Annotated in this window: 50 protein-coding genes and 1 tRNA gene; 27 read left to right on the top strand and 24 right to left on the bottom strand. The window is 66.9% G+C overall.

Translation table 11 applies throughout. From position 1 onward, the window contains the following. Window positions 1-16: 16 nt before the first annotated feature. Entirely contained in the window at window positions 17-1,213 is a 1,197-nt protein-coding gene (gene tyrS, locus HPA02_RS12095) for a tyrosine--tRNA ligase (protein WP_146803457.1), read from the bottom strand. A 112-nt stretch (window positions 1,214-1,325) separates the two neighbouring features. Here tyrS and HPA02_RS12090 point away from each other — a divergent pair, with 112 nt between their 5' ends. Further along, on the top strand, window positions 1,326-2,453 hold the full coding sequence (locus HPA02_RS12090; protein WP_146803456.1) for an anhydro-N-acetylmuramic acid kinase: 1,128 nt from the start codon (window positions 1,326-1,328) through the stop codon (window positions 2,451-2,453). 12 nt (window positions 2,454-2,465) lie between these two features. Here HPA02_RS12090 and HPA02_RS12085 read toward each other — a convergent pair whose 3' ends face one another. Together HPA02_RS12085 and HPA02_RS12080 are read right to left on the bottom strand one after the other, a co-directional pair. Continuing rightward, window positions 2,466-3,608, bottom strand: coding sequence for a PilT/PilU family type 4a pilus ATPase (locus HPA02_RS12085; protein WP_146803455.1), 1,143 nt, complete (start codon window positions 3,606-3,608; stop codon window positions 2,466-2,468). A 42-nt stretch (window positions 3,609-3,650) separates the two neighbouring features. Beyond that, a complete protein-coding gene (locus HPA02_RS12080; RefSeq protein WP_146803454.1) occupies window positions 3,651-4,685 on the bottom strand; it encodes a type IV pilus twitching motility protein PilT in 1,035 nt (344 codons plus the stop codon). Between the two features lie 48 nt (window positions 4,686-4,733). Here HPA02_RS12080 and HPA02_RS12075 point away from each other — a divergent pair, with 48 nt between their 5' ends. From HPA02_RS12075 to HPA02_RS12045, 7 genes are all read left to right on the top strand, one after another. Then, entirely contained in the window at window positions 4,734-5,447 is a 714-nt protein-coding gene (locus HPA02_RS12075; protein WP_146803453.1) for a YggS family pyridoxal phosphate-dependent enzyme, read from the top strand. Window positions 5,448-5,486: 39 nt separating this feature from the next. Next, the gene (proC, locus tag HPA02_RS12070; RefSeq protein WP_146803452.1) at window positions 5,487-6,308 is read left to right on the top strand and encodes a pyrroline-5-carboxylate reductase; all 822 of its coding nucleotides are present in this window, start codon (window positions 5,487-5,489) and stop codon (window positions 6,306-6,308) included. 39 nt (window positions 6,309-6,347) lie between these two features. Then, a complete protein-coding gene (locus tag HPA02_RS12065; protein ID WP_146803451.1) occupies window positions 6,348-6,938 on the top strand; it encodes a YggT family protein in 591 nt (196 codons plus the stop codon). 66 nt (window positions 6,939-7,004) lie between these two features. Further along, complete coding sequence (gene metX, locus HPA02_RS12060; protein ID WP_146803450.1) at window positions 7,005-8,159, top strand: homoserine O-succinyltransferase MetX; 1,155 nt, start codon at window positions 7,005-7,007, stop codon at window positions 8,157-8,159. After that, window positions 8,159-8,761 carry a methionine biosynthesis protein MetW gene (gene metW, locus HPA02_RS12055; protein WP_146803449.1) on the top strand — a complete coding sequence of 201 codons (603 nt, stop codon included), beginning with the start codon at window positions 8,159-8,161 and terminating at the stop codon, window positions 8,759-8,761. Before metX ends, metW begins: the two co-directional genes overlap by 1 nt. Before the next feature lie 29 nt (window positions 8,762-8,790). After that, entirely contained in the window at window positions 8,791-9,246 is a 456-nt protein-coding gene (locus HPA02_RS12050) for a DUF4426 domain-containing protein (RefSeq protein WP_146803448.1), read from the top strand. Beyond that, a complete protein-coding gene (locus HPA02_RS12045; protein ID WP_146803447.1) occupies window positions 9,246-9,569 on the top strand; it encodes a Rieske (2Fe-2S) protein in 324 nt (107 codons plus the stop codon). Before HPA02_RS12050 ends, HPA02_RS12045 begins: the two co-directional genes overlap by 1 nt. Before the next feature lie 15 nt (window positions 9,570-9,584). Here HPA02_RS12045 and sfsA read toward each other — a convergent pair whose 3' ends face one another. Then, on the bottom strand, window positions 9,585-10,313 hold the full coding sequence (sfsA, locus tag HPA02_RS12040) for a DNA/RNA nuclease SfsA (RefSeq protein ID WP_146803446.1): 729 nt from the start codon (window positions 10,311-10,313) through the stop codon (window positions 9,585-9,587). Window positions 10,314-10,375: 62 nt separating this feature from the next. Beyond that, the gene (locus HPA02_RS12035; RefSeq protein ID WP_146803445.1) at window positions 10,376-11,536 is read right to left on the bottom strand and encodes a pyridoxal phosphate-dependent aminotransferase; all 1,161 of its coding nucleotides are present in this window, start codon (window positions 11,534-11,536) and stop codon (window positions 10,376-10,378) included. Window positions 11,537-11,774: 238 nt separating this feature from the next. On the opposite strand from HPA02_RS12035, the gene dksA reads away from it, so the two are divergent. From dksA to HPA02_RS11980, 11 genes are all read left to right on the top strand, one after another. Then, window positions 11,775-12,212, top strand: a complete 438-nt coding sequence (gene dksA, locus HPA02_RS12030) for an RNA polymerase-binding protein DksA (protein WP_146803444.1) — start codon at window positions 11,775-11,777, stop codon at window positions 12,210-12,212. A 69-nt stretch (window positions 12,213-12,281) separates the two neighbouring features. Next, entirely contained in the window at window positions 12,282-13,163 is an 882-nt protein-coding gene (gluQRS, locus tag HPA02_RS12025; protein WP_146803443.1) for a tRNA glutamyl-Q(34) synthetase GluQRS, read from the top strand. Between the two features lie 26 nt (window positions 13,164-13,189). Further along, window positions 13,190-13,369, top strand: coding sequence for a hypothetical protein (locus HPA02_RS12020; RefSeq protein ID WP_146803442.1), 180 nt, complete (start codon window positions 13,190-13,192; stop codon window positions 13,367-13,369). 18 nt (window positions 13,370-13,387) lie between these two features. Beyond that, window positions 13,388-16,342 carry an ATP-binding protein gene (locus HPA02_RS12015; protein WP_146803441.1) on the top strand — a complete coding sequence of 985 codons (2,955 nt, stop codon included), beginning with the start codon at window positions 13,388-13,390 and terminating at the stop codon, window positions 16,340-16,342. Further along, on the top strand, window positions 16,320-17,714 hold the full coding sequence (locus HPA02_RS12010; RefSeq protein WP_146803440.1) for a sigma-54-dependent transcriptional regulator: 1,395 nt from the start codon (window positions 16,320-16,322) through the stop codon (window positions 17,712-17,714). Before HPA02_RS12015 ends, HPA02_RS12010 begins: the two co-directional genes overlap by 23 nt. A gap of 859 nt (window positions 17,715-18,573) precedes the next feature. Continuing rightward, a complete protein-coding gene (gene pcnB, locus HPA02_RS12005) occupies window positions 18,574-19,980 on the top strand; it encodes a polynucleotide adenylyltransferase PcnB (protein ID WP_146803439.1) in 1,407 nt (468 codons plus the stop codon). After that, window positions 19,973-20,470, top strand: a complete 498-nt coding sequence (gene folK, locus HPA02_RS12000) for a 2-amino-4-hydroxy-6-hydroxymethyldihydropteridine diphosphokinase (RefSeq protein WP_146803438.1) — start codon at window positions 19,973-19,975, stop codon at window positions 20,468-20,470. Before pcnB ends, folK begins: the two co-directional genes overlap by 8 nt. A gap of 149 nt (window positions 20,471-20,619) precedes the next feature. Beyond that, a complete protein-coding gene (panB, locus tag HPA02_RS11995; RefSeq protein WP_146803437.1) occupies window positions 20,620-21,411 on the top strand; it encodes a 3-methyl-2-oxobutanoate hydroxymethyltransferase in 792 nt (263 codons plus the stop codon). Continuing rightward, complete coding sequence (panC, locus tag HPA02_RS11990; RefSeq protein WP_146803436.1) at window positions 21,411-22,259, top strand: pantoate--beta-alanine ligase; 849 nt, start codon at window positions 21,411-21,413, stop codon at window positions 22,257-22,259. Before panB ends, panC begins: the two co-directional genes overlap by 1 nt. 23 nt (window positions 22,260-22,282) lie before the next feature. Beyond that, complete coding sequence (panD, locus tag HPA02_RS11985) at window positions 22,283-22,663, top strand: aspartate 1-decarboxylase (protein ID WP_146803435.1); 381 nt, start codon at window positions 22,283-22,285, stop codon at window positions 22,661-22,663. Between the two features lie 141 nt (window positions 22,664-22,804). Further along, complete coding sequence (locus HPA02_RS11980; protein WP_146803434.1) at window positions 22,805-23,980, top strand: acetyl-CoA C-acetyltransferase; 1,176 nt, start codon at window positions 22,805-22,807, stop codon at window positions 23,978-23,980. 64 nt (window positions 23,981-24,044) lie between these two features. On the opposite strand, the gene HPA02_RS11975 is transcribed toward HPA02_RS11980, so the two are convergent. The 16 genes from HPA02_RS11975 to rplU form a co-directional block, all read right to left on the bottom strand. Beyond that, window positions 24,045-25,253 carry a PilX N-terminal domain-containing pilus assembly protein gene (locus HPA02_RS11975; protein ID WP_146803433.1) on the bottom strand — a complete coding sequence of 403 codons (1,209 nt, stop codon included), beginning with the start codon at window positions 25,251-25,253 and terminating at the stop codon, window positions 24,045-24,047. An 8-nt stretch (window positions 25,254-25,261) separates the two neighbouring features. Continuing rightward, entirely contained in the window at window positions 25,262-25,801 is a 540-nt protein-coding gene (locus tag HPA02_RS11970) for a PilW family protein (RefSeq protein WP_146803432.1), read from the bottom strand. Further along, window positions 25,798-26,220 (bottom strand): type IV pilus modification protein PilV, encoded by a 423-nt coding sequence (gene pilV, locus HPA02_RS11965; RefSeq protein ID WP_146803431.1) that lies wholly within the window; start codon window positions 26,218-26,220, stop codon window positions 25,798-25,800. The genes HPA02_RS11970 and pilV overlap by 4 nt, the downstream gene beginning before the upstream one ends. Window position 26,221: 1 nt before the next feature. Further along, window positions 26,222-26,680, bottom strand: coding sequence for a GspH/FimT family pseudopilin (locus HPA02_RS11960; RefSeq protein ID WP_146803430.1), 459 nt, complete (start codon window positions 26,678-26,680; stop codon window positions 26,222-26,224). Then, window positions 26,667-27,092, bottom strand: coding sequence for a type IV pilin protein (locus HPA02_RS18560; protein WP_276508214.1), 426 nt, complete (start codon window positions 27,090-27,092; stop codon window positions 26,667-26,669). The genes HPA02_RS11960 and HPA02_RS18560 overlap by 14 nt, the downstream gene beginning before the upstream one ends. A gap of 145 nt (window positions 27,093-27,237) precedes the next feature. Beyond that, window positions 27,238-28,191, bottom strand: a complete 954-nt coding sequence (gene ispH, locus HPA02_RS11950; RefSeq protein ID WP_146803429.1) for a 4-hydroxy-3-methylbut-2-enyl diphosphate reductase — start codon at window positions 28,189-28,191, stop codon at window positions 27,238-27,240. Between the two features lie 246 nt (window positions 28,192-28,437). Continuing rightward, entirely contained in the window at window positions 28,438-28,884 is a 447-nt protein-coding gene (gene fkpB, locus HPA02_RS11945; RefSeq protein ID WP_146803428.1) for an FKBP-type peptidyl-prolyl cis-trans isomerase, read from the bottom strand. Window positions 28,885-28,901: 17 nt separating this feature from the next. Next, window positions 28,902-29,432, bottom strand: coding sequence for a signal peptidase II (lspA, locus tag HPA02_RS11940; RefSeq protein WP_244945919.1), 531 nt, complete (start codon window positions 29,430-29,432; stop codon window positions 28,902-28,904). Beyond that, the gene (ileS, locus tag HPA02_RS11935; RefSeq protein WP_146803427.1) at window positions 29,425-32,259 is read right to left on the bottom strand and encodes an isoleucine--tRNA ligase; all 2,835 of its coding nucleotides are present in this window, start codon (window positions 32,257-32,259) and stop codon (window positions 29,425-29,427) included. Before ileS ends, lspA begins: the two co-directional genes overlap by 8 nt. Then, entirely contained in the window at window positions 32,256-33,308 is a 1,053-nt protein-coding gene (gene ribF / locus HPA02_RS11930; RefSeq protein WP_146803426.1) for a bifunctional riboflavin kinase/FAD synthetase, read from the bottom strand. The genes ileS and ribF overlap by 4 nt, the downstream gene beginning before the upstream one ends. Before the next feature lie 47 nt (window positions 33,309-33,355). Beyond that, window positions 33,356-34,918 (bottom strand): murein biosynthesis integral membrane protein MurJ, encoded by a 1,563-nt coding sequence (murJ, locus tag HPA02_RS11925; protein ID WP_276508215.1) that lies wholly within the window; start codon window positions 34,916-34,918, stop codon window positions 33,356-33,358. A 164-nt stretch (window positions 34,919-35,082) separates the two neighbouring features. After that, window positions 35,083-35,349: a 30S ribosomal protein S20 gene (gene rpsT / locus HPA02_RS11920; RefSeq protein ID WP_146803424.1), complete on the bottom strand. Its 267-nt coding sequence runs from the start codon at window positions 35,347-35,349 to the stop codon at window positions 35,083-35,085. 197 nt (window positions 35,350-35,546) lie between these two features. Beyond that, complete coding sequence (gene proB / locus HPA02_RS11915) at window positions 35,547-36,686, bottom strand: glutamate 5-kinase (RefSeq protein ID WP_146803423.1); 1,140 nt, start codon at window positions 36,684-36,686, stop codon at window positions 35,547-35,549. 11 nt (window positions 36,687-36,697) lie between these two features. Then, entirely contained in the window at window positions 36,698-37,885 is a 1,188-nt protein-coding gene (gene cgtA / locus HPA02_RS11910; protein WP_146803422.1) for an Obg family GTPase CgtA, read from the bottom strand. 99 nt (window positions 37,886-37,984) lie between these two features. Next, window positions 37,985-38,242 (bottom strand): 50S ribosomal protein L27, encoded by a 258-nt coding sequence (rpmA, locus tag HPA02_RS11905; protein ID WP_146803421.1) that lies wholly within the window; start codon window positions 38,240-38,242, stop codon window positions 37,985-37,987. 33 nt (window positions 38,243-38,275) lie between these two features. Then, on the bottom strand, window positions 38,276-38,587 hold the full coding sequence (gene rplU, locus HPA02_RS11900) for a 50S ribosomal protein L21 (protein WP_146803420.1): 312 nt from the start codon (window positions 38,585-38,587) through the stop codon (window positions 38,276-38,278). Window positions 38,588-38,856: 269 nt separating this feature from the next. Between rplU and ispB the strand changes: the two genes are divergently transcribed. From ispB to HPA02_RS11885, 3 genes are all read left to right on the top strand, one after another. After that, entirely contained in the window at window positions 38,857-39,831 is a 975-nt protein-coding gene (gene ispB / locus HPA02_RS11895) for an octaprenyl diphosphate synthase (protein ID WP_146803419.1), read from the top strand. A 90-nt stretch (window positions 39,832-39,921) separates the two neighbouring features. Next, window positions 39,922-39,998, top strand: a tRNA-Pro gene (locus HPA02_RS11890). A 166-nt stretch (window positions 39,999-40,164) separates the two neighbouring features. Then, entirely contained in the window at window positions 40,165-40,584 is a 420-nt protein-coding gene (locus tag HPA02_RS11885; protein WP_146803418.1) for a hypothetical protein, read from the top strand. Window positions 40,585-40,588: 4 nt separating this feature from the next. Here HPA02_RS11885 and HPA02_RS11880 read toward each other — a convergent pair whose 3' ends face one another. After that, entirely contained in the window at window positions 40,589-42,121 is a 1,533-nt protein-coding gene (locus HPA02_RS11880) for a phospholipase D family protein (protein WP_146803417.1), read from the bottom strand. A gap of 3 nt (window positions 42,122-42,124) precedes the next feature. Beyond that, the gene (locus HPA02_RS11875) at window positions 42,125-42,352 is read right to left on the bottom strand and encodes a hypothetical protein (protein ID WP_146803416.1); all 228 of its coding nucleotides are present in this window, start codon (window positions 42,350-42,352) and stop codon (window positions 42,125-42,127) included. 115 nt (window positions 42,353-42,467) lie between these two features. Here HPA02_RS11875 and HPA02_RS11870 point away from each other — a divergent pair, with 115 nt between their 5' ends. Together HPA02_RS11870 and rapA are read left to right on the top strand one after the other, a co-directional pair. After that, window positions 42,468-43,262: a TlpA family protein disulfide reductase gene (locus HPA02_RS11870; protein ID WP_146803415.1), complete on the top strand. Its 795-nt coding sequence runs from the start codon at window positions 42,468-42,470 to the stop codon at window positions 43,260-43,262. Window positions 43,263-43,585: 323 nt separating this feature from the next. Then, a complete protein-coding gene (gene rapA / locus HPA02_RS11865) occupies window positions 43,586-46,519 on the top strand; it encodes an RNA polymerase-associated protein RapA (protein ID WP_146803414.1) in 2,934 nt (977 codons plus the stop codon). A gap of 74 nt (window positions 46,520-46,593) precedes the next feature. Here the strand turns inward: rapA and HPA02_RS11860 are convergent, their stop codons facing one another. Continuing rightward, complete coding sequence (locus HPA02_RS11860; RefSeq protein WP_146803413.1) at window positions 46,594-47,496, bottom strand: TIGR01777 family oxidoreductase; 903 nt, start codon at window positions 47,494-47,496, stop codon at window positions 46,594-46,596. A gap of 107 nt (window positions 47,497-47,603) precedes the next feature. Here HPA02_RS11860 and HPA02_RS11855 point away from each other — a divergent pair, with 107 nt between their 5' ends. Genes HPA02_RS11855 through HPA02_RS11845 form a run of 3 tightly spaced genes read left to right on the top strand, consistent with a single transcriptional unit; the run spans window position 47,604 to window position 49,890 of the window. Next, window positions 47,604-48,632: an NAD(P)/FAD-dependent oxidoreductase gene (locus HPA02_RS11855; protein ID WP_146803412.1), complete on the top strand. Its 1,029-nt coding sequence runs from the start codon at window positions 47,604-47,606 to the stop codon at window positions 48,630-48,632. Then, window positions 48,617-48,988: a sirohydrochlorin chelatase gene (locus HPA02_RS11850; protein WP_146803411.1), complete on the top strand. Its 372-nt coding sequence runs from the start codon at window positions 48,617-48,619 to the stop codon at window positions 48,986-48,988. Before HPA02_RS11855 ends, HPA02_RS11850 begins: the two co-directional genes overlap by 16 nt. Further along, the gene (locus tag HPA02_RS11845; protein WP_146803410.1) at window positions 48,985-49,890 is read left to right on the top strand and encodes a MerR family transcriptional regulator; all 906 of its coding nucleotides are present in this window, start codon (window positions 48,985-48,987) and stop codon (window positions 49,888-49,890) included. The genes HPA02_RS11850 and HPA02_RS11845 overlap by 4 nt, the downstream gene beginning before the upstream one ends. The last annotated feature ends 28 nt before the right edge of the window (window positions 49,891-49,918 follow it).

Genomic DNA, 49,918 nt, shown 5'->3' with positions numbered 1-49,918 from the left:
TACCGAGTCCGGTGTCTCAGGCGACAGTGACTCGGGCATAGCGCTTCTTGCCGGCCTGGATCACGTAGCTCTTACCGCTCTTGAGCATATGGTCACGAGCCACCACTTCGCCATCCACCTTGACCCGACCGTTACCCAGCATGTCCTTGGCCTGGGCACTATTATTGGCCAGCCCGGAGCGATTGAGCACCGCAGCAATCGGCGCCTGAGCACCGTCGAAATCGACGCTCACTTCGGGCAGGTCTTCCGGCAGCTCGCCCTCGGCCAGCTGGTTGCCGGCGGACTTATGGGCATTGGCCGCTGCCTCTTCGCCGTGATAGCGGGCGATCAGTTCCCGAGCCAGTACCATCTTGATGTCACGGGGGTTGGCCCCGGTATCCATGTCGCGCTTGAGCGCCTCCAGTTCCTCGTTGCTCTTCAGGGAGAGCAGCTCGAAGTAACGCCAGATCAGGCTGTCGGGCATGGAGACCAGCTTGTTGAACATCACCCCGGGGGCATCGTCGACGCCCACGTAGTTGCCCAGCGACTTGGACATTTTCTGCACGCCGTCCAGGCCCTCGAGCAGCGGCATGGTAATCACCACCTGGGGCTCCATGCCGTAATGCTTCTGTACCTCGCGGCCCATCAGCAGGTTGAACTTCTGATCGGTGCCACCCATCTCGATATCCGCCTCCAGGGCCACGGAGTCGTAGCCCTGCACCAGCGGATAGAGGAACTCGTGGATGGAGATCGACTGGCCGGCCTTGTAACGCTTCTCGAAGTCGTCACGCTCGAGCATCCGCGCCACGGTGCTCTGGGCCGCCAGCTCGATCATCCGGGCGGCGTTGAGCTCGCTGAACCACTCGGAGTTGAAGCGCACCTCGGTCTTCTCGGGATCGAGGATCTTGAACACCTGCTCCTTATAGGTCTGGGCGTTGGCGATGACCTCTTCTTCGGTGAGCGGCTTGCGGGTGACGTTCTTGCCGGTGGGATCGCCGATGCGTCCGGTGAAGTCGCCGATCAGGAAGATGATCTGATGTCCCAGGTCCTGGAACTGGCGCATCTTGGTGAGCAGCACGCTATGTCCCAGGTGCAGGTCCGGGGCCGTGGGATCGAAGCCTGCCTTGATACGCAGCTTGCGCCCCGAGGCGAGCTTCTTCTTCAGCTCGTCCTCCAGAAGAATCTCATTGGTACCGCGCTTCAACAGCGCCAGCGCGCTCTCGACATCGGTCATCGTACCCTTACTCCACAGAAAGCGGTGTTGACGGCAAAACAGCTTGACGAATGGGACGGGATGTTAGCATGTCTTGCCCAGTACCGTTGAGAGCCTGCGAGGAGTCGTCACGATGTCGCTATATATCGGCCTGATGTCCGGCACCAGCCTGGACGCCATCGATGCCGCCCTGGTGGACTGCGGCACCCCGACACCACGCCTGCTGGCGACCCGGGCGGTGGCGATGCCCGAGGCCCTGCGCGACCTGCTGCTGCGACTCTGCCATGCCGAGGGCGCGAGCTTTCGCGAGCTGGCCGAGGCGGAGGAGGCCTTCTGCCGGTTACAGGCCCGGGCGGTCCACGAGTTGCTCGAGGCCAGCGGCACCGCCGCCGCCGACGTCGTCGCCATCGGCAGCCACGGCCAGACCCTCGAACATGCCCCCGAGGGCCACGCCGGCGGCGCCCCCTATACCCTGCAACTGGACAACCCCAGCCGGCTGGCGGAGTTGACCGGCCTCGAGGTGGTGGCCGACTTTCGCCGCCGCGACCTGGCGGCCGGCGGCCAGGCCGCCCCCCTGGCGCCGGCCTTCCACCAGGCGCTGTTTCGTCACCCCGAAGAGTGGCGCCTGGTGCTCAACCTGGGCGGCTATGCCAACCTGACCCTGCTGCCGCCGTTCGATCACCCCGCCGACGTGCTGGGCTTCGATAGCGGCCCCGCCAATGCCCTGCTGGATGGCTGGTATCAGCGCCACCAGGGCGGACGCTTCGACGCCGATGGCGCCTGGGCCGCCGGTGGTCGGGTCGACGCGACCCTGCTGGCTCGCCTGCTGGCCGATGATTACTTCCGACGCCCGCCGCCCAAGAGCACCGGGCGCGAATACTTCCACCTGACCTGGCTGGAACGCCACCTGGATGACGGCGAGTCGCCTCGCGACGTGCAAACCACCCTGGCGGAGCTGACCGCCGCCAGCGTGGCCCTGGCCGTCGAGCAACTCGGCGAGCGATTGCCCGAGGCCGCCCCCGCCCGGTTGCTGCCCTGCGGGGGCGGCGCCCATAACCCTTACCTGCTCGACCGCCTCCAGGCCCGGCTCCCGACACTGACGCTGACGCCCTGCGCCGAACTGGGCTGGCCCGCCGACTGGCTGGAGGCGGGCGCCTTCGCCTGGCTGGCCCATCGCCGCCTGAGCGGGCTGCCCGGCAACTTGCCCTCGGTGACCGGCGCCCGAGGCCCCCGGGTCCTGGGGGGGGTCTATGCCCCCTGAGCCCGGCCCCAGCTAGAAATCATCCCCCGAGCGCAGGCTAAAGCGCTCGCTGCCGCTCCTGGCCTGATCCACCACCTCGCTGTTGGGATCGCCGAACTTGATCATCATGCGCAGGTCGTTGGCCGAATCGGCATGCACCAGGGCCACGTCCTCGCTGACCACCCCCGCCCGGTAGAGGTCATAGAGGGCCTGATCGAAGGTCTGCATGCCCAGGTCCCGGGAGCGCGCCATGACGTTCTTGATCTCGCTCACCTCGCCCTTGCGGATCAGATCGCTGATCAAGGGCGAACGCAGCATGATCTCGATGGCCGCGCGGCGCTCTCCCTGGGGTGTGGGCAACAGCTGCTGGGCGACGATGGCGCGCAGGTTGAGGGAGAGGTCCAGCCATACCTGATCATGACGCTCGGAGGGGAAGAAGTTGATGATGCGGTCCAGGGCCTGGTTGGCATTATTGGCGTGCAGGGTGGCCAGGCAGAGGTGGCCGGTCTCGGCGAAGGTCAGGGCGTGCTCCATGGTCTCCCGGGTACGCACCTCGCCGATCAGGATCACATCCGGGGCCTGACGCAGGGTGTTCTTCAGCGCCACCTCGAAGGACTCGGTGTCGATGCCCACCTCACGCTGGTTGATGATCGCCTTCTTGTGGGGGTGCACATACTCGATGGGGTCCTCGATGCTGATGATATGCCCCCCCAGGGTCTCGTTGCGCTGCTGAATCATCGCCGCCAGGGTGGTCGACTTGCCGGTGCCGGTACCGCCCACCACGAACACCAGGCCGCGCTTGATCTCGGCCAGTTCGCCCAGGGCCGGCGGCAGGTAGAGTTCCTCCAGGTGGGGAATATCGAAGGCGATACGCCGCAGCACCATGGCCGGCTGGTTGCGCTGCTGGAAGGCGCTGACCCGGAAGCGCCCCTTGCCCGGCAGGCTCAGGGCGAAGTTGGCCTCGTGCTCGGCGGCGAAGCGCGCCCGCTGATTCTCCGGCACCGCCGCCTGCACCAGCTCGGTCACCTGGGCCTGGCTCAGCCCCTGGTCTCCCATGGGGGTCAGCTTGCCGGCGATCTTCAGGGTGGGGGGCGCCTTCACCGAGATCAGCAGGTCCGAGGCTTCCTTATCCACCATGATCTGCAACAACTGCTCCAGCCACTCGTTCACGGTCATGGGTTATCCCTCGCTCGTCTTGTGGTGGTGGGGGCCGCCGACTCAGGTCGGCAGGATCGCCTTGGCCTTGGCCTGGGCCTCGTCCCGGGAGACCACGCCATCGCTGACCAGGCGCGCCAGGGCCGCGTCCAGGGTCTGCATGCCCAGGTTGCCGCCGGTCTGGATCGCCGAATAGAGCTGCGCCACCTTGTCCTCGCGAATCAGGTTGCGCACCGCCGCCGTGGCCACCAGGATCTCGTGGGCGGCCACCCGGCCTCCGCCGATGCGCTTGAGCAGCGTCTGGGAGATGACCCCCTGCAGGGACTCGGAGAGCATGGAGCGCACCATGGTCTTCTCGTCTCCCGGGAAGACATCGATGATCCGGTCGATGGTCTTGGCCGCCGAGGTGGTGTGCAGGGTGGCGAACACCAGATGACCGGTTTCCGCCGCGGTCAGCGCCAGGCGAATGGTCTCCAGGTCGCGCATCTCCCCCACCAGGATGACATCGGGATCCTCGCGCAGGGCGCTGCGCAGCGCCGGGGCGAAGCCATGGGTATCACGATGCAGTTCGCGCTGGTTGATCAGGCAGCGTTTGCTGCGGTGGACGAATTCCACCGGATCCTCGATGGTCAGGATATGGTCGTAGCGGATCTCGTTGATGTAGTCGATCAGCGCCGCCAGGGTGGTGCTCTTGCCCGAACCGGTGGGCCCGGTCACCAGTACCAGGCCACGCGGCATCAGCGCCATCCGGCGAAAGACCTCGCCCAGCCCCAGGTCCTCCATGGTCATGATCTCGGCGGGGATGGTGCGGAAGGCACCGCCGATGCCACGGCCGTGATTGAAGACATTGACACGGAAGCGCGCCACCCCCGGCACCTCGAAGGAGAAGTCGGTCTCCAGGTGCTCCTCGAAGTCGCGACGCTGTCGGTCATTGAGGATATCGTAGACCAGCTTGCGCACCTCGCGATCATCCATGGCCGGCACATTGAGTCGCCGAATGTCGCCATCCACCCGGATCATCGGCGGCAGCCCCGCCGATAGATGCAGATCCGAGGCGTTCTGCTTTGCCGAGAATGCCAGCAGTTCGGTAATATCCATGCGGTTCCCCCTGTATCCCTGCGCCTAATTGTAAGGACGTGTATCAGTATGACAGAGGTTGCGCTTTTCGAGACGTTGGCAGCCGCCAATCGCCGCCTGGCCGAGGCCCTGGCCCAGGCCGGCCGCGAGCCCGCAGCGGCGCGGCTGCTGGCGGTTAGCAAGACCAAGCCTGCGTTGATGGTGCGTGAGGCCTATCGACTCGGCCAGCGCGACTTCGGCGAGAACTACCTTCAGGAGGCCCTGGAAAAGCAGGAGACCCTGGCCGACCTGCCCGAGATCGTCTGGCATTTCATCGGCCCCCTGCAATCCAACAAGAGCCGCGCCGTGGCCGAGCACTTCGCCTGGCTGCACAGCCTCGATCGGGAGAAACTGGCACGGCGCCTCGACGAACAGCGCCCGGCGCACCTGCCGCCGCTGAATGTCTGCCTGCAGGTCAATATCAGCGACGAGACCACCAAGGCCGGGGTCTCCCTCGACGACCTGCCGGCCCTGGCCGAAGTGGTCGTGGCCCTGCCCAGGCTGCGCCTGCGCGGCCTGATGGCGATTCCCGCCCCCACCGAGGGACGCGAGGCCCAGCGCGAACCCTATGCGCGACTGCGCCAAGCCCTGGAGGAACTGCGCCAGCGCTTTCCCCAGGCGCCCCTGGACACCCTCTCCATGGGCATGAGCGACGACCTGGAAGCCGCCGTCGCCGAGGGGGCCACCTGGGTCCGCCTGGGCACGGCGATCTTCGGCGCCCGCCCCAAGACACCCCGCGCCTAGGCAGATGCCCTGGGCCCCACGCAGAGGAATCGATTCCCTATGGCTAGCCAAGTGACCTTTATCGGTGCCGGCAACATGGCCAGCGCCATCTTCGGCGGCATGATCGAGGGCGGCTACCCCGCCACCGCCATCACCGCCACCTCGCCCAGCGACGAGCACCTGGCGCCGCTGCGTCAGCGCTACGGCATTCGTACCGAGACCGACAACACCAAGGCGGTCGCCAACGCCGACGTGGTGGTGCTGGCGGTCAAGCCGCAGATCATGCGCGACGTCTGCGCGGCGATGCGTGACGCCATCCAGGCCCGCAAGCCGCTGATCGTCTCGGTGGCCGCCGGCCTCGGCGCCGACACCCTGGAGACCTGGCTGGGCGGTGAGCTGGCGGTGATTCGCTGCATGCCCAACACCCCGTCCCTGGTGGGCGCCGGCGCCTCCGGCCTCTACGCCAACTCGCGGGTCAGCGACGCGCAGCGCCAGCTGGCGACCGGCCTGCTGGAGGCGGTGGGCCTGGTGGAGTGGGTCGACGAGGAGTCCCTGCTGGAGGCGGTCACCGCCATCTCGGGCAGCGGCCCGGCCTACTTCTTCCTGTTCTTCGAGGCCCTGGAAGCCGCCGGCGTGCGTCTCGGCCTGCCCGCCGCCAGCGCCCGTCGCCTGGCCCTGCAGACCGCCTATGGCGCGGCGCGCATGGCCCAGCAGAGCGACAAGGACCCAGCCACCCTCAAGCAGAACGTGATGTCACCGGGGGGCACCACCGAGCGCGCCATCCACAGCTTCGAGGCCGCCGAGTTGCGGCGCATCGTCGAGGAGGCCACCGAGGCCTGTGCCGCCCGCGCCCGGGAGATGGCCCGGGAGCTCGGCCAGTAACGCCGTCACCGCATCCAGCCACGATAAGGAGCCCCGCACATGGGCAGTCAAATGGGCAACGCCGGCCTACTGCTGGTCAACACCCTGGTCAATATCTACCTCTTCCTGATGATGCTGCGCTTCCTGCTGCAGGCGTCCCGGGCCGACTACTACAACCCCATCAGCCAGTCGGTGGTGAAGATCACCCAGCCGGTGATCGGCCTCTTCCAGGGCTTCCTACGCCCGGTGGGACGCTTCGACCTGGCCACCCTCGGTGCCGCCTTCGTGCTCAAGGTCATCGCCATCATCGCCATCCTGCAGATCGCCGGTATCGGCATGCCGCCGCTGGTCGGCGTGGCCATCGGTGCCGTGGCGGCCATCGCCAACGCCATCCTCAAGATCTACTTCTTCGCGCTGATCGCCATGATCATCCTCAGCTGGGTGGCCCCCAGCGCCAGCCACCCCGGCGCCCTGCTGGTGATGCAGCTGGTGGAACCGATCATGGCCCCGCTGCGCCGCGTCATCCCGCCGCTGGGCATGCTCGACCTCTCCCCCATCGTGGCCTTCATCGCCATCAGCCTGATCGATGGTATCGTGGTGGGCTCGCTGACCCGTGCTGCCGGCATCTCCGGCGCCCTGGTCGGCCTGTGAGGCGCGTGCCGCCCCGGCGGCACGCCCTTCGATAACATAACGACACGACTGGACACCAAGGACCCCATGCCCGAGCTACCCCGTGATTCGGTCGGCCTGGTCACCCCGCAGACCGCGCATTTCGATGCGCCTCTGGAGCTGGCCTGCGGCCGCACCCTGCCCAGCTACGAGCTGGTCTACGAGACCTACGGCGAGCTCAATGCCGAGCGTAGCAATGCGGTACTGATCTGCCACGCCCTCTCCGGCCACCACCATGCCGCCGGCTACCACAGCCCCGACGACCGCAAACCCGGCTGGTGGGATGCGCATATCGGTCCCGGCAAGAGCATCGACACCGAGCGCTTCTTCGTCGTCTCCCTGAACAACCTGGGTGGCTGCCACGGCAGCACCGGGCCGCTGAGCCATAATCCGGCCACCGGCCGCCAGTGGGGCCCCGACTTCCCGATGATGACGGTCACCGACTGGGTACATAGCCAGGCGCGGCTGGCCGACCGCCTGGGCATCCAGCGCTTCGCCGCGGTGATCGGCGGCAGCCTGGGCGGCATGCAGGTGCTGCAGTGGAGCCTCAACTACCCGGAACGGGTGGCCAATGCGGCGGTGATCGCCGCCACCCCCAAGCTCTCGGCGCAGAACATCGCCTTCAACGAGGTGGCCCGCCAGGCGATCCGCTCTGACCCGGACTTCCATGACGGCCGCTACGCCGAGCACGACACCCTGCCGCGGCGCGGCCTCAAGCTGGCCAGGATGGTGGGACACATCACTTACCTCTCCGAAGATGCCATGGGCAGCAAGTTCGGCCGCGACCTGCGCAGCGACGACTTCAACTTCGGCTACGACGTGGAGTTCCAGGTGGAGTCCTACCTGCGTTACCAGGGCGACACCTTCTCCAACCGCTTCGATGCCAACACCTACCTGTTGATGACCAAGGCCCTGGACTACTTCGATCCGGCGGCGCCCCACGGCGGCGACCTGGCCGCGGCCCTGGCCCCGGCCAGCTGCCCCTTCCTGGTGGTGAGCTTCTCCACCGACTGGCGCTTCCCGCCGTCGCGCTCCCGGGAACTGGTGGATGCACTGATCCGCGCCGGCAAGGCGGTCAGCTTCGCCAATATCGACTCGCCCCATGGCCACGACGCCTTCCTGCTGCCGGAGCCCCGCTATCAGGCGGTATTCGCCGGTTTCATGAAGCGCGTGGCCCGCGACCTGAACCTGGAGGCCCACTGATGCGCGCCGACCTCAAGCTGATTCATGGCTGGGTGCCCGAGAGGGCCCGGGTCCTCGACCTGGGCTGCGGCGACGGCACCCTGCTGGCCGCCCTGGCCCGGGACAAGGGAGTCACCGGTTACGGCCTGGAGATCGATCCCGACGGCATCACCGCCTGTATCGAGAAGGGCGTCAATGTCATCGAGCAGAACCTCGACGAAGGCCTGGCCAACTTCGACGACGACGCCTGCGACCTGGTGATCATGACCCAGGCCCTGCAGGCCCTGCGTCGCCCCGACCTGATGCTCGACGAGATGCTGCGGGTGGCCGGGGAGTGCATCATCACCTTCCCCAACTTCGCCTACTGGCGGCATCGCCTCTACCTGGGCTTCAAGGGCTATATGCCGGTCTCCAAGTCGCTGCCCCACGCCTGGTACGACACCCCCAACATCCATCTCTCGACCTTCAACGACTTTGAACGCCTGTGCCGTGACAAGGGTCTGATCATCAGCGACCGGGCGGTGGGCAACGGCGAGCACGAGGGGCACTGGACCTCGCGGCTGTGGCCCAACCTGTGTGGCGAGACCGCCGTGTTCCGGGTCAGCCGGGGCCCGGGCGGCTGAATCGAAGGCAATAAGTAAGGGGAAAGACCATGAAGGCCAAGACTCTCGGCGCCTGGCTGCTTAGCGGCCTGCTGGCCTGGCTGCTGGCGGCCGGCGCCCAGGCCCAGCAGTACGAGCGGGTCGGCAACTACCAGATCCACTACAGCGCCATCAACACCAGCTTCCTGACGCCGGAGGTGGCCGCCGCCTACGATATTCAGCGCAGCCAGGTGATGGCGTTGCTCAATATCAGCGTGCTCGAGGAGCAGGAGGACGGCACCACCCGGCCGGCGAATGCCTGGGTCAGCGGTCGCGTCGGCAACCTGGCCGGCCAGACCCAGAACCTGGCATTCCGCACCGTGCGCGATGGCGAGGCCATCTACCACCTGGCCACCTTCCGCATCCAGGAGGACGAGCCGATGCGCTTCGAGCTGGAGGTGGGCTATGACCGCAACGCCGACCCCGCCCAAGTCGGCTTCATGCAACGCTTTTATATCGATCGCTGATGAGTGCTATCGCCCACCGCTCCCAACTGGATGCCACCGCGGCCCTGGGCCTGCGCCTGCCGGACGGCCGCGAGGCCTTCCTGGTGCGGGTACACGGCCGGATCAGCGCCTTCGAGAACCGCTGCCCCCATCAGGGCATCGGCCTCGACTTCCAGCCGGATGTCTTCCTCGAGCCCGGCGGCGAGCTGATTCAGTGCAGCATGCACGGCGCCCTCTTCCTGCCGGAGAGCGGCGAATGCGTCTTCGGGCCCTGCCAGGGGCGCCACCTGGTCCCGGTGGCAATTCGCATCGACGACGACGGCCAGATTCATCTGGCCGAGTGATACGCCCTGGCGTCTCTATCCCAGGTGAACGGGCAGCCGCCTGACCAACCGGATGCCCCGGGGCACTCCGGCCTCAACGACCACCTCACAGCCATAGGCCAGCACCTCCACCCCCGCCTCGGCGACCCGTCTCAGGGTCTCGGCATAGCGGGGGTCGAGATGCATCGCCGGGGCCACCGAGGGGATGGCGGTATGGGCCACGCAGAACAGCAGCACCGCCCGATGCCCCTCCGCGGCCAGGTCGGCCAGTACCTCCAGGTGCTTGCGGCCCCGCTCGCTGACCGCGTCGGGGAAGTAGCCGCCGCCATCGGCCTCGCGCAGGGTCACCTGCTTGACCTCCACATAGGTCGGCTCGCCCCGATCGTCGCTCAGCCGGAAGTCGAGGCGCGCCCCCTCCACCCGCACCTCGCGCCTGAGCTCGGCGAAGCCGGCCAGCTCGCTTACCACGCCCTCGCGCAACGCCGCCTCGACGATGCCATTGGCGCGCCCGGTATGCACCGAGGCGAAGGCGACACCGCCCTCCGGCTGGGGCAGTTCGATTAGCTCCCAGGTCCAGGCCAGCTTGCGCTTGGGGTTGTCGCTGGCGGCCAGCCAGACCCGGCAGCCCGGCACATTGACCGCGCGCATGGAGCCGGTATTGGGGCAGTGGGCCACCACCAGGGAGCCATCGGCCAGCTCCACGTCGGCCAGGAAGCGCTTGTAGCGCCGGCGCAGGATGCCCGGCGTCAGGGCGGGATAGGTCATGGAAAGCGCGGCTTGCGATGCCGGCTCGGGCTGCCCGGGGGCATCAGCGATGACATCCTGCTTCATAGCCGCCCCAGGAAGCGTTCGAGGCGACTCAGGGCCTCCTCCAGGCGCGCCACCGAGGTGGTGAAGGCGATCCGCACATGGTGCTCGCCGCCACGCACCGCGAAGTCGATGCCCGGGGTGATGGCGACGCTCTCCTCCTCCAGCAGTTGCTGGCAGAAGGCCTGACTGTCACGGCTGTAGCGGGAGATATCCAGCCACACATAGAAGGCCCCCTGGGGCGGCAGCGAGGGCGCCAAGTCGAGGCGTGCCAGCCCCGCCAGCAGGGCATCCCGACGCCGTTCCAGCTCCCGGCGACGACTCTCCAGCTCGTCTAGGCAGGTCGGGGTGAAGGCCGCCAGGGCGGCATGCTGGGCCGGGGTGGAGGCGGCCAGGAAGACGTTCTGGGCCAGCCGCGTCAGGGGCTCCACCGCCGCCTCCGGGGCCAGCAGCCAGCCCAGGCGCCAGCCGGTCATGCCGAAATACTTGGAGAAGCTGTTGACCACGAAGGCCTCGGGAGCCGCCGCCGCCGCCGAGACCGGCTCGACCCCATAGGTCAGCCCCTGATAGATCTCATCCACCAACAGGGCGCCGCCGCGCGCCTCGACCGCCGCCGCCACCGCCGCCAGTTGGTCGGCATCCAGCATATGGCCGGTGGGGTTGGAGGGAGTGGCCAGCATCGCCAGGCGCGTGGTATCGCGCCAATGCCGGGCCACCAACTCGGCATCCAGTTGCCAGCCGCTCGCCGGCCCCACCGCCACGGTATCCAGTTCGGCCTCGGCCAGGGCCATGAAGTGGCGATTGCAGGGGTAGGTGGGGTCGGCCATCAGCACCCGGTCGCCGCGCTGCACCAGCAGCTGGCTAGCCAGCAGCAGGGCTCCGGAGGCGCCGGGGGTGACCAGGATGCGCGCCGGATCGACCTCGGCGCCGAAGCGCTCGGCGTAGTGGCCGGCGATGGCCTCGCGCAGCGCCGGCAGGCCCGCCGCCGGCGTGTAACGGGTCTGCCCCGCGGCCAGGGCCCGCTGTCCCGCCGCCACCACCGCCTCCGGGGTGGCGAAATCCGGCTCGCCCACCTCCAGGTGAATCACGTCATGGCCGGCGGCCTCCCGCCCCTGGGCCACCTCCAGCAGGCTCATCACCCGGAAGGGCTCGACGCGATCCAGTCGCGCGCTCCAACTCATGCCTCACTCTCCTTCAACGGCCACGATCCGGCCTCTCGATGGCTCGATATGGCACCTCTGGCGGGGGCCACGGTCAAACGGAATTGTAACCGGCTGCGGCATCAGCCGGCACCTCCGGATCATGTGACAGTTGCAATGCGGGCGTTTTTTCGCTAAATAAGCAAGGCTTTGGGCCGGCAGCAGTGCGCCTGCCCGACCGGGCATCGGCCCCAGTCACTCGAGCAATGAGGCAGCCCCCATGCCAGTAGCAGCACAAAAGACGGAAGCGCCAAAGAAATTCACCCCGTACGAAGCGGCACCGGGTGAAGAGTACATGAACGAGAAGCAGCTGGAGCACTTCCGACAGATCCTGCTCGACTGGAAACAGGAGCTCATGGAAGAAGTGGACCGCACCGTGCGTCACCTGCAGGAAGACGCCAACAACTATGCGGACCCAGCGGATCGTGCCACCCAGGAAGAGGGCTTCAGCCTCGAGCTGCGGACCCGCGACCGGGAGCGCAAGCTGCTCAAGAAGATCAACGAGACCATCGAGAAGATCGACGAAGACGACTACGGTTTCTGCGAGGCCTGTGGCGTCGAGATCGGCATTCGACGCCTCGAGGCACGCCCCACCGCCACCCTCTGCGTGGACTGCAAGACCCTGGCCGAGCTCAAGGAGAAGCAGCTCGGCGGCTAACCCCCCGGCGATACCAGCGTGACGGGCACCCTCGGGTGCCCGTTTGCCTTTCCGCCGACGGAGTCCGCCATGCCACGCTATCGAGGCCGCTTCGCCCCGACGCCCTCGGGCCCCCTGCACTTCGGTTCCCTGGTCGCCGCCCTGGGCAGCTACCTGGACGCCCGCCAGGCCGGCGGCGACTGGCTGCTGCGAATCGAGGACATCGACCCGCCACGCTGCCCCGCCGGTGCCGGCGACACCATCCTGCGCCAGCTGGAGGCCTTCGGCCTGCACTGGGATGGCCCGGTGCACTACCAGAGCGACCGCCACGACGCCTACCAGGCGGCCCTGGAGTGCCTGATCGATCAGGGGCTGGCGTACCCCTGCAGCTGCTCCCGCAAGCAGTGGCGCGACCACCCCATCTACCCCGGCTGGTGTCGCGACGGGGTGCACGAGCCCGGCAAACCGCTGGCCTGGCGCCTGCGCAGCGACCTGGGCCTGCGCCCGGTCGAGTGGCAGGATCGCCTCTTCGGCGCCCAGCGCTTCGATCCGGCGACCCTCGGCGACGTGGTGCTCAAGCGCAAGGATGACCTCTGGGCCTACCAGTTGGCGGTGGTGGTGGATGATGCCGCCCAGGGCATCAGCGATGTCGTGCGTGGTCACGACCTGCTCGACAACACTCCCTGGCAGCGCCAGCTGCAGGCGGCCCTGGGGCTGCCCGAGCCCCGCTATCTGCACCTGCCGTTGATTCTCGGCGCCGATGGCCAGAAGCTCTCCAAGCAGAACCTGGCGCCGGCCCTGCCCTGGGAAGGCCCCGAGGTACGGCGCCTGCTGCACCGCGCCCTGAAGGCCCTGGATCAGGCGCCGGCGCCGGGGCTGATCCGCGAGCCGGTGGCGGTGCAACTGGCCGAGGCGATCCCCCGCTGGTCGGTGGCACGGCTACGCGCCGATGCCCAGCGCCCCCAGCCCTGATTCGCCCCGCAGCAGAGGAGCGTCCCATGTATCTCTACCGGCTGATGCTGTTCCTGGTATTCGGCGGCTACCTGCTCTCGCCGCTGCTGATGAGCGGCTGGGCCTCGCCGGACAGCGCCTGGTACCGGCCCTTCCTGATCTGGGGCGGCCTGATCGCCCTGTCGCTATGGCTGGAGCAGAAGAGGAAACTGGATGAACATGGCTGATTTCCGGGAGGTCCGCCCATGAGCGCCGCCCAGCTATTCCTCCTCGGTATCGGCTATCTGTCGTTGCTGTTCCTGGCCGCCCTGGCCGTGGAGCGGGGCTGGGTGCCGATCCGCCTGGTGCGCCACCCCGCCGTCTATACCCTGGCGCTGGGGGTCTATGCCAGCGCCTGGGCCATCTATGGCAGCCTGGAGCTGGCCAGCCAGGCGGGCTACGGCTACCTGGCCTATTACCTGGGACCCGCCGGGGCCTTCCTGCTCGCCTCGGTGCTGCTGGTACCGATCCAGCGCCTGACCCGCACCTATCAGCTGTCGTCCCTGGCCGACCTCTTCGCCTTCCGCTTCCGCTCACGCTGGGTGGGCACCCTGATCACCCTGGTCAGCCTGCTGGCGGTGCTGCCGCTGCTGGCCCTGCAGATCCAGACCCTCGGCGATGTCACCCGTGTGCTCACCGGCACCGCCTCCCCGGCGCTGATGGCGCTGGCCTTCAGCGCGGTGATCGCGCTCTTCGCGATCCTCTTCGGCGCCCGCCACACCCGGCTGCATGCCCGCCACGACACCCTGCTGGCGGTGATCGCCCTCGAGTCCCTGATCAAGCTGCTGGCCCTGCTGGCCCTGGGCGCCTTCGCGCTGTTCGCGATCTTCGAGGGGCCGGCCAGCGTCCAGGCCTGGCTAGCGGGGCCCGGCGCCGCGATCCAAGCCGAGGTGACCCGCCTCGACCCGGGGCAGTGGCGCACCCTGCTGCTGCTGTTCTTCGCCGCCGCCTTCCTGATGCCCCACCTCTTCCATATGGCCTTCGCCGAGACTCTCTCCCGGCGCACTCTGCAGCAGGCCAGTTGGAGCCTACCGCTCTACCTGCTGCTGCTGGCCCTGCCGGTACCCTTGATCCTGTGGGGCGCCCAGCGCGTCGGAGCCGATAGCGCGGCGCTGGGCGCCGCCTACCTGGCCTACGGGCTGTCGGAATCGCCCTGGATCCAGGGCCTGGTGTTTATCGCCGGCCTGGCCGCCGCCAGCGGCACCCTGATCCTGATCGCCCTGGCCCTCTCCGGGATGATGCTCAACCACTGGGTACTGGTGGCCCACTCGCCGATTCACCAGCCCGACCTCTACCACTGGCTGCGCTGGCTACGTCGCGCGCTGATCGCCGCGGTGATCTTCGGCGGCTGGCTCTTCTACCGCATCGTCGGCATCCACCATGACCTGATGACCCTGGGCATCGTCGCCTTCGTCGGCATGGCCCAGTGCCTGCCCGGCATCCTGGCGGTGCTCTACTGGCCCGGCGCCAACCGCAAGGGCATGCTCAGCGGCCTCGTCGTCGGCGTGGCGATCTGGCTGCTGGGCATGTGGCTGCCGCTGCTCACCGGCATGACGCCACGCATCCTGCTGCCGCCGGGGCTGGAGCTGCTGGCCAACGAACCGGACTGGTACGTGGTGACCCTGGTCTCCCTGGCCACCAATATCCTCACCTTTATCCTGGTCTCGCTGCTGACCCGCACCTCCGAGGGTGAACGCGCCGCCGCCGAGGCCTGCTCGGTGGATGCGGTGATCCGTCCCAAGCGCCTGCCCCTGGATGCCCGCAATGGCGCGGAATTCATCCAGCGCCTGGCGCCGGTACTCGGCGAGGAGGTGGCCCGCCGCGAGGTCGAACGGGCCCTGGAGGCGCTGCGCATTTCGCCCCAGGAGGGACGCCCCTATGCCCTGCGCCGCCTGCGCGACCGCCTGCAGGCCAACCTCTCCGGGCTGATGGGTCCCTCGGTGGCCCAGGATATCGTCGACAGCTACCTGCCCTACCGCCGTGGCGCCCAGGAACCCACCGACGATATCCACTTCGTGGAGAGTCGCCTGGAGGCCTATCGCTCGCGGCTCACCGGCCTGGCCCGGGAGCTCGACGGCCTGCGCCGCTACCATCGGCGCATCCTCACCCGACTGCCGGTGGGGCTGTGCGCTTTCGGCGTCGACGACGAGCTGCTGATGTGGAACGACGCCCTGGCCGAACTCTCCGGCATCGACGGCGCCAGCGTGGTCGGCTCGCGGCGCACCGACCTGCCGGCCCCCTGGGGCGAACTGCTGGGGCGCATGTTCGATGAACGCCAGGATCATCTCTACAAGCAGGAGGTACGCCTGGACGGCGGCGTGCGCTACCTCTCCCTACGCCGCGCCGAACTGCAGGCCGACGACGCGGTGCGCGGCGGCACCGTGGTCCTGGTGGAGGATCACAGCGAGATGAAGTGGCTGGAAGAAGAGCTGGTCCATGCCGCCCGCCTGGCCTCCATCGGCCAGCTGGCCGCCGGGGTCGCCCACGAGATCGGCAACCCCATCACCGGCATCTCCTCGCTGGCCCAGAACCTGCGCTATGACACCGACGACCCCCAGCTGCTGGAGACCGCGGAACAGATCCAGCAGCTCACCGATCGGGTCTCGCGCATCGTCTCCTCCCTGGTGGGTTTCGCCCATGGCGGCCGCCATGTCCAGGGCCAGGCCTTCGCGACGCTCGCCCTGCGCGAGGTGGTGGAGGATGCCCTGCACTTGATCCACCTGGCCCGCTCGGGTCAGGATGTTACCTATCGAAACCTCTGCCCCGGGGGGTGTCATATCGAAGGCGATGCCCAGCGCCTGGTGCAGGTCTTCGTCAACCTGCTCAACAACGCTCGGGACGCCAGTCCCGACGGCGGTGAGGTGCTGATCGAGGCGAGCCGCGAGGGTAACGGTGTCTGTGTTACCGTTACCGATGAGGGTCAGGGCATCGACGCGAGCATTCGTGACCACCTCTTCGAACCCTTTACCACCACCAAGGCGCCCGGCGAGGGCACGGGGCTCGGCCTGCCGCTGGTCTACAGCATCATCGCCGAGCACCACGGGCAGATCCATATCGAGTCTCCCCCCCCGGAGCGAGAACGCGGCACCCGCATCCTGATGTGGCTGCCCACCAACCGAGAGGACGGCAAGCATCCCCATGAGCCGGATTCTGATCGTTGAAGACGAAGCCATTATCCGCAGCGCCCTGCGCCGCCTGCTGGAACGCCATGACTACCAGGTGAGCGAAGCAGGCTCGGTGGACGAGGCCGAGGCCCTCGATCCCCAGCGCTTCGATCTGGTGATCAGCGACCTGCGCCTGCCCGGCACCCAGGGCACCGCCCTGATCGACCGCGCCGCCCCCACCCCGGTGGTGATCATGACCAGCTACGCCAGCATGCGCTCGGCGGTGGAGGCCCTGAAGCAGGGCGCCGTGGACTACGTGGCCAAGCCCTTCGACCACGACGACCTGCTCAAGACCGTGGCCCGGGCCCTGGAGCAGCACGCCGCCGAGGCGGCGCCCCCCGCGGCGACCAGCAGCGCCGCCCCGCCCCAGGAGCTGATCGGTGACTGCGAGGCGATGCAGGTGGTCTATACGCGGATCCGCAAGACCGCCCCGGCGGACGTCACCGTGCTGATCCAGGGCGAGTCCGGTACCGGCAAGGAGCTGGTGGCGCGGGCCATCCACTCCCAGAGCCAGCGCGCCCGGGCCCCGCTGATCTGCGTCAACTGCGCGGCCATCCCCGAGACGCTGATCGAATCGGAGCTGTTCGGTCACGAGAAGGGCGCCTTCACCGGTGCCAATGCGGCCCGCACCGGCCTGGTGGAGGCCGCCGACGGCGGCACCCTCTTCCTCGACGAGATCGGCGAGCTGCCCCTGGACGCCCAGGCGCGCCTGCTGCGGGTGCTGCAGGAGGGCGAGATCCGCAAGATCGGCTCGGTGGAGACCCGTCACGTCGACGTGCGCCTGATCGCGGCGACCCACCGCGACCTGCGCGCCATGTCCAAGAGCGGCGAGTTCCGCCTCGACCTCTACTACCGCCTCAATGTGATGCAGATCGACCTGCCGCCGCTCCGCGACCGGGAGCAGGATATCCTCAAGATCGCCGACGTCCTGCTGGAGAAGGCCTGCCGCCGTCACGCCCGCGAGGGGCTCAAGCTCTCCCGGGCGGCACGCCGCGAGATCCACGACTACCCCTGGCCCGGCAACGTGCGGGAGCTGGAGAACGCTCTGGAGCGGGGCGTGATCCTCGCCGAGGGCCACCTGATCCACCCCGATGACCTGGGGTTGCAGCCCGGGCCGCCCCTCGCCCGCAGCCAACCCAAGCCCGCCTCCCCCGTGGCGCCGGACCCGCGAGAAGCCGGCGACGCCGAGCTGGACGAGGAGGACCTCTCCCTCGAGGACTACTTCCAGCACTTCGTCCTCGAGCACCAGGACCAGATGAGCGAGACCGAGCTGGCCCAGAAGCTCGGCATCAGCCGCAAGTGCCTATGGGAGCGCCGCCAACGCCTGGGGATACCGCGCAAGAAGAGCGCCAGGAGCCGCACCGGATAAGCCCGGCGCAAGCAACCCGACCATGGTCTAAGCGCCCATCGAGCCCGCCTCGATGGGCGTTTTTCGTGTCGTGGAGGGAACTTTTGCACCAGTTGTTACCATCCCACACACCCCCTGCCCCAGAAGGGCCCAATTTGGGTAACACATCATCCCGGCCCGGTAGGCATGCCAGAAAGCGACAAACACAACACCATGTTTTTTATGGTTTTTTCAGATAGTGGCACGCACGGTGCAATATCCTAGGGCAAGAAGAACAAGATCCGGACGCCGCCAGGTCACTGCCCCAAGGGGCGTAACAAGAACAACAGGTGACACTTCGGCAGGCGCCAGTCGACGAGCCAACAACAACAAGATCGTCGAGCATGGCAAACAAGGGGTGACGACCCGCCAAGAACAACAACAAGGCGCAGTCACCCGGATGAGGTCACAACAAGAACAACAGGGCCCGATATCCGGAGGTTCATCAGGACGCGACGCACCAGGCGGGAGCAACAAGAACAACAAGCTCCCCAGGCGTGCACCCTCGGCAACCAACAACAACAGGCCGAGGGAAGGTAGACTGCCTACCGTCGTGGTTGGATTATTGTTTTGAATACGAGACGGTCGCCACCAGGAAGACCGACAAAGACAACAACACTGCTTGCCTGAAACTTGTCTTGGTGACTGTGGTGCGTATTCAAGGCGATGCGCCATCACGAAGAAAAACCAGCAGCATGGATGCTGATCTGACCGCTTAAGGGGAGGCCGCATGGCCTCCCCTTTCTGCTTTTATGCGCCGATCACCCTCAAGCCACGGTTCCCATGCTGTCGGCGGTCGGCTACACTGACGTTTTAGGACTCCGCGAGTCGATATCGCTGCATGTTCAAAGGATTTACCCGCTTTCTCCAACGCCCCGGTGAACGCTTGAAGCATCTCTTCGGCAGCCAGGATGGCCCCGGCGAGTCTCCCGGCCTTCGCGTCATCCCCCGCGACCAGCACTCGGTGTCACGCCGACTGTTCAGCGAACCCGCCCTCAAGGTGCTCTACCGGCTGCACAACGCCGGTTACGAGGCCTATCTGGTGGGTGGCTGCATCCGTGACTCCCTGCTCGGCAAGCAGCCCAAGGACTTCGACGTGGCCACCGACGCCACCCCCGAGGAGGTCCGCGAGCTGTTTCGCAATTCGCGGATCATCGGCCGGCGCTTCCGCATCGTCCATGTGCGCTTCGGCCGCGAGGTGATCGAGGTCACCACCTTCCGCGGCAAGCCCAACGAGGATCACGGCGAGCATCTCTCCCAGCAGAGCGACGATGGCCTCTTGCTGCGCGACAACGTCTGGGGCGACGTGGAAGAGGACGCCCTGCGTCGCGACTTCACCGTCAACGCCCTCTACTACAATATCGCCGACTTCTCGATCCATGACTGGGCCGATGGGGTCAGCGATATCGAGTCGCGCACCCTGCGCATGATCGGCGACCCGGCCACCCGCTATCGGGAAGACCCGGTGCGCATGCTGCGCGCCATTCGCTTCGCCGCCAAGCTCGATTTCGATTTCGCCGCCGCCACCGAGGCGCCGATTCGCGAGATGGCCCCACTGCTGCTGCAGATTCCCCCGGCCCGGCTGTTCGACGAGGTGCTCAAGCTGTTCCTCGCCGGCCATGCCCTGACCACCTTCCGGCTGCTGCGCGACTATGACCTCTTCGCCATGCTCTTCCCGGAGGCCGACGAGGCCCTGAGCGAGCTGCCCTGGGCGGAAGCGCTGTTCGAGCGCGCCCTGGCCAATACCGATGCGCGCATCCAGCAGGATCGCCCGGTGACCCCGGCCTTCCTGTTCGCCGCCCTGCTGTGGCCCGGCGTGGTGCAGCGCCAGGCACGCCTGCAGGAGGATGGCATGCCGCCGGTCCCGGCCCTGCAGGCCGCCGCCCAGCAGGCGGTGTCTCGGCAGTTGCAACATATCTCGATTCCCAAGCGCTTCAGCATTCCCATGCGCGAGATCTGGGACCTGCAGCAGCGCCTGCCCCAGCGTCGCGGTCGTCGCGCCATCCAGACCCGCGAGCATCCGCGCTTCCGCGCCGCCTACGACTTCCTGCTGCTGCGCGAAGAAGCCGGCGAGATCAAGCCCGGCCTGGGCGACTGGTGGACCGCCTTCCAGGAGGGCGACGAGCATGACCAGCAACGCCTGCTGGGCAAGGCCGCCAGCCAGGGTGACGAGCCTCGCCCACGCAAGCGTCGCCCGCGCAAGCGCCGCCGGCGTCCCGGTGGCGCCGGCGGCGACCAGCATGGCTGAGGCGAGGTGGCACCGGGCCTATATCGGCCTGGGTAGCAACCAGGAGCATCCCCGCGAGCAGGTCACCCAGGCCATCGATGCTCTGGGCCATCTGCCGCTGACCCGCCTAACGGGCGCCTCGCGGCGCTATGTCAGCGCCCCGGTGGGGCCCCAGGATCAGCCCGATTTCGTCAACGCCGTGGCCGAGCTCGTCACGCGGCTCTCGCCGCTGGCCCTGCTCGACCAGCTCCAGGCCCTGGAACAACGCCACGGCCGCCGCCGATTGCGTCACTGGGGACCGCGTACCCTGGACCTGGACCTGCTGCTCTATGATGACGTCGTGATCGATTCACCACGGCTGCGGGTTCCCCACCCGGAAATGGCGAATCGCGGCTTCGTGCTGGTCCCCCTGGCCGAGCTGGCCCCGACGCTTTGCCTCCCCGATGGACGGCGCATCGTCCCCTTGGCCGAGGCCAGGAGCGGCGACGACTTGCGACCCTTGTTACCCTAGGGGTAAAGTCGTCCGGCTGAGTGTTACTGTTTCACACGAGTTAGCCCTTGGTCGGTAACATCTTGCCGCACCATGGCGGGTCGGGTAACGTCACCCGCTCGAGACCGGTATAAAACGACCGTTTTAACGCCAATCATGAGAATGTCCTTATGAAAACCGTCACCCTGAGCACGCTGCAGGCCTTCAAGCGCTCCGGCGAGGCGTTCAGCTGCCTGACCGCCTATGACGCCTCCTTTGCCCGGGCGGCCAGCGAGGCCGGCATCGAGGTGCTGCTGGTGGGCGACTCCCTGGGCATGGTCCTGCAGGGGCATAGCAGCACCCTGCCGGTCACCCTCGAGGAGATCTGCTACCACACCCGCTGTGCGGCCCAAGGCAAGGGCAGCAGCCTGCTGATGGTGGACCTGCCGTTTATGAGCAACTCCAGCCTGGAGCGGCTGCTGCAGGATGCCGGCGAGCTGATGCGCGCCGGCGCCGAGCTGGTCAAGGTGGAGGGCGAGGCCTGGATGGCCGAGGGTATTCGCGAGCTGACTCGCCGCGGCGTACCGGTCTGCGCCCACCTGGGCCTGACGCCTCAGACCGTCTATCAACTGGGCGGCTACAAGGTGCAGGGACGCGACGCCGAGCGCGCCGAGCAGATCATCGCCGACGCCCGCACCCTGGTGGAAGCCGGCGCCTCGGTGATCCTGCTGGAGTGCGTTCCCGCTAGCCTAGGCCGGGCGGTGACCGAGGCGGTGGACGTGCCGGTGATCGGCATCGGCGCCGGCCCCGACACGGATGGCCAGATCCTGGTGATGCACGACGTCCTGGGGGTGACCCACGGCCGCACCCCGCGCTTCGTCAAGAACTTCATGCAAGACGCACAGAGCATTCAGGGTGCCTTCCTGGACTACCACGAGGCGGTCAAGGCACGGCACTTCCCCGCCGAGGAGCACTGTTTCTGATGCATACCCTGGAGCGCATCGCCGCCCTGCACGAGACCCTGGCCGAAGCACGCCGTGCCGGCCGGCGCATCGGTCTGGTACCCACCATGGGCAACCTCCACGAGGGGCACCTCGCCCTGGTCGCCGAGGCCAGGCGCCATGCCGATCTGGTGGTGGCCACTATCTTCGTCAATCCCATGCAGTTCGGGGCCGGCGAGGACCTGGACGCCTACCCGCGCACCCTGGCCGAGGACCAGGCCAAGCTGGCCGCCGCCGGCTGCGACCTGCTGTTTGCCCCACAGACCGCCGAGATCTATCCCCGCGGCCTGGAGGCCCAGACCCGGGTCAGGGTCCCCGAGGTGAGCGAAGGCCTGTGTGGCGGCAGCCGCCCCGGCCATTTCGATGGCGTGGCCACCGTCGTCACCATGCTCTTCAACCTGGTGCAGCCTCACCTGGCCTGCTTCGGGGAGAAGGACTACCAGCAGCTGGCGGTGATTCGCCGCCTGGTGGCGGACCTGCACCTGCCCATCGAGATCATCGGCGTGCCCATCGTGCGCGCCACGGATGGCCTGGCCCTCTCCTCCCGCAACGGCTACCTGAGCGAGGTGGAACGGGCCCAGGCGCCGGGGCTCTATCGCACCCTCTGCGAGCTACGCGATGCCCTGGAGGCCGGCGGTGCACCCGGCGACTGCTTGGCCGACGCCGAGGCCACCCTTGCCAAGCGCGGCTTCACCCCCGACTATCTCGAGCTGCGCGCCCAGGACCTGGGGCCGCTGACCGACGCCACACGCCATGCCGTGATCCTCGCCGCCGCCCAACTGGGGCCGGCGCGCCTGATCGATAACCTGACCGTCAACCTGCCCCGCTAAGCGCAGGAAGGAAGAGAAGCCCGATGCATACCATCATGCTCAAGGCCAAGCTGCATATGGCCCGCGTTACCCATGCCGTACTCAACTACGAAGGCTCCTGCGCCATCGACGGCGAGCTGCTGGACATGGCTGGCATCCGCGAAAACGAACAGATCCAGATCTACAACGTGGAGAATGGCCAGCGCTTCACCACCTACGCCATTCGCGCCGAGGAAGGCTCGAAGATCATCTCCGTGAATGGCGCCGCCGCCCACCTGGCCGGCGTCGAGGATCGGGTGATCATCTGCAGCTACGCCCACTACAGCGAGGCCGAGCTGGATAGCCACCAGCCCGCCCTGGTCTACCTCCAGGAAGGCAACGCGGTCAGCCACACCAGCAACGCCATTCCCGTCCAGCTCGCCTAAGAGCTCCGGGCCCGCTGTGATACACCGGCCCGCCGCCCTTCTGGGCGGCGGGCCGTTTTCATGGAATTGTCCATTGCCGCAGTGCACAAATCTCCCTTATGCTGAACGAGTCACCGCTCGAGACTCAGCCAGGAGATTCCCATGCAAGACGTGGTCATTGTTGCAGCAAAGCGCACCGCCATCGGCAGCTTCGGCGGCTCCCTCGCCGGCATTCCCGCCAGCGACCTCGGTGCCCTGGTTATCAAGGACCTCCTCGCCGAGACCGGCGTGGCCCCGGAGCAGGTCGATGAAGTCCTGCTCGGTCAGGTATTGACCGCAGGCGTCGGCCAGAACCCCGCCCGTCAGGCCGCCATCAAGGGCGGTCTCCCCGACGCCGTCCCCGCCATGACCATCAACAAGGTATGCGGCTCCGGCCTCAAGGCCCTGCACCTGGCCACCCAGGCGATTCGCTGCGGCGATGCCGAACTAATCCTGGCCGGCGGCCAGGAGAACATGTCGGCCTCCCCCCATGTGCTGCCCAACTCGCGTAATGGCCAGCGCATGGGCGACTGGAAGGCCGTCGACACCATGGTCAACGACGGCCTGTGGGACGCCTTCAACAACTACCACATGGGGATCACCGCCGAGAACCTGGCGGAGAAATACGGCATCACCCGCGAGGCGATGGACGAGTTCGCCGCCGCCTCCCAGCAGAAGGCCAGCGACGCCATCAAGGCCGGCAAGTTCAAGGGCCAGATCGTCCCGGTGGAGATTCCCCAGCGCAAGGGTGACCCGCTGGTCTTCGATACCGACGAGAACCCCCGCGAGACCACCGCCGAGAAACTCGGCGGCATGCGCCCCGCCTTCAAGAAGGACGGCACCATCACCGCCGGTAACGCCTCCTCCCTCAACGACGGTGCCGCCGTGGTGATGCTCTGCTCCGCCGAGAAGGCCAAGGAACTGGGCCTGACCCCGCTGGCCCGCATCGCCGGCTACGCCAATGCCGGCGTCGACCCGGCCATCATGGGCATCGGCCCGGCCCCGGCCACCCGCCGCTGCCTGGAGAAGGCCGGCTGGAGCCTGGACGATCTGGACCTGGTCGAGGCCAACGAGGCCTTCGCCGCCCAGGCCCTCTCCGTCAACAAGGAGCTGGGCTGGGATACCGACAAGGTCAACGTCAACGGCGGTGCCATCGCCCTCGGCCACCCCATCGGTGCCTCCGGCTGCCGGGTGCTGGTGACCCTGCTGCACGAGATGATCGCCCGGGACGCCAAGAAGGGCCTGGCGACCCTATGTATCGGCGGCGGCCAGGGCGTAGCGCTGGCAATCGAGCGCTAAGCGCAAGCCGCATAAAAGATTGCCCCTGCCAAATGGCAGGGGCAATCTATTCAAAGACACAAATTCAATAAGTTGCAGACTCAAGCTCTATCCATGCGAGAATTTTTGACAACACGGCAACCTTTGGAAGAAAGTCATTATCCATATCATTCATTGCAACAAACTCTATACCACCATTCCTTGTTATCTCACCACCAGAAACGATTGCCCCATATATCACTGAAGTACCATTTTGAGTAAAGTTACCACCTGAGAAATACACAGCATAGCTTGGCTCATCCTGTCCGCCACCACCGTCCCTGCCATTGAATATCATATCGCCACCAGAAACCACAAAAGTATCAACCTCACCATCATTACCAAGTGTAGAGGCCCCACCATGTGTCAAACTCCCGGTCGCCAATATTGTCACATCATTAAAGCTACCTGAAAGACTGAGATCTCCATTACAGTAATAAACCTTACCATCCTGACCACCACTTAAGCTGAGGTCATCACAAGTTCCATCCGCATTAGTAACATCAACAAGCAAAGCAGTTCCATTAACAGAATCATATATCCTAGCTATCTCATCTAGAGCTGACGGGATATCCACCGTTCCAACCCCTGATGAAGCGCACACGACAGAATCACAGGCACTAGGATCATCTGAATACACGACATCATTGTCATTTGTTGTGACTTGCCCGGATGCAGTAATGAAACCTATCGTACCATCCGTTAGTTGCTTTATATCTACATCAGAATTAGAGTGAACATTCCCAACAATCGTTGAGTTGCCGTTAATCTCAATATTTTGCTCCGCTTTCAAACCATCGATAAAAATCTCGTTAATCACCTCACTCGGAGGCAGAAGGTCCAGCCTCAAGGCCCTTGATGCCATCACCTCCCCACCTGAAACCACCTCCCCCATACTATAGCCAATCAGCTCTCCAGATTCGCACCTTATCTCAGTAACATACTCCCTAGTAAGACCACCACTAGATGAGTAAGCACTATTCTGGGGACCATAAAGCACAGAATCACCAGAAGAGCAGTCCGGTGGAGATGACGGTGAATAAGTTGAATTCAACACACCCACCAAGTCTAATACACCGGACTCCGCAGTTTGCAAAGCACTAGATGAAAAGCGATGATTACCAGCCATCCGCTCTTCCATCCATGAGGATGCAAAACTGGAAAGCCCCAGCAAAAGGGCAACAACAAGGATTACTAAACTTACTACTAAAGCAACCCCTTTCTGCTTGAAAGCAACAAATCTTAAGGTACTCATAGCGCCCCCTATAAACCTTCTACCGCATCAATCACTCTACCCCTATTAGCAACCCTGACCTCAAACACCTCATTAGGCAATCTTCCAGCAGGATCACTTAATGTTATCTCCGAGACCACGCCATATAAACCAAGAATATATGTGAAGCTAAGATCAGAAACCCCTGAAGAAATCGGCTCAGGATCTGAACAGTCTGAATCCACATAGGCACTTCCATTTTCCTCATAATAATAAACAGAAAAAGCAAGATTTCCTGGACAAACTGAGTTTACCGGCCTTCCAACATAGTCAATCTTAAGCCTTGAGCTATTAGCCTCTATACCAAACGAAGTAGAATTTCTTATATCATATGACATCGAGTCGACCAGGTAACGAAATGATTCTTGTCTATCATGAAGAGACTCCGCCTGGTTGAACGCCTGTTTACCAGAGACAAACACCTGAGTTGCGCCAAAAGTAACAATCAACCCGATTAGCAAGGCGACCATTAGCTCTACTAGAGTAAAGCCCTTCTGAAGATATGCTGGATTATGGCCACAAGAACTCATGGAGATTCTCCATACAAACTTGTCTCATAAATCAACTCAGAAACATCTTCACCACTAAACCTTGAATCCCCCCAGTCCAAAGTCACCCTATAATCACATCCCGCAAGCCTAACAATTGAATTAGCTTTTATAAGAGAAGGCAGCTTCTGAACCCACTCATTATGCCAAGAATCTATTACCGTGCTTGGTTCTGGACATGTAGGTGGTGAGCTTCCCAGCTCAATCCATAGCCGCTCTACTGCATCCTGCGCGGCTACAGTCGCGACAGAGCGACCATAAGACAAATGAGAGCTTTGCATCGATTTTAGCTGCATGGCAGCCACACCAAGCAAGCCAAAGGAAAGCACTAGAACGGCGATTAGCGCCTCCAATAGGGTAAAGCCACTCTGGGGGGGCTTGTATACTTTATAGACCCTCATATCAAGCCCCCTTATCGACACTTCCAGCGGGGCTCACCACCAACGAACTACTCCCAATAGTGATAGCGCAATCACCATCGGTTAGAGTAGCGCAACTCTCCAGACGCCCCAGTGAATTAAAGGAAATAGTATTTGTTGAGAACCCAAGCCGATCATCCCTTGCTTCTCTCTCCGACAGGACGATATCAGAAGAGGCATCATTATAACGAACCTCGGTGGACCAAGCCCCAGAGTTATCAGAAATTTGAAAAGTCACTTCCTGACGGCGCTTGACGGCTTCGCTTCTGGCGTAGTTTAGGGCGGCCAATATCTCGTTATAGTCACTGGCCTGGCGGTTGGTCGCCATCAGGCTCTGAAAGCCGGGTACGGCGACAGTGGCGAGAATGGCCACCACCGCGATAGTGACCAGCAGCTCTATCAGCGTAAAACCATCATGGCCTTTTCGATTACCAGCAATCACTGTCGCCTGCCCCCCTGGCTCCGGTCTGGGTTAGGGTAAAGGTGCCGCACTCGGTATCCCGAGTGGCCTGAGCCCCTTGTGGTGCCGCCGATAAGGTATAGGCCGAGGCGGTAAGTGCCCCGCCCGGATCGGAAATTCGATAGAAACCATTTTCCGAGTCGACGGGGAAGGTAACGCAGCCGGTATAGTCACTACTGACCGTATAGCAGCGCTCCAGGCGTCCGGCGGTCTCCGTCAGTATCGCCTTGGCCTCGGTGCGCCTCGACTCGGTGACATAGCGGATATAGCTGGGATAGGCGATGGCGGCGAGGATGGCCACCACCGCGACGGCGATCATCACCTCGATTAACGTGAAACCGGCCTGGCGGCGCTTGCCCCCAGGCCTTCTGGTCGCTTGCTCCCCTGCGCGCACGGCGGTGCCTCCGGCTAAGCATTGCTAATGTATCATTCTGTATCAGCATAGCCGGGGGCAGCGCCTCGCACCAACAAAAAACCGGGCCTGCGCCCGGTCCTTTGGTACATAAGCTCTGCTTTAACAAGGGCTTTATGGTGAGCAGTCATTCACTGGCAATCACCCGCTCACGTAGCTCCCTGGGCATGGAGAAGGTGATGTTCTCCTCGCGGCCGGCGAGTTCCTCGGGGGCCGTGGCGCCCAGGCCCTGCAGCCGCTCGATCACGCCCTTGACCAGCACCTCGGGGGCGCTGGCGCCGGCGGTGATGCCGATCTGGCGCACGCCATCGAGCCAGCTCTCCTGGATCTGGCTGGCGTCATCCAGCAGGTAGGCGGGGGTGCCGACCCGCTCGGCCAGCTCACGCAGGCGGTTGGAGTTGGAGCTATTGGGGCTGCCCACCACCAGCACCAGATCGCAGCCGTCGGCGAGCTCGCGCACGGCGTCCTGGCGGTTCTGGGTGGCGTAGCAGATATCGTCCTTGCGCGGCCCCTGGATCTCGGGGAACTTGGTGCGCAGGGCGTCGATCACACGAGCGGTGTCGTCCATGGATAGGGTGGTCTGGGTGACGAAGGCGAGCTGGCCGGGGTCCTCGACTTCCAGCTTGGCCACGTCCGCTTCGTCTTCCACCAGGTAGATCTGGCCGCCATGGGTGGTGTCGTAGCGCCCCATGGTGCCCTCCACCTCGGGGTGGCCGGCGTGGCCGATCAGGATGCACTCCTGGCCGCGCTTGGCGTAGCGCAGTACCTCCATATGCACCTTGGTCACCAGCGGGCAAGTGGCATCGAAGACCTTGAGGCCACGCCGCTCGGCCTCCTCCTGCACGGCCCGGGAGACGCCGTGGGCGGAGAAGATCACGATGACGTCGTCGGGGACCTCGTGAAGCTCCTCGACGAAGATGGCGCCGCGTTCCCGCAGGGTCTCCACCACGAAGCGGTTATGGACCACCTCATGGCGCACATAGATGGGCGGGCCGAAGACATCGAGGGCGCGATTAACGATCTCGATGGCCCGGTCGACGCCGGCGCAGAAGCCGCGGGGGTTGGCCAGTTTGATTTGCATGCTGGGTAGACCTCGATGCCTGGGACATCCGTTGGGGCACTTGATCTCCAAGGTACCCGTAAATCGATTCTAGCAGGCGCCTGCCGGCGCCAATCGCCGATGCGTCGGACCACTGCTGAAGCAGGCTCCTACAATCCCAGGGGTTACCTGCCTCGTGGGAGCTGGCTTCAGCCGGCGATTTGCCCCATCCATCGCCCGCTGAAGCGGGCTCCTACCAGGGGGGAGCCATTGGCCCGGCTCGACTGCTTAGTGGGTGGTGGCCGGCCTGACGCTGATCACTTCCACCTCGAAGGTCAGGGCACGCCCGGCCAGGGGGTGATTAAAGTCCACGTCGATCTGCTCGCCGTCGATGGCGCTGATCACCCCGGGCAGCTCGCCGCCGGAGGGGTCGGAAAAGGACATCACCATGCCCACTTCGAGGGCCTCGTCGCCGAAGTCCTCGCGCTTGAGGCGCTGGATGTTCTGGGGGTTGTGCTGGCCGAAGGCATGCTCCGGGGCGATCTCGAAGCTACCGGTGTCGCCGTCGGTGAGGCCCTTGAGCGGCGCCTCGAAGCCCGGCGGCAGGTTGCCGTCGCCCAGTTGGAAGGTGGCCGGGGCCTTCTCCTTGGTGGAGTCCACCACGGCGCCATCTTCCAGCTTGAGGGTGAAGTGCAGGGTCACTTCCATGCCCTCGTCGATACGATATTCGCTCATCTTTCGCTCCGTGGAATTCAGGATCCGGCCTTGTTGCGGCGTTGGCGCCAACCATCGCGCAGCGACTCGAGGATAATCCCCGCCGCCCCCAGGGTGATCGCCACGTCGGCCAGGTTGAAGGCCGGGAAGTAGTAGCGCTGTCCCCAGTGGAAGGAGAGAAAATCGACCACGTAGCCGTGCACCAGGCGATCATAGAGGTTGCCCAGGGCGCCGCCGATGATCAGCGCCAGGGCGACCGCCAGCAGGGTCTCGTGGGCCTTGAGGCGGCGCATCCACAGGCTCAGGCCGACGCTGGCCCCCACCGCGATGGTGGCGAAGAACCAACGCTGCCAGCCGTCATGGCCGGCCAGGAAGCTGAAGGCCGCCCCGGTGTTGTGCAGCAGGGTCAGGTCGAAGAAGGGCAGCACCGGCACCGGCCGGGCGTAGGCCAGCCAGGCACTGGCGGCGTACTTGGTGGCCAGGTCCAGCACGATCACCGCCAGCGCCAGCCACAGCCAGCGCAGCGGCTTGTGCATGGGGCGGCTCTCCGCCCCAGGGGTCTTAGGCATAATGGCGCTCTTCACCGGAGCCCTCCGGCAGGTTGCTGATGCAGCGGCCGCACAGCTCCGGGTGCTCGGGGTGGCTGCCCACGTCCTCGCGGTGGTGCCAGCAGCGGTCGCACTTGGCGTGCGCGCTGGCGGCCACGGCCACCTTGAGGGTATCCAGCTCGGTGGCCTCGGCGGCGGCACCTTCGGCCAGCGGCGCCAAATGCACGTCGCTGGTCAACAGCACGAAGCGCAGCTCGTCGCCCAGGCGCTCCAGGGTGGCGCGCAGGGCGTCATCCACATAGAGGGTGACCTCGGCGGCCAGGCCACTCTTGATGGTCTTGGCGTTACGCGCTTCTTCCAGGCACTTGTTGACCGCCTGCTTGACCTCCAGCACCTGCTCCCAGAAGTCGCGCCCCAGGGGCGCGTCCTCGGCGAGGGTTGCCAGGCCGCCGTAATACTCCTCCAGCAGCACGCTCTCGCCACGCTCGCCGGGGATGTTCTCGTAGATCTCCTCGGCGGTGAAGCTGAGGATCGGCGCCACCCAGCGGGCCAGGGCCTCGACGACGTGGTAGAGGGCGGTCTGGGCGCTGCGCCGCGCCAGGGAGTCGCTCTGGGTGGTGTACTGGCGATCCTTGATCACGTCCAGGTAGAAGCCGCCCAGCTCCCGGGCACAGAAACCATGCACCTGCTGGTAAACCTCGAGGAAGCGGTACTCCTCATAGGCCTTCTCGATGCGCGCCTGCAGCTGGGCGGCGCGGTCCACCACCCACTGGTCGAGGGCCAGCATCTCGTCGAAGGGCACGGCGTCGCGCTCCGGCGCGAAGCCGCTGAGGTTGGCCAGCAGGAAGCGCGCGGTGTTGCGGATACGCCGGTAGACGTCGGCGGTGCGCTTGAGGATCTCGTCGGAGACCGCCATCTCACCACTGTAATCGGTGGAGGCGACCCACAGGCGCAGGATATCGGCACCCAGCTTGTCCATCACCGCCTGGGGCGCCACCACGTTGCCCAGCGACTTGGACTGCTTGCGGCCCTTCTCGTCCACGGTGAAACCGTGGGTGAGCAACTGCCGGTAGGGCGCGTGACCATCGATGGCGGCGCCGGTCAGCAGCGAGGAGTGGAACCAGCCGCGGTGCTGGTCGGACCCCTCAAGGTAGAGGTCGGCGCGCGGGCCGGACTCGTGGCCATGGGGGTGGGAGCCGCGCAGCACATGACGATGGGTGGTGCCGGAGTCGAACCACACGTCCAGGGTGTCGGTGACCTTGTCGTAATCACTCGCCTCCTCGCCCAGCAGCTCGGCGGGGTCGAGGCGGAACCAGGCATCGATGCCCTCGGCCTCGACGCGCTTGGCGACCGCCTCCATCAGCTCGACGGTGCGCGGATGTAGCTCGCCACTGGCCTTGTGCAGGAAGAAGGGGATCGGCACGCCCCAGTTGCGCTGGCGGGAGATGCACCAGTCGGGACGGTTGGCGATCATGGCGTGCAGCCGCGCCTGACCCCAGGCCGGGGTGAAGGCGGTGGACTCGATGCCGGCCAGGGCCTTCTCGCGCAGGGTCTTGCCGTCCTTGCCCTGGCGATCCATACCCACGAACCACTGGGCGGTGGCGCGGTAGATCACCGGGGTCTTGTGGCGCCAGCAGTGCATGTAGCTGTGGGTGATCGGCTGGTGGGCCAGCAGCGCGCCCACTTCCTCCAGCTTGGCGACGATCTGCGGGTTGGCCTTCCAGATCATCTGGCCGCCGAAGAACGGCAGATCGTCGGCGTAGACGCCGTTGCCCTGCACCGGGTTCTTGATCTCATCGAAGCTCATGCCATGGGCGCGGCAGGTGACGAAGTCATCCTCGCCGTAGGCCGGGGCCGAGTGGACGATGCCGGTACTGCCCACCTCGGACTCCACGTAGTCGGCCAGGTAGATCGGCGACAGGCGGTCGTAGAAGGGATGGCGAAAGCGGATACCGTCGAAGGCTTCACCACGGGCGGTGGCGATCGCCTCGCCCTCCAGGCCGAAGCGCTCCAGGCACGACTCCACCAGCTCCTCGGCCAGGACCAGCAGCCGTTCGCCGGTGTCCACCAGGGCGTAGGTGAACTCCGGGTGCATATTGAGGGCCTGGTTGGCGGGGATGGTCCATGGGGTGGTGGTCCAGATCACCACGGCGGCGGGCTTGGCCAGCGCCTCGAGGCCGAAGGCCGCGGCCAACTGGTCGGCGTCTTCCACCGGGAAGGCCACGTCGATGGCGTCGGACTTCTTGTCCTGGTACTCCACCTCGGCCTCGGCCAGGGCCGAGCCGCAGTCGAAGCACCAGTTGACCGGCTTGAGGCCCTTGAAGACGAAGCCCGCCTCGACCATCTCGGCCAGGGCGCGGATCTCGCCGGCCTCGTTGACGAAGTCCATGGTGCGGTAGGGATTATCCCAGTCGCCGATCACGCCCAGACGAATGAAGCCCGCTCGCTGGTCCTCGATCTGCTCGGCGGCGTACTCGCGGCACAGCGCACGGGCCTGCTCGGGCTCGAGGTGCTTGCCGTGGGTGGTCTCCACCTTGTGCTCGATGGGCAGGCCGTGACAGTCCCAGCCGGGCACATAGGGGGCGTCGAAGCCGGCCAGGTTCTTCGACTTTACGATGATGTCCTTGAGGATCTTGTTAAGCGCATGCCCAAGGTGAATGCTGCCGTTGGCGTAGGGAGGGCCGTCGTGGAGCACGAACAGCTCGCGGCCCTGGCGCTCCTCGCGCAGGCGATGGTAGAGGTCCATCTCCTTCCACTGGGCCACCCGGGCGGGCTCGCGCTTGGGCAGGTTGCCGCGCATGGGGAAGTCGGTTTCGGGCAGGTTCAGGGTGTGCTTGTAATCGCTCATGGGTGTCCGTCATCGTCGCAGCCGGCGGCCCGGGGGCCGTCCGAGGTGTCGGGTATGGCAGCCTCGCGCGCCAGGGGCGCCGATGCCAGGGGAAGCGTGTCGCTGGTCTCCGGTGCCCGGGGGCACTCGGCAAAGAAGATGCGGGCGCGCTGCTGGTCCCGGGCGATCTGGCGCTTGAGCGCCTCCAGGCCGTCGAAACTCAGCTCGCCGCGCAGGCGCGCACAGGGGGTCACCGTCAGGCGCTGACCATAGAGGTCGCCATCGAAATCGAAGAGATGCACCTCCAGCACCGGGCGGCGGCTGCCCACCGTGGGGCGCCAGCCGACATTGGCCACCCCGGGCAGGGTGCGGCCATCGGCCAGGGTGGTCATCACCGCATAGACGCCGCGCAGCGCCAGCGGCCGCGGCAGCAGCGGCAGGTTGGCGGTGGGCACGCCGATGGTGCGACCGAGCTTCTGGTCGGGCACCACCCGGCCGCTGAGGCGGAAGGGGCGCCCCAGCATGCGCCGCGCCTGGGCGAAGTTGCCGCTGGCCAACAGGGTGCGTATCCGGGTACTGGAGACCCGCTCGCCGTCCAGTACGAAGGTGCGGGTGTGCTCGACGCCGAAGCCCTTCTCGGCGCCCATCCGCTGCAGCAGGGCGAAGTCACCGCTGCGGTCGCAGCCGAAGCGGAAGTCGTCCCCCACCACCAGGTGACGCACGCCCAGGCCCTCGATCAGCACCCGCTCCACGAACTGGCGGGCGGTGAGGCCGCGCAGGGCGTCGTTGAAGGGCAGGCAGAGCACCCGGTCGGCGCCGGCCTCGGCCAGCAGGTCGACCTTGTCGCGCAGCCGGGTGAGCCGCGGCGGGGCCTGGTCACCGGCGAAGAACTCCCGGGGCTGGGGCTCGAAGACCACCACGGTGACCGGCAGGCCCAGTCGACGGGCCCGCTCGCGGAGCTGGTCGAGGATCGCCCGGTGGCCGCGATGGACCCCATCGAAGTTACCGATGGTGGCCACGCAGCCCCGGTGCGCCTCGCGCAGATTATGCAGTCCTCGAATCAGTTCCATGCGTCGCCCAAGGCTCCATCACGGGATAAAGTCAACGATTATAGCGATCAGCCATGCAGCCGGAAATGGCGCAGCCGAACGCCCCAGGCGGCCAGCCAGGCGAAGTAGATCGCCGCGCCGCCCACCACCAGGCCGGCCAGGTGCAGCACCCGCTGGCCCACGCCCCAGCCCAGCCACTGCTGCCACTCCGGCGCCAGCCAGGCCAGGCCCAGCCCCATCACCGCGCAACCGCCGAGCAGTTGCACCATGTAGCGGCCCCACCCCGGCTGCGGCACCAGCGCCTGCTGCCGCCACAGCAGGTAACCCAGCAGGCCGGCATTGAGGAAGGCCGACAGCGCCGTGGCGAGCGCCAGGCCGGCGTGGGCCAGCGGCCAGATCAGGATCAGGTTGAAGACCATGTTGGCCACCATGGCGATGATCCCCACCTTGACCGGGGTCTTGGTGTCCTGGCGGGCGAAGAAGCCCGGCGCCAGCACCTTGATCAGCATAAAGGCCACCAGCCCCAGGGCGTAGGCTCGCAGGCTCATGGCCGCCATGGCGATGTCCCGCTCGGTCATGGCGCCATAGTGGAACAGCGAGATCAACAGCGGCTCGGCGAGGATCACCAGGGCCAGGGCCGCCGGCACCCCCAGCAGCAGCACCGCGCGCATCGCCCAGTCGAGCATCCGGGCGAAGTGCTCGCCGGACTGCTCGGCATGGCGGCGCGACAGGGCCGGCAGGATCACCGTGCCCACGGCGATGCCGAAGACCCCCAGGGGCAGCTCCACCAAACGGTCCGAATAGTAGAGCCAGGAGACGCTGCCCGGGGCCAGCAGCGAGGCCAGTACGGTGTCCAGCAGCAGGTTGATCTGCGACACCGAGACCCCGAACAGCGCCGGCGCCATCAACACCAGGATGCGCCTCACCCCGGCGTGGGCGAAGTTGGGCCAGGGCCTTGGCATCAGCCCCAGGCGCGCCAGGAAGGGCACCTGGAAGGCCAGCTGGGCGAGGCCGGCGATCATTACCCCCCAGGCCAGGGCCATGGCCGGCTCGCTCATCAGCGGCGTCAGCAGCACCGCCGCGCCGATCAGCGAGAGGTTGAGTAGCACCGGGGTAAAGGCCGGCACCGCGAAGCGGCTCCAGGTATTGAGCACGCTGCCGGCGAAGGCGGTCAGCGAGATCAGCAGCAAATAGGGGAAAGTAAGCCGCAGCATCTCGGCGGTGAGCGCCAGCTTGGCCGGATCACGGCCGAAGCCGGGGGCGAACAGCCACACCAGCCAGGGGGCGGCGAACATGGCCAGGGCGGTGATCAGCAGCAGCACCACCGCCAGACTGCCGGCCACCGCGTCGAGCAGCTCGCGCACCTCGGCCCGGGAGCGCTGGGCGGCATACTCCGAGAGCACCGGGATAAAGGCCTGATTGAAGGCCCCCTCGGCGAACAGCCGACGCATGAAGTTGGGGATCTTGAAGGCCACGAAGAAGGCATCGGCCCCCTGGCCGGCCCCGAACAGGGCGGCGATCACCACGTCCCGGGCCAGCCCCATGACCCGCGAGACCATGGTCATCACGCTGACCACCAGGCCGGAGCGCAGCAGGCCGGCACGCACCGGCGGCTGGGCGGCGTCGCTCACGGGGGGAGGTACTGTCTGGGGATCGTCGTTGGCCACGGGCATCGCCTTGCTGGGGTGGAGTGACGGCCATAAAAAAACCGGCCGAAGCCGGTTTTTTCCTAAGCACTGCTTGCATTAGCAGGCCTCCGTGGAGGCCGGGCAATCAGTCCTAGTGGGCGTCCGGCTTACGCAGCCAGCGCCTTAATTCGCTTGTTCAGACGGCTCTTCAGGCGAGCGGCCTTCTTCTTGGACAGCACGTCCTTGTCGGCGATGCGGTCGATGACCGGCTGGGCCGCCTTGAAGGCGTCCATGGCCTGAGCGTGGTCGCCGCCGTCGATGGCCTTGAGCACCCGCTTGACGTAGGTGCGGACCATGCTGCGCTGGCTGGACTTCAGGACGCGACGCTGCTCTGCCTGACGGGCGCGCTTGCGGGCTTGCTTGCTGTTAGCCACTACTATCTCCTTGGAGAATCTTTACCGCTACTGGGTAAAATCTTGGTAACTAGTTGACCTGGCTGGGCTTTGTCGAGATCCCAACCGGTTTGGCCGGCGTTGATCGAAATCGCCACCACGGGCCGTGTCTGAGAGGATGGCGCATTCTAGCATGTCAAGTCCGGGGTTGCCATAACCCAGCAGCCGGGCCGTTGCCGTCAGAGCACCACCAGATTATCGCGATGGATCAACTCCGGGGCCTCCATATAACCGAGGATCGCCTCGATCTGATGGCTGGGCTGGCCGAGCAACTGCCGCGCCTCGTCGGCGCCATAGTTGACCAACCCCTTGGCCACTCGCTTCCCGGCCTCGTCCACGCAGACCACCATATCGCCGCGCACGAAGGTGCCGGAGATCGCCTTGACCCCCACCGGCAGCAGGCTCGAGCCGCGACTGCGCAGCACCTTCACCGCCCCGGCATCCAGGGTCAGATGACCGCGCACCTGCAGCTGCCCCGCCAGCCAGCGCTTGCGGGCCGCCATGGGCGCCTGCTCGGGACGCAGCAGGGTGCCCAGGCGCTCGCCGTCCACCAGCCGTGTCAGCACCTCGGGCTGGCGGCCGCTGGCGATGGCGGTGACCGCCCCGGAGCGTGCCGCCAACTGGGCCGCCCGCACCTTGGTGATCATGCCGCCGCGCCCCAGGGCGCCGCCATCGCCGGCCATGCCGGCCAGACGCGGGTCGTCGGCGCGCCCCTCCTGGATCAGCTTGGCCTCGGGATCGTGCCGGGGGTCGGCGTCGAAGAGCCCCTCCTGATCGGTGAGGATCACCAGGGCATCGGCCTCCAACAGGTTGGCCACCAGGGCGCCCAGGGTGTCGTTGTCGCCGAAGCGGATCTCGTCGGTGACCACGGTGTCGTTCTCGTTGATCACCGGCACCACCCGCAGGTCGACCAGGGTGCGCAGCGCCGAGCGGGCGTTGAGGTAGCGCTTGCGGTTGGAGAGGTCGTCGTGGGTCAGCAGGATCTGGGCGGTCAGCAGCTTATGCCGCCCGAAGTGCCCCTCGTAGCATTCGGTGAGGCCGTTCTGCCCCACCGCGGCGGCGGCCTGCAGCTCATGTACCGCCGAGGGCCGGGCCTGCCAGCCCAGGCGTACCATGCCGGCGGCCACCGCCCCGGAGGAGACCAGCACCACCTCGATGCCACGGCGATGCAGCTCGGCGATCTGGTCGACCCAGCCGCCGATGGCCGCCTCGTCCAGGCCGCGGCCGTCATTGGTCAGCAGCGCACTGCCGATTTTCACCACCACCCGCCGGGCGCCCGCCAGGGCCTCGCGCCCCGGCGCCTGCTCCTTGACCGTCATCTCAGGCTTTCCTACTGCACGTATTCGACGTCGACATCATAATCGTCATCGTCGAAGTCGTCGTCATCATCCGTATCGCGCTTGCGCTTGCGACCCAGGCGCTCCTCGGTGCGTGCCACCGACTCCGCCTCCATGCGCTCACGCATCTGCCGCTCGCGCTCGGCGGCCTCCTCGTCCTCGTGCTCCAGCCGGCGCTGCTCGGTGAGCCAGCGATGCACCGCCTGGACCAGGGCCTCGGTGCCCTCGCCGGAGATCGCCGAGATGCGGAACACCGGGCCTTCCCACGCCAAGCGCGAGATGATCTCCTCGGCCACCGCCTCGCGCTGCTCCTCGGGGAGCAGGTCGAACTTGTTGAGCACCAGCCAGCGGGGCCGCTCGGAGAGCGCCGCGGAGAACTGCTCCAGCTCGTTGACGATGGCCTCGGCGGCCGCCACCGGATCGGACTCGTCGAAGGGCGCCACGTCCACCACATGCAGCAGCAGCCGGGTACGGGTCAGGTGCTTGAGGAAACGCAGCCCCAGGCCGGCCCCCTCGGAGGCGCCCTCGATCAGCCCCGGCACATCGGCCATCACGAAGTGCTCATGAGGACCGATCTTCACCACCCCCAGGTTGGGTACCAGGGTGGTGAAGGGGTAGTTGGCGACCTTGGGCTTGGCGGCGGAGACGGCGCGAATCAGCGTCGACTTGCCGGCATTGGGCAGGCCCAGCAGGCCCACGTCGGCCATCACCTTCATCTCCAGGCGCAGGTTGCGACGCTCGCCCTCGGTGCCCTTGGTGGTCTGCCGCGGCGCCCGATTGGTGGAGGACTTGAAGTGGATATTGCCCAGCCCACGGCGACCGCCCTGGCCCACCAGCACCACCTGACCGGCCTCGGTGACATCGGCGATCACCTCGAGGGTCTCCTCGTCGATCACCGTGGTCCCCACCGGCACCTTGATATGCAGGTCGTCGCCGGCCTTGCCGCTCATCTGCCGGCCCTGGCCGGGCTGGCCGTTCTGGGCCTTGTAGAAGCGCTGGTACTTGAAGTCGATCAGGGTGTTGAGGGCATCGTCACCGATCAGGTAGACGCTGCCGCCGTGGCCTCCGTCGCCGCCATCGGGGCCACCCTTGGGCACGTACTTCTCGCGCCGGAAGCTCAGGCAACCGTTACCGCCCTTGCCGGCTTCGACGATGATCGAGGCTTCGTCGACGAACTGCATCTGTCACTCTCCTGGCGGCCGCTGCCGCCCCGCCGCCATCATATAAGTACAAGAAGGCCCCGCCTGGGCGGGGCCTTCCTAACACAGGTTCGGGCGGTCTCAGGCGGAGACGACGCTGACGAACTTGCGGTTCTTCGGACCCTTGGTCTCGAACTTGATCACGCCTTCGTCCAGGGCGAACAGGGTGTGATCCTTGCCAACGCCCACGCCGGTACCGGCGTGGAACTTGGTGCCGCGCTGACGGACGATGATGTTGCCCGGCTTGACGACCTGACCGCCGTACAGCTTGACACCAAGGCGCTTGGATTCTGAATCACGGCCGTTCCGCGTGGAACCGGCAGCCTTCTTATGAGCCATTGCAAATACCTCGCTCTAGGGGGATTGGACCGCTTAGGCGGAGATCCCGGTGATCTTGACTTCAGTGAACCACTGACGGTGGCCCTGACGCTTCATGTGGTGCTTGCGGCGACGGAACTTGATGATGGTCACCTTGTCGCCACGGCCGTGAGAGACGACCTCGGCGGAGACCTTGGCACCGTCGACGACCGGGGCGCCGACCTTGACGTCGTCGCCATCGGCAACCAGCAGCACCTGGTCGAAATCGATGGTTTCACCGGTGGCCACTTCCAGCTTCTCGAGCTTCAGGGTCTGGCCTTCCTGAACGCGGTACTGCTTGCCACCGCTCTTGATCACTGCATACATGGGCTTTCTCTCCAATTACTCATCGGGGTGTGCTCTTCATCGGCCTGCGTCGAGTGGCGCCCCTTCCGGCAGCCATCTGACAGGGAGCGTGATGAGTCGGGTCGCGGATTATAACGGCAGGCAAGCCTTGACACAAGCCGCAGGCCGCGCAATGCCTGGCTTGACGCCCATCGGCCCCCTCCATAGCATTAGCCCCACCCAAGGCCGGATCACATCGCACACCGTCACCCCCTCGGCCCCACCCTCTTATCGCGACAAGCCCAACACTCATGCAGCCAACCGCATCGCCCATCCATGCGGCGGTGGCAGAAGATTTCGCCGCCGTCAATCGCACCATCCAGGCCCAGCTGGCGTCCCGCGTGCCCCTGGTGGAAACCATCGGCAACTACATCACCGAGAGCGGCGGCAAGCGCCTGCGTCCCCTGCTGGTGTTGTTGGCGGCACGCTCTTTGGGCTACGAGGGCGATCAACACATCACCCTGGCCACCCTGATCGAGTTCATGCACACCTCCACCCTGCTGCATGACGACGTGGTGGACGAATCGCATATGCGTCGCGGCAAGGCCACCGCCAACGACGCCTGGGGCAATGCCCCCTCGGTGCTGGTGGGCGACTTCCTCTACTCCCGATCCTTCCAGATGATGGTGGAGATCGGCTCCATGGAGGTGATGCGCATCCTCTCCGGCGCGACCTGCGTCATCGCCGAAGGCGAGGTGCTGCAGCTCACCAACGTGGGCAACCCGGACGTCGACGAGGCCGCCTACTTCGAGACCATCCAGGGCAAGACGGCGATGCTCTTCGAGGCCGCCTCCCACACCGGCGCCATCATCGCCGACGCCACCCCGGAGCAGGCGGCGGCGCTGCAGCACTATGGCCGTTACCTGGGCCTGGCCTTCCAGTTGATCGACGACCTACTCGACTACCAAGGCGATGCCGAGACCATGGGCAAGAACGTCGGCGACGACCTGGCCGAGGGCAAGCCCACCCTGCCGCTGATCCAGGCCATGGTGGCGGGCAACGCCGAGCAGGCCGAGGTGATTCGCCAAGCGATCCGCCAGGGCGGCCTGGAGCGCCTCGACGAGGTGCTAAGCATCGTCGAGGCCACCGGCGCTTTGGACTACACCCGCGCCCGGGCCGAGGAGATGGTCGAGCTGGCCCTGGCCCAGCTCGAGGCCCTGCCGGCGAGCCCCTACCGGGAGAGCATGGCGCTGCTGGCGCGCCTGGCGGTAGAACGCAAGACCTGAGGCGAAGAAAACGAGCAAGCGCCGCGATGCTTGCATCGCGGCGGCGAATGCGTATAATGCGTCTCCGTTGAGGCGCCAGCCCCAACGCGTCGGAGTATAGCTCAGCTTGGTAGAGCGCTGCCTTCGGGAGGCAGAGGTCGTAGGTTCGAATCCTGCTACTCCGACCACAATTCCAGAAAACGCCCGCTCACTCGAGCGGGCGTTTTCGTATGTCGCCAACTCCCGCCCCCTCCCGATAAGCCCCGCCAATCGTCGCCATGGCCAGAATCCAAGGGCCGAATGCCCGCCGCTGGGTCAGACTGAGGCTAACGCCATCCATCGGAGGGGAACCTCATGCAACGCCTGTCCCTGGAAGACGCGGTACTGCGCCTGAGAGAACTCGGCCCCATGGAGCAGTTCTGCACCAAGGTGCTGCGCTTGCCGCTGATCCTGCGCACCGCGCGTAGCGCCATCTTCGCGCTGGGCAGCGACGAGCGCGGCCACACCCAGGTGCTGATGTTGCTGGAAGACACCCCGGAGGCGAGCCCCCGCGAGCTGACCCTGGAGGTGAGCGAAGACGAGTTTCCCGCCGCCTGCGGCCAGTTGACCCGGCATGGCGCGCGCCTCTTCGAGAGCGAGGGCAGCTATGCGCCGGGCTGCGCCTGGCGGATTCTCCACTGCTCCCTGCCGGAAGGGCATCGCCTACGGGTCATCAGCATCGACCCGAGGCGCTGCGCCCCCGGCATGGGCGATCCCGGGGCGGCCGGTCGCTAAGCGACTAGAGCAGCGACTCCACCCCGGGCAGTCGCCCCAACCAGGCGCCGAGGCGCCGCCAGAACCCCGCGGGGTCGCGGTGCCAAACCCGATGCCGATCGCCATCCCGGGCATGCCAGGAGAGCCGGCCGGCGGCATCCCGGCGCACCCGATAGCTCACCGCCGGGTGCATGCCCTCCTCGGCCAGCGCCCAGAGCCGGGCATTGAGCGCGGGGCTGTCGATCAACACCCCCACCTCGGTATTCCACCACAGCGAGCGCGGGTCGATATTGAAGCTGCCGACGAAGAGGCGATCCGCATCGAAGGCCATGGCCTTGATATGCAGGCTGGAGCCGGAGGCACCCGGCAGGCCCGCGCCGGTGGCATCTTCACCATCGGGACGCAGTTCGAAGAGGCGCACGCCCCGCGCCAGCAAGGCCGGCCGATAACGCGCATAGGCGCCATGCACCGCGGGAATGTCCGTGGCCGCCAGGGAGTTGGTGATCACGGTGGTTTCCACCCCGGCCTCGGCCAGCTCGGCGAGGCGTGCCACTCCCTGTCGCGTCGGCACGAAATAGGCGGAGATCAGCAGCAGTCGCTCGTCCGGGGCATCGAGGCGCGCGGCGAGCGCGCCGGCCAGGGTCTGGTCTAGGGCGGGCCGCCCTGTCAGGCGCACCTTGCCGGGGTCGTCCCAGAGCGCCTCGCCATGAGCCCAAATCAGGGGCCCGAGCAGGGTCGGCGCCTCGGCATAGCGCCGCCTCAGGGCCTGGAAATAGCGGTTGCCCTCCCGCTGGGTGGCCTGCCAGGCCTCCAGCTCCTCGAGCAATTGCCGCCAGGCCCCCGGCTGCGCCGTGGCGAAGCGCGCCAGGGGCTGGGCGAGGGGGTGCCGCCAGTAACTGTCGAAACCCGCCGAGAGGTCGGCGGCGATGGGCCCCGCGGCCAGCACGTCCAGGTCGGCGAAGTTGCGCCGCGTGTCGGCATCGAAGTACTCGTCACCGAGGTTGCGCCCGCCGGTGATGGCCACGGCGTTATCCACCACCCATAGCTTGTTGTGCATGCGCCGATGCTGACGATCCAAGTCGAGCCCCATCATCAGGCCGCGGGTCAGCAGGCTACCGCGCCCGCGCAGCAGTGGATTGAAGAGGCGCACCTCCACGTCGGGGTGGCTATCCAGCGCCGCCAGGTAGCCCTCGCTGCCGAGGCTGGCCAGGTCATCCAGCAGCAGGCGCACCCGCACGCCCCGCTGCGCCGCCCGCAGGGCACGCCCCATCAGTACCCGAGTGGTGATGCCGTCATCGGCGATATAGCTCTGCACGTCCAGGCTGCGCTGCGCCTGATCGACCAGGGCGGCGCGCAGGGCGAAGGCCTCATCGCCCCGGGGCAGCAGCCGATAGCCGCTGCGCCCCTGGCGAGCCGCCGCCTCGCCGAGGCTCCATGCCCCCAGGCGAGTGGCCGCCACCTCGTGGGGCAGCAGCGCCATGGAGGCGGTACGCGTGGCCGCCGGCGGAATGCACCCCGCCAGCAGCAATGCCAGCAGCAGCGGCGCGAGGCGATGCATGGGTCAGTCGTCGCGATGGGCGGCGTCGCGACGCTTGCGCCACTTGTTGCGGCGATAGAGGCGCGCCACCGCGATGCCCAGGGCGAAGGCCACCATCACCGCCAGGGTCACGCCCTGCCAGTAGCGGGCACCGTCGTCCATCAGGGTGCCGAGGGTAATGATGGTGATAAAACCGATGGCCTGGCTGGCAATGGCCAGGGCACGCAGGGTATCGAAGGCCGGCTTGGCCATGCACAACTCCCGTCGCTGGTGAGTGACAGCCCCTCTCGCGGTCAGTAGGCTAGCGCTGAAACGATCATTGTAGCGCGGCCGACTCCGGCCGCCGAGCCCGCCCCGGAGCCCCGTCATGGATGCCATCGCCCTCGGCCCCGTCCTGCTCTCCCTGCCCCGCCTCTACGCCATCGCCGCGGCCCTGGTGCTGCTGGCGGCCAGTTGGTTCCTGCTCGGCCTGCCTCGCGCCCTGCATGCTCGCTGGTTCAATGGCCTGCTGCTGAGCTGGCTGGTGGGCGCGCGCCTGGGGCATGGCTTATTGCACTGGGAGAGCTATGCGGCGGCGCCCCTGGACCTGCTCAAGCTGTGGCAGCCCGGCTATCACGGCCTCTGGGGCCTGCTGGCGGCGCTGACCTGGAGCGCCTGGACGCTGCGCCACCGAGTAGTGCGCATGGGCGGCGCCATGTTGCTGGTCGTGGGCAGTTCGGCCATGTGGCTGGCCCTGGTGACCTGGCAACCCGGCGCCAAGCCCCTGGCGATGCCGACACTGCCCGACCTGGCCCTGGAGAACCTCGACGGCGAGGTCGTCAACCTGCGCTCCCTGGCCGGCGAGACGGTGCTGCTCAACCTCTGGGCCACCTGGTGCCCGCCCTGCCTGCGGGAGATGCCACTGCTGGCCGAGGCGGATGCCCGGGAGGGGGTCACCGTGGTGGTGGCCAACCAGGGCGAGGACCTGCTCCAGGTGATGCGCTACCTGGACGACCAGGAGCTCGACTTCCGCTACGCCCTGCTCGACCCCCACCAGGAGTTGATGGTGCGAACGGCGTCACCGGGGCTGCCCACCACCCTGCTCTTCGATGCCGAGGGACGCATCGTTCAACACCATGTCGGCGAGCTGACCCGGGCCCAGCTGGAGCGCTGGCTCCCCTGACCGACACCCGACGCTTCGGCCGACAGCTTCGGGCGACCTTCCGAAACCCGCACCATAGGGGCGAGCCGGGCCCGCCGGAGCGCTGGCTCCCCTGACCGACACCCGACGCTTCGGCCGACAGCTTCGGGCGACCTTCCGAAACCCGCACCATAGGGGCGAGCCGGGCCCGCCGGAGTGCCGGCTACGCTGCCCGGCAAGCATCGATTCGGCCTACAGCCTCGGGCCACTTTCCGGTACCATACCGCGCCCTGCCGCCGCCCCTTCCGCGAGAGCCCGGGCGGCGATGAGCCATTGGCAGCACCCTGTTGATCATCCGAGGCATCATGAGCGAATTTTCTCCCGGTCAGCGCTGGATCAGCGACGGCGAAGCCGAGCTGGGCCTGGGCACCGTCCTGAACTGTGATTTCCGCACCGTCACCGTGCTGTTCAGCGCCAGCCAGGAAACCCGAACCTACAGCGTGCGCCAGGCCCCCCTGACCCGCGTGGCCTTCGGTAGCGGCGACCGCATCCAGGCCGCCGAGGGCTGGTTCCTCACCGTCGACGACAGCAAGGAAGCGAACGGCCTGATCGTCTATATCGGCGAGGATGACGACGGCGAACTGCGCGAGCTGCCCGAGGTGCGCCTGGCCGACACCATGCAGTTCAATCAGGCCCGGGACCGTTTGCTGACCGGCCAGGTGGATCGCAATGACTGGTTCGACCTGCGCTTTCGCACCCTGCACCATCACGCCCGCATCGAGCAGCACCCGGCCCTGGGCCTGGCGGGCCCCAAGATCGACCTGATCCCCCACCAGCTGTATATCGCCGAGGAGGTGGCCGGGCGCCATGCGCCACGGGTGCTGCTGGCCGACGAGGTGGGCCTGGGCAAGACCATCGAGGCGGGCCTGATCCTGCATCGCCTGCTGCTCAGCGGCCGCGCCGAGCGCGCCCTGATCCTGGTCCCGGACAGCCTGACCCACCAGTGGCTGGTGGAACTGCTGCGCCGCTTCGCCCTCGAGGTGACCCTGCTCGACGAGCACCAGAGCCTGGCCCACGGCGACGCCAACCCCTTCGACAGCGGCCAGCTGGTGCTGGCCAGCCAGCAATGGCTGTTCGCCAACCCGCACCGCCAGGCCCAGGCCGAGGCCTGCGACTGGGATCTGCTGATCGTCGACGAGGCCCACCACCTGGACTGGTCGCCGGAGCAGAGCGGCCCCGGTTACGCCTGCGTGGAGCGCCTGGCCGGCGCCATCGACGGGGTGCTGCTGCTCACCGCCACCCCGGAGCAGATGGGCGTGGCCAGCCACTTCGCCCGCCTGCGCCTGCTCGACCCGGAGCGTTACCAGAGCCTGGAGCGCTTCCAGGCCGAGGAGCAGGGTTATGTGGCGGTGGCCGCGGCGATCGACGCCCTGGAGCAGGAGTCCCTCGACGCCCCGGCTCGGGATCGCCTCGGCGCCGTGGTGGACGATGCCGATAGCCAGGCCCTGCTGACGCTGCTGACCCACCCCGAGAGCGATGCCGACCAGCGCGCCCGGGCCCGCGCCCAGCTGCGCGAACAGCTCCTCGACCGCCACGGCACCGGCCGGGTGATGTTCCGCAACAGCCGCCGTCATGTGGGCGGCTTCCCGGAGCGGCGCCTGACGGTCACGCCCCTGGAGGCTCCCAGCGCCTACCGCCGGGTGTTGCGCAAGCTGGATCGCGACGAGGACTACCTGGACGAGCTGCTGATCGAGACCGGCCTCGATCACCCCGAGGTGCTGCTCTACCTGGACACCATGTACCAGGCCCTGGCGGACGACCCCCTGAATGCCGAGCCCTGGTGGCAGTTCGACCCGCGGGTCACCTGGCTACTCGAATACCTGGTGGAGCACGGCGACGACAAGGTGCTGGTGATCGCCCACGACAAGGCCACCGCCCAGGGCCTGGCCGAGGGCCTGCGGGTGCTGGGCGGGGTGCATGCCCCGGTGTTCCACGAGGACCTCTCCCTGGTCGAGCGTGACCGTGCCGCGGCGGCCTTCGCCGACGCCGAGGAGGGCTGCCAGGCGCTGGTCTGCTCGGAGATCGGCTCCGAGGGGCGCAACTTCCAGTTCTGCCATCACCTGGTGATGTTCGACCTGCCCCAGCATCCGGATCAGCTGGAGCAGCGCATCGGCCGCCTCGACCGCATCGGCCAGCGCCACCCCATCGAGATCCAGGTGCCGGTGTTCGCCGGCAGCCCCGGCGAGCGCCTGCTGCGCTGGTACCGGGAGGGGATGGACGCCTTCGGCGCCCCCCATGGCGTCGGTAACGACCTCTTCGCCGCCTTCGGCGACGCCCTGGCCGACGCCCTGCTCGACGACGAGAGCCTGGAGGAGGTGATCGCGGAGACCCGGGCACTGTTCGAGAGCCGCCTGGCCGAGCGCGACGCCGGGCGCAACCGCCTGCTGGAACTCAACGCCTGCCGCCCGGGCCGGGCCGAGGCCACCGCCGCGGCCATCGGCGAGCTGGACGCGGACAAGGCGCTGCCCCGCTACCTGGACCAGGCGCTGGATATCTTCGGCGTCGACAGCCAGGAACTGGGCGGCAAGATCCTCCACCTGCGCGCCGGGCCGCAGATGCTCGACGGCCTGCCGGGGCTGGTCAAGGGCGAGGAGGGCTTCTCCGCCACCCTGGATCGGGGCGTGGCCCTGGCCCGGGACGATGTCCAGCGCCTCTCCTGGGAGCACCCGCTGCTGCGCGAGATGATGGGACGCATCCTGGATGGCGCCATGGGCAACACCGCCCTGGCGTTGCTCAAGCATCCGGCGATTCCCACCGGCCGGGTGATGGCGGAACTGGTCTTCCGCACCCACTGCCCGGCCCCCAAGAAGCTGCATATCAACCGCTTCCTGCCGGCCACGGCGGTGCGGGTGCTGCTCGACGAGTCCGGCGCCAATCTCAGCGACAAGGTCTCCTTCACCGGCCTGGCCAAGAACCTGCAGAAGGTCAAGAAGGCGGTGGCCCGGGACCTGATCAAGAGCCGTCATGAGCAGCTGCGCGAGCTGCTCGACAAGGGCGAGGCCGAAGCGGAGCGGGAGCTGCCCTCCATCGTCGAGGCCGCCCAGCGGCGCATGCGCGACAGCCTAGACGGCGAGCTGGCTCGTCTCAGCGCCCTGGCCCGCCATAACCCGGCGGTCCGCGAGGACGAGATCCAGGCCCTGCGTGACGAGCGCAGCGCCCTGGATGCCGCCATCGAGGGCGCCCGACTGCGCCTGGATGCGGTACGGGTGATCGTCACCATCGATAACGAGACCCGCTAGCCTCCTGAAGGCAGAACGCCGCGTCCCATCTCGGGACGCGGCGTTTTTGGTTATGGGCACCGGCACCCTCGGCGCTAGCCGAGAATCTCCGCCAGGGCCCGATCCAGGGTCGGGTACTCGAAGGTGAAACCGGCCGCCTCGAGGCGATCCGGGCGCATGTCCGCGCCGGTCAGCAGCAGGTCGGCCATCTCCCCCAGCGCCAGCCTGAGCACCCAGGCCGGCGCCGGGAAGATCGCCGGGCGCTTGAGCTGGCGCGCCAGGAGGCGGGTAAAGGTGGCGTTGCGCACCGGGGTCGGGGCGCTGCCGTTGAAGGGGCCGCTCAGCTCCTCCCGGGTCAGCAGGAACTCGATGGCCCGCACCAGGTCGAGGCGATGAATCCACGGCATGAACTGCCGGCCATCGCCGAAACGTCCCCCCAGCCCCAGGCGGAAGGGTGGCAGCATCTTGGCCAGGCTGCCGCCGTCGCGGTCCAGCACCAGGCCGGTACGCAGCAGCGCCACCCGCACCCCCAGGGGCTCCGCCTGCCGGGCCGCGTCCTCCCACTGGCGACACAGCCGATGGGCGAACTCGTCATGGGGCGGCGTCTGCTCGTCGACCCGGACATCCCCCTGATCACCATAGAAGCCCATGGCCGAGCCGGAGACCAGCACCCGGGGGGCGGCCTGCTGTTCCACCAGCCGCTGGCAGAGCGCCACCAGCTCCCGGGTGATGGTCAGGCGGGAATCGACCAGCCGCGTCTTCTGCGCCTCGCTCCAGCGCTTGCCGGCGATGGACTCGCCGGCCAGGTTGATCATCCCCTCGGGGCGTGCCGCCTCGGCCTCGGCCACCCGGGCGATCACCCGCACTTCCTCGGGCAGCACCCGGCGTGCCGCCTGAGGGTCCCGCGAGACCACCCATACCTCATGTCCCGCCTCGATCAGGCGCCGACAGAGCGGGCGCCCCACGAAACCGCTGCCTCCGGTGACCAGAATACGCATGCGACTACTCCCCGAACCGAAACAAGTTATACAATGATTGTACGGTTTTGTTAGTCTAGCCGATATGGCCACGCTGCCTACCCATTCACCGTCGCCGGAAACGCGCCATGCCCTCCATCGCCATTATCGGAGCCGGTCTCGCCGGCCTCGCCTGCGCCAGGGCCCTGCAGGAGCGGGGACTCGACACCACCCTGTTCGACAAGGCCCGAGGCCCCGGCGGCCGCCTGAGCAGCCGTCGCCTGCCCGAGGCCATCGTCGATATCGGCGCCCAGTACTTCACCGCCCGCCACGCCGATTTCCGGCGCGTGCTGAGCGGCTGGCAGGACTCGGGCCTGGTGGCCCCCTGGCCCGAGGCGCTGTGGGCGCAAGAGGGGCAGGACGCTGCCCCGCGGGAGGACGGCATTCCGCGCTACTGTGCGGTGCCACGAATGAGCGCCCTGAGCCGTCACCTGGCCGAGGGCCTGAGGCTCCACGCCCGGACCCGCATCCAGGCCCTGCACCGCGACGGCCAGGCCTGGTGGCTGGAGAGCGATAGCGGCGAGCGCTTCGGGCCCTTCGCTGCGGTGGCCATCGGCGCCCCGCCGCCGCAGGCCCAGGCGCTGGTGGCGGCCCATGATGCCGAGCTGGCCCGGGCCTGCGGCGAGATAGAGCAGGCGCCCTGCTGGGCCGCCTATGCATTATTCGACGCCCCGCTGCCGGTGGCCTGGCAGGCCTTGCGGCCGGGTCGAGGCCCCCTGGCCTTCGTCGGTCGCAATCACACCAAGCCGGGCCGCGACCGCCAGGGCGAGAGCCTGACCCTGCATGCCACGCCGACCTGGAGTCGCGACCACCTGGCGCTCTCTCCCGAGGCGGCCGCCACTGCCCTCCTGGACGCCCTGGCGGCTATACTCCCGGCCTCGGCCCGACCCGACACCCCGCGCCTGCTCGGCGCCCACCGCTGGCGCTATGCCCGCCCGATATGCCCCGCCGAAGGACCCGGCTTCCGCCTGACCCGGCATGGCCTGGGACTCTGTGGCGATGGTTGGACGGAGGGCCGGGTGGAGGATGCCTGGCGCTCCGGCCACCTGCTGGGCCGAGCACTGGCCGAGCTGACCCCCGCTTCGCCGATTGGAGGCACCCAATGTCCCACGCCCTGATCCTGCTTGCCCACGGCTCCCGCGACCCCCGCTGGCAGGCTCCCTTCGCCGCCCTGGCCGACACCCTCGGCCAGCGCCTGACCACGCCGCTGCGTCTCGCCTACATGGAGCTCTGCGAGCCCTCCCTGGAGGCCAGCGTGGCCGAGCTGGCCGAGGCCGGCATCACCCGCATCGATATCCTGCCGCTGTTCTTCGCCGCCGGTCGTCACCTGCGCGAGGACGTCCCGGGCCAGGTGGCGGCGCTGGAGCGTCGACACCCCGAGTTGCGGCTCTCGCTACTGGCACCGGTGGGCGAGCACCCCGCCTTCGTCGAGGCCCTGACCACCATTATCCATGAGCGCGCGAGGTCGTCATGACACTACAGGCCAACCACCCCAGCGACACCCCGCTCTACCCGATCCGCGAGGTCTCTCGCCTGACCGGCGTCAATGCCGTGACCCTGCGCGCCTGGGAGCGCCGCTACGGGCTGATTCGCCCGCAGCGCACCCCCAAGGGGCATCGCCTCTATACCCGCGAGGATATCGAGCGCATCGAACGTATCCTGCAGTGGCTCAATCGCGGCGTGCCGGTCAGCCAGGTCACCGAGCTGCTCGATCAGCCCGAACGGGTCGAGGCCCCGCCCCCCGGCGCCGGCGACTGGCCGGAGCAGCGTCAGCAGATGGCCGCCGCCGTGGAGAGCCTCGACCTGGAGCGCCTCGAGGGGCTCTACCAGCAGGCCCTGGCCCTCTATCCCATGGCCACCTGCCTGGAAGAGCTGCTCACCCCGGTGGTTGCGAGCCTGGAGGAAGGCTGGGAGGAGCAGCTGGGCGCCTGCCTGCAGCGCCGCACCCTGGAGTCCTTCCTGCGCACCCGGGTCGGCACCCGCCTCTACCATGCCAATCGCGGCAATAACGGGCCCTGGCTGGTGATCAGCCACCTGCCGGAGGCCAAGGGCCCGCTGTGGGACCTGCTCGCCGCCCTGGCCGCCAGCGATGCCGGCTATCGGGTCCACCTGCTGGACGGCCCCCTGCCCATCGGCGAGTGGCCCCTGGCCGCCGAGCGCCTCAAGGCGGTGGCCCTGGTGCTGTGCAGTGGCCAGGCAGAGCGCGCCGACCTGGTGCGCCGCCAGCTGCCCCGCCTGGCGGAGCAACTGGCGGTGCCCCTGGGACTGTGCGGCCCGGTGGCACGCATTCGTGCCGCCGAGCTGGAGGCCACCCGGGTCACCCTGCTGGGCGAGACGCCCCAGGCCGCTATCCAGGCGCTGGGCGAGCGACTCTAGGCCATATCTGAAAACTGGCTGCGCTCGG

It is taken from the genome of Bisbaumannia pacifica (genome assembly GCF_007989625.1).
GTDB lineage: Bacteria > Pseudomonadota > Gammaproteobacteria > Pseudomonadales > Halomonadaceae > Bisbaumannia > Bisbaumannia pacifica.
This window is presented reverse-complemented; position numbering and strand designations above follow the sequence as displayed.

Bases quoted from the DNA above. Each gene is read 5' to 3' on its own strand.
- panD (WP_146803435.1), top strand. From the start codon at position 22,283: ATGCATACCATCATGCTCAAGGCCAAGCTGCATATGGCCCGCGTTACC.
- rplU (WP_146803420.1), bottom strand. From the start codon at position 38,587: ATGTATGCAGTGATCAAGAGCGGTGGCAAGCAGTACCGCGTTCAGGAA.
- fkpB (WP_146803428.1), bottom strand. From the start codon at position 28,884: ATGAGCGAATATCGTATCGACGAGGGCATGGAAGTGACCCTGCACTTC.
- HPA02_RS11885 (WP_146803418.1), top strand. From the start codon at position 40,165: ATGCAACGCCTGTCCCTGGAAGACGCGGTACTGCGCCTGAGAGAACTC.
- HPA02_RS11855 (WP_146803412.1), top strand. From the start codon at position 47,604: ATGCCCTCCATCGCCATTATCGGAGCCGGTCTCGCCGGCCTCGCCTGC.
- HPA02_RS11970 (WP_146803432.1), bottom strand. From the start codon at position 25,801: ATGAGTTCTTGTGGCCATAATCCAGCATATCTTCAGAAGGGCTTTACT.
- HPA02_RS12020 (WP_146803442.1), top strand. From the start codon at position 13,190: ATGTATCTCTACCGGCTGATGCTGTTCCTGGTATTCGGCGGCTACCTG.
- HPA02_RS12010 (WP_146803440.1), top strand. From the start codon at position 16,320: ATGAGCCGGATTCTGATCGTTGAAGACGAAGCCATTATCCGCAGCGCC.
- HPA02_RS11850 (WP_146803411.1), top strand. From the start codon at position 48,617: ATGTCCCACGCCCTGATCCTGCTTGCCCACGGCTCCCGCGACCCCCGC.
- HPA02_RS11845 (WP_146803410.1), top strand. From the start codon at position 48,985: ATGACACTACAGGCCAACCACCCCAGCGACACCCCGCTCTACCCGATC.
- cgtA (WP_146803422.1), bottom strand. From the start codon at position 37,885: ATGCAGTTCGTCGACGAAGCCTCGATCATCGTCGAAGCCGGCAAGGGC.
- HPA02_RS11880 (WP_146803417.1), bottom strand. From the start codon at position 42,121: ATGCATCGCCTCGCGCCGCTGCTGCTGGCATTGCTGCTGGCGGGGTGC.
- HPA02_RS11870 (WP_146803415.1), top strand. From the start codon at position 42,468: ATGGATGCCATCGCCCTCGGCCCCGTCCTGCTCTCCCTGCCCCGCCTC.
- panC (WP_146803436.1), top strand. From the start codon at position 21,411: ATGCATACCCTGGAGCGCATCGCCGCCCTGCACGAGACCCTGGCCGAA.
- HPA02_RS11860 (WP_146803413.1), bottom strand. From the start codon at position 47,496: ATGCGTATTCTGGTCACCGGAGGCAGCGGTTTCGTGGGGCGCCCGCTC.
- HPA02_RS12075 (WP_146803453.1), top strand. From the start codon at position 4,734: ATGACAGAGGTTGCGCTTTTCGAGACGTTGGCAGCCGCCAATCGCCGC.
- lspA (WP_244945919.1), bottom strand. From the start codon at position 29,432: ATGCCTAAGACCCCTGGGGCGGAGAGCCGCCCCATGCACAAGCCGCTG.
- ileS (WP_146803427.1), bottom strand. From the start codon at position 32,259: ATGAGCGATTACAAGCACACCCTGAACCTGCCCGAAACCGACTTCCCC.
- HPA02_RS12050 (WP_146803448.1), top strand. From the start codon at position 8,791: ATGAAGGCCAAGACTCTCGGCGCCTGGCTGCTTAGCGGCCTGCTGGCC.
- gluQRS (WP_146803443.1), top strand. From the start codon at position 12,282: ATGCCACGCTATCGAGGCCGCTTCGCCCCGACGCCCTCGGGCCCCCTG.
- dksA (WP_146803444.1), top strand. From the start codon at position 11,775: ATGCCAGTAGCAGCACAAAAGACGGAAGCGCCAAAGAAATTCACCCCG.
- proC (WP_146803452.1), top strand. From the start codon at position 5,487: ATGGCTAGCCAAGTGACCTTTATCGGTGCCGGCAACATGGCCAGCGCC.
- proB (WP_146803423.1), bottom strand. From the start codon at position 36,686: ATGACGGTCAAGGAGCAGGCGCCGGGGCGCGAGGCCCTGGCGGGCGCC.
- HPA02_RS12015 (WP_146803441.1), top strand. From the start codon at position 13,388: ATGAGCGCCGCCCAGCTATTCCTCCTCGGTATCGGCTATCTGTCGTTG.
- rapA (WP_146803414.1), top strand. From the start codon at position 43,586: ATGAGCGAATTTTCTCCCGGTCAGCGCTGGATCAGCGACGGCGAAGCC.
- metW (WP_146803449.1), top strand. From the start codon at position 8,159: ATGCGCGCCGACCTCAAGCTGATTCATGGCTGGGTGCCCGAGAGGGCC.
- sfsA (WP_146803446.1), bottom strand. From the start codon at position 10,313: ATGACCTATCCCGCCCTGACGCCGGGCATCCTGCGCCGGCGCTACAAG.
- HPA02_RS12045 (WP_146803447.1), top strand. From the start codon at position 9,246: ATGAGTGCTATCGCCCACCGCTCCCAACTGGATGCCACCGCGGCCCTG.
- pilV (WP_146803431.1), bottom strand. From the start codon at position 26,220: ATGAGGGTCTATAAAGTATACAAGCCCCCCCAGAGTGGCTTTACCCTA.
- HPA02_RS12090 (WP_146803456.1), top strand. From the start codon at position 1,326: ATGTCGCTATATATCGGCCTGATGTCCGGCACCAGCCTGGACGCCATC.
- HPA02_RS12065 (WP_146803451.1), top strand. From the start codon at position 6,348: ATGGGCAGTCAAATGGGCAACGCCGGCCTACTGCTGGTCAACACCCTG.
- metX (WP_146803450.1), top strand. From the start codon at position 7,005: ATGCCCGAGCTACCCCGTGATTCGGTCGGCCTGGTCACCCCGCAGACC.
- ispH (WP_146803429.1), bottom strand. From the start codon at position 28,191: ATGCAAATCAAACTGGCCAACCCCCGCGGCTTCTGCGCCGGCGTCGAC.
- HPA02_RS12085 (WP_146803455.1), bottom strand. From the start codon at position 3,608: ATGACCGTGAACGAGTGGCTGGAGCAGTTGTTGCAGATCATGGTGGAT.
- HPA02_RS12035 (WP_146803445.1), bottom strand. From the start codon at position 11,536: ATGAGTTGGAGCGCGCGACTGGATCGCGTCGAGCCCTTCCGGGTGATG.
- HPA02_RS11980 (WP_146803434.1), top strand. From the start codon at position 22,805: ATGCAAGACGTGGTCATTGTTGCAGCAAAGCGCACCGCCATCGGCAGC.
- ribF (WP_146803426.1), bottom strand. From the start codon at position 33,308: ATGGAACTGATTCGAGGACTGCATAATCTGCGCGAGGCGCACCGGGGC.
- panB (WP_146803437.1), top strand. From the start codon at position 20,620: ATGAAAACCGTCACCCTGAGCACGCTGCAGGCCTTCAAGCGCTCCGGC.
- tyrS (WP_146803457.1), bottom strand. From the start codon at position 1,213: ATGACCGATGTCGAGAGCGCGCTGGCGCTGTTGAAGCGCGGTACCAAT.
- pcnB (WP_146803439.1), top strand. From the start codon at position 18,574: ATGTTCAAAGGATTTACCCGCTTTCTCCAACGCCCCGGTGAACGCTTG.
- HPA02_RS12080 (WP_146803454.1), bottom strand. From the start codon at position 4,685: ATGGATATTACCGAACTGCTGGCATTCTCGGCAAAGCAGAACGCCTCG.
- HPA02_RS11875 (WP_146803416.1), bottom strand. From the start codon at position 42,352: ATGGCCAAGCCGGCCTTCGATACCCTGCGTGCCCTGGCCATTGCCAGC.
- folK (WP_146803438.1), top strand. From the start codon at position 19,973: ATGGCTGAGGCGAGGTGGCACCGGGCCTATATCGGCCTGGGTAGCAAC.
- HPA02_RS11975 (WP_146803433.1), bottom strand. From the start codon at position 25,253: ATGAGTACCTTAAGATTTGTTGCTTTCAAGCAGAAAGGGGTTGCTTTA.
- rpmA (WP_146803421.1), bottom strand. From the start codon at position 38,242: ATGGCTCATAAGAAGGCTGCCGGTTCCACGCGGAACGGCCGTGATTCA.
- ispB (WP_146803419.1), top strand. From the start codon at position 38,857: ATGCAGCCAACCGCATCGCCCATCCATGCGGCGGTGGCAGAAGATTTC.